47 protein-coding genes and 12 tRNA genes (1 of these 59 cut by a window edge) are annotated in these 56,470 nt (G+C 63.0%); 20 read left to right on the top strand and 39 right to left on the bottom strand.

The genetic code is table 11. The features are described from left to right. The 6 genes from lepA to ACTHNE_RS03255 form a co-directional block, all read right to left on the bottom strand. Positions 1 to 170 carry the 5' portion of a translation elongation factor 4 gene (lepA, locus tag ACTHNE_RS03280; RefSeq protein WP_440268554.1) on the bottom strand. It extends 1,621 nt beyond the left edge of the window, so the window shows 170 of its 1,791 coding nt (coding positions 1-170); it begins with the start codon at positions 168 to 170; the stop codon falls past the left edge of the window. Positions 171 to 345: 175 nt separating this feature from the next. Then, positions 346 to 1,827, bottom strand: a complete 1,482-nt coding sequence (locus ACTHNE_RS03275; protein WP_440268553.1) for a DegQ family serine endoprotease — start codon at positions 1,825 to 1,827, stop codon at positions 346 to 348. A 147-nt stretch (positions 1,828 to 1,974) separates the two neighbouring features. Next, complete coding sequence (locus tag ACTHNE_RS03270; RefSeq protein ID WP_324945201.1) at positions 1,975 to 2,634, bottom strand: sigma-E factor negative regulatory protein; 660 nt, start codon at positions 2,632 to 2,634, stop codon at positions 1,975 to 1,977. Next, complete coding sequence (gene rpoE / locus ACTHNE_RS03265) at positions 2,631 to 3,227, bottom strand: RNA polymerase sigma factor RpoE (protein ID WP_324945203.1); 597 nt, start codon at positions 3,225 to 3,227, stop codon at positions 2,631 to 2,633. The genes ACTHNE_RS03270 and rpoE overlap by 4 nt, the downstream gene beginning before the upstream one ends. A 162-nt stretch (positions 3,228 to 3,389) precedes the next feature. Beyond that, complete coding sequence (locus ACTHNE_RS03260) at positions 3,390 to 5,993, bottom strand: putative bifunctional diguanylate cyclase/phosphodiesterase (RefSeq protein ID WP_440268552.1); 2,604 nt, start codon at positions 5,991 to 5,993, stop codon at positions 3,390 to 3,392. Next, positions 5,990 to 6,469: a hypothetical protein gene (locus ACTHNE_RS03255; protein WP_440268551.1), complete on the bottom strand. Its 480-nt coding sequence runs from the start codon at positions 6,467 to 6,469 to the stop codon at positions 5,990 to 5,992. Before ACTHNE_RS03255 ends, ACTHNE_RS03260 begins: the two co-directional genes overlap by 4 nt. Before the next feature lie 195 nt (positions 6,470 to 6,664). On the opposite strand from ACTHNE_RS03255, the gene ACTHNE_RS03250 reads away from it, so the two are divergent. Next, positions 6,665 to 8,728 carry a 3-hydroxyacyl-CoA dehydrogenase NAD-binding domain-containing protein gene (locus tag ACTHNE_RS03250; protein WP_440268550.1) on the top strand — a complete coding sequence of 688 codons (2,064 nt, stop codon included), beginning with the start codon at positions 6,665 to 6,667 and terminating at the stop codon, positions 8,726 to 8,728. A 76-nt stretch (positions 8,729 to 8,804) separates the two neighbouring features. On the opposite strand, the gene ACTHNE_RS03245 is transcribed toward ACTHNE_RS03250, so the two are convergent. The 5 genes from ACTHNE_RS03245 to ACTHNE_RS03225 form a co-directional block, all read right to left on the bottom strand. Next, on the bottom strand, positions 8,805 to 9,362 hold the full coding sequence (locus tag ACTHNE_RS03245) for a DUF2058 domain-containing protein (protein WP_324936936.1): 558 nt from the start codon (positions 9,360 to 9,362) through the stop codon (positions 8,805 to 8,807). Positions 9,363 to 9,408: 46 nt separating this feature from the next. Then, complete coding sequence (locus tag ACTHNE_RS03240) at positions 9,409 to 9,621, bottom strand: SlyX family protein (RefSeq protein ID WP_324936938.1); 213 nt, start codon at positions 9,619 to 9,621, stop codon at positions 9,409 to 9,411. Positions 9,622 to 9,623: 2 nt separating this feature from the next. Further along, a complete protein-coding gene (locus ACTHNE_RS03235; protein ID WP_324936940.1) occupies positions 9,624 to 10,967 on the bottom strand; it encodes a UDP-glucose dehydrogenase family protein in 1,344 nt (447 codons plus the stop codon). 156 nt (positions 10,968 to 11,123) lie between these two features. Next, a complete protein-coding gene (locus ACTHNE_RS03230) occupies positions 11,124 to 11,912 on the bottom strand; it encodes an FKBP-type peptidyl-prolyl cis-trans isomerase (protein ID WP_324936942.1) in 789 nt (262 codons plus the stop codon). Between the two features lie 169 nt (positions 11,913 to 12,081). Next, complete coding sequence (locus ACTHNE_RS03225) at positions 12,082 to 13,848, bottom strand: cation:proton antiporter (protein ID WP_324936944.1); 1,767 nt, start codon at positions 13,846 to 13,848, stop codon at positions 12,082 to 12,084. A gap of 159 nt (positions 13,849 to 14,007) precedes the next feature. Here ACTHNE_RS03225 and ACTHNE_RS03220 point away from each other — a divergent pair. The 3 genes from ACTHNE_RS03220 to ACTHNE_RS03210 all read left to right on the top strand — a co-directional run bounded on the left by ACTHNE_RS03220 (position 14,008) and on the right by ACTHNE_RS03210 (position 14,317). After that, positions 14,008 to 14,083 (top strand) — tRNA-Ala (locus ACTHNE_RS03220). A gap of 8 nt (positions 14,084 to 14,091) precedes the next feature. Beyond that, positions 14,092 to 14,167 (top strand) — tRNA-Glu (locus tag ACTHNE_RS03215). A 73-nt stretch (positions 14,168 to 14,240) separates the two neighbouring features. Continuing rightward, a tRNA-Asp gene (locus ACTHNE_RS03210) sits at positions 14,241 to 14,317 on the top strand. Positions 14,318 to 14,427: 110 nt separating this feature from the next. On the opposite strand, the gene ACTHNE_RS03205 is transcribed toward ACTHNE_RS03210, so the two are convergent. Together ACTHNE_RS03205 and ppsR are read right to left on the bottom strand one after the other, a co-directional pair. Continuing rightward, positions 14,428 to 14,889, bottom strand: coding sequence for a DUF1249 domain-containing protein (locus tag ACTHNE_RS03205; RefSeq protein WP_324936946.1), 462 nt, complete (start codon positions 14,887 to 14,889; stop codon positions 14,428 to 14,430). 20 nt (positions 14,890 to 14,909) lie between these two features. Continuing rightward, on the bottom strand, positions 14,910 to 15,725 hold the full coding sequence (ppsR, locus tag ACTHNE_RS03200; protein WP_440268549.1) for a posphoenolpyruvate synthetase regulatory kinase/phosphorylase PpsR: 816 nt from the start codon (positions 15,723 to 15,725) through the stop codon (positions 14,910 to 14,912). A gap of 226 nt (positions 15,726 to 15,951) precedes the next feature. Between ppsR and ppsA the strand changes: the two genes are divergently transcribed. From ppsA to ACTHNE_RS03180, 4 genes are all read left to right on the top strand, one after another. After that, a complete protein-coding gene (gene ppsA, locus ACTHNE_RS03195) occupies positions 15,952 to 18,327 on the top strand; it encodes a phosphoenolpyruvate synthase (protein WP_440268548.1) in 2,376 nt (791 codons plus the stop codon). A gap of 108 nt (positions 18,328 to 18,435) precedes the next feature. Beyond that, on the top strand, positions 18,436 to 19,134 hold the full coding sequence (gene lepB, locus ACTHNE_RS03190; RefSeq protein WP_324936952.1) for a signal peptidase I: 699 nt from the start codon (positions 18,436 to 18,438) through the stop codon (positions 19,132 to 19,134). 74 nt (positions 19,135 to 19,208) lie between these two features. Then, positions 19,209 to 19,298: transfer RNA gene (locus ACTHNE_RS03185), tRNA-Ser, on the top strand. A 166-nt stretch (positions 19,299 to 19,464) separates the two neighbouring features. Continuing rightward, positions 19,465 to 20,166 carry a PP2C family protein-serine/threonine phosphatase gene (locus ACTHNE_RS03180; RefSeq protein ID WP_324936954.1) on the top strand — a complete coding sequence of 234 codons (702 nt, stop codon included), beginning with the start codon at positions 19,465 to 19,467 and terminating at the stop codon, positions 20,164 to 20,166. A gap of 72 nt (positions 20,167 to 20,238) precedes the next feature. On the opposite strand, the gene dnaQ is transcribed toward ACTHNE_RS03180, so the two are convergent. The 3 genes from dnaQ to ACTHNE_RS03165 are packed head-to-tail and all read right to left on the bottom strand — an operon-like array spanning position 20,239 to position 22,136. After that, positions 20,239 to 20,976 (bottom strand): DNA polymerase III subunit epsilon, encoded by a 738-nt coding sequence (gene dnaQ, locus ACTHNE_RS03175; protein WP_324936956.1) that lies wholly within the window; start codon positions 20,974 to 20,976, stop codon positions 20,239 to 20,241. After that, the gene (rnhA, locus tag ACTHNE_RS03170) at positions 20,973 to 21,416 is read right to left on the bottom strand and encodes a ribonuclease HI (protein WP_324936958.1); all 444 of its coding nucleotides are present in this window, start codon (positions 21,414 to 21,416) and stop codon (positions 20,973 to 20,975) included. The genes dnaQ and rnhA overlap by 4 nt, the downstream gene beginning before the upstream one ends. 42 nt (positions 21,417 to 21,458) lie before the next feature. Then, positions 21,459 to 22,136 carry a methyltransferase domain-containing protein gene (locus ACTHNE_RS03165; RefSeq protein ID WP_440268547.1) on the bottom strand — a complete coding sequence of 226 codons (678 nt, stop codon included), beginning with the start codon at positions 22,134 to 22,136 and terminating at the stop codon, positions 21,459 to 21,461. A gap of 330 nt (positions 22,137 to 22,466) precedes the next feature. Here ACTHNE_RS03165 and gloB point away from each other — a divergent pair, with 330 nt between their 5' ends. Further along, complete coding sequence (gene gloB, locus ACTHNE_RS03160) at positions 22,467 to 23,231, top strand: hydroxyacylglutathione hydrolase (RefSeq protein WP_324936962.1); 765 nt, start codon at positions 22,467 to 22,469, stop codon at positions 23,229 to 23,231. After that, complete coding sequence (locus ACTHNE_RS03155; RefSeq protein ID WP_324936964.1) at positions 23,228 to 24,475, top strand: LysM peptidoglycan-binding domain-containing protein; 1,248 nt, start codon at positions 23,228 to 23,230, stop codon at positions 24,473 to 24,475. Before gloB ends, ACTHNE_RS03155 begins: the two co-directional genes overlap by 4 nt. Positions 24,476 to 24,567: 92 nt before the next feature. On the opposite strand, the gene ACTHNE_RS03150 is transcribed toward ACTHNE_RS03155, so the two are convergent. The 9 genes from ACTHNE_RS03150 to ACTHNE_RS03110 all read right to left on the bottom strand — a co-directional run bounded on the left by ACTHNE_RS03150 (position 24,568) and on the right by ACTHNE_RS03110 (position 33,804). Beyond that, entirely contained in the window at positions 24,568 to 26,475 is a 1,908-nt protein-coding gene (locus ACTHNE_RS03150; RefSeq protein WP_324936966.1) for a SurA N-terminal domain-containing protein, read from the bottom strand. An 84-nt stretch (positions 26,476 to 26,559) separates the two neighbouring features. Further along, positions 26,560 to 26,636, bottom strand: a tRNA-Asp gene (locus ACTHNE_RS03145). A gap of 7 nt (positions 26,637 to 26,643) precedes the next feature. Next, positions 26,644 to 26,718: transfer RNA gene (locus ACTHNE_RS03140), tRNA-Val, on the bottom strand. 17 nt (positions 26,719 to 26,735) lie between these two features. Beyond that, on the bottom strand, positions 26,736 to 27,008 hold the full coding sequence (locus tag ACTHNE_RS03135; protein ID WP_324936969.1) for an HU family DNA-binding protein: 273 nt from the start codon (positions 27,006 to 27,008) through the stop codon (positions 26,736 to 26,738). Between the two features lie 328 nt (positions 27,009 to 27,336). Beyond that, positions 27,337 to 29,835 (bottom strand): endopeptidase La, encoded by a 2,499-nt coding sequence (lon, locus tag ACTHNE_RS03130; protein ID WP_440268546.1) that lies wholly within the window; start codon positions 29,833 to 29,835, stop codon positions 27,337 to 27,339. A gap of 269 nt (positions 29,836 to 30,104) precedes the next feature. After that, the gene (gene clpX / locus ACTHNE_RS03125) at positions 30,105 to 31,406 is read right to left on the bottom strand and encodes an ATP-dependent Clp protease ATP-binding subunit ClpX (protein ID WP_440268545.1); all 1,302 of its coding nucleotides are present in this window, start codon (positions 31,404 to 31,406) and stop codon (positions 30,105 to 30,107) included. A 106-nt stretch (positions 31,407 to 31,512) separates the two neighbouring features. Next, positions 31,513 to 32,142, bottom strand: coding sequence for an ATP-dependent Clp endopeptidase proteolytic subunit ClpP (gene clpP / locus ACTHNE_RS03120; RefSeq protein ID WP_324937067.1), 630 nt, complete (start codon positions 32,140 to 32,142; stop codon positions 31,513 to 31,515). A 203-nt stretch (positions 32,143 to 32,345) separates the two neighbouring features. Then, entirely contained in the window at positions 32,346 to 33,638 is a 1,293-nt protein-coding gene (tig, locus tag ACTHNE_RS03115; RefSeq protein ID WP_324937065.1) for a trigger factor, read from the bottom strand. Between the two features lie 81 nt (positions 33,639 to 33,719). Beyond that, positions 33,720 to 33,804, bottom strand: a tRNA-Leu gene (locus tag ACTHNE_RS03110). A 442-nt stretch (positions 33,805 to 34,246) separates the two neighbouring features. Here ACTHNE_RS03110 and ACTHNE_RS03105 point away from each other — a divergent pair. Both ACTHNE_RS03105 and ACTHNE_RS03100 read left to right on the top strand, forming a co-directional pair. Then, complete coding sequence (locus ACTHNE_RS03105) at positions 34,247 to 34,450, top strand: DUF6229 family protein (protein ID WP_324937063.1); 204 nt, start codon at positions 34,247 to 34,249, stop codon at positions 34,448 to 34,450. A 106-nt stretch (positions 34,451 to 34,556) separates the two neighbouring features. Beyond that, positions 34,557 to 37,400 carry a type 2 lanthipeptide synthetase LanM family protein gene (locus ACTHNE_RS03100; protein WP_440268544.1) on the top strand — a complete coding sequence of 948 codons (2,844 nt, stop codon included), beginning with the start codon at positions 34,557 to 34,559 and terminating at the stop codon, positions 37,398 to 37,400. A 34-nt stretch (positions 37,401 to 37,434) separates the two neighbouring features. Here the strand turns inward: ACTHNE_RS03100 and ACTHNE_RS03095 are convergent, their stop codons facing one another. The 9 genes from ACTHNE_RS03095 to ACTHNE_RS03055 form a co-directional block, all read right to left on the bottom strand. Continuing rightward, a complete protein-coding gene (locus tag ACTHNE_RS03095; protein ID WP_440268543.1) occupies positions 37,435 to 39,777 on the bottom strand; it encodes a glycoside hydrolase family 31 protein in 2,343 nt (780 codons plus the stop codon). Positions 39,778 to 40,022: 245 nt separating this feature from the next. Beyond that, positions 40,023 to 40,098, bottom strand: a tRNA-Lys gene (locus ACTHNE_RS03090). A 14-nt stretch (positions 40,099 to 40,112) separates the two neighbouring features. Further along, positions 40,113 to 40,189, bottom strand: a tRNA-His gene (locus tag ACTHNE_RS03085). Positions 40,190 to 40,203: 14 nt separating this feature from the next. Next, positions 40,204 to 40,280, bottom strand: a tRNA-Arg gene (locus ACTHNE_RS03080). A 24-nt stretch (positions 40,281 to 40,304) separates the two neighbouring features. Continuing rightward, positions 40,305 to 40,381, bottom strand: a tRNA-Pro gene (locus tag ACTHNE_RS03075). A gap of 167 nt (positions 40,382 to 40,548) precedes the next feature. Next, positions 40,549 to 40,625 (bottom strand) — tRNA-Arg (locus tag ACTHNE_RS03070). Positions 40,626 to 40,774: 149 nt separating this feature from the next. Next, on the bottom strand, positions 40,775 to 41,578 hold the full coding sequence (locus ACTHNE_RS03065; protein ID WP_324942324.1) for an amidohydrolase: 804 nt from the start codon (positions 41,576 to 41,578) through the stop codon (positions 40,775 to 40,777). After that, the gene (locus tag ACTHNE_RS03060) at positions 41,566 to 42,711 is read right to left on the bottom strand and encodes a pyridoxal phosphate-dependent aminotransferase (RefSeq protein ID WP_324942327.1); all 1,146 of its coding nucleotides are present in this window, start codon (positions 42,709 to 42,711) and stop codon (positions 41,566 to 41,568) included. The genes ACTHNE_RS03065 and ACTHNE_RS03060 overlap by 13 nt, the downstream gene beginning before the upstream one ends. 41 nt (positions 42,712 to 42,752) lie before the next feature. Continuing rightward, positions 42,753 to 43,742, bottom strand: coding sequence for a LysR substrate-binding domain-containing protein (locus ACTHNE_RS03055; RefSeq protein WP_324942329.1), 990 nt, complete (start codon positions 43,740 to 43,742; stop codon positions 42,753 to 42,755). Positions 43,743 to 43,857: 115 nt separating this feature from the next. Here ACTHNE_RS03055 and ACTHNE_RS03050 point away from each other — a divergent pair, with 115 nt between their 5' ends. Continuing rightward, the gene (locus ACTHNE_RS03050) at positions 43,858 to 44,439 is read left to right on the top strand and encodes an FMN-dependent NADH-azoreductase (protein ID WP_324942332.1); all 582 of its coding nucleotides are present in this window, start codon (positions 43,858 to 43,860) and stop codon (positions 44,437 to 44,439) included. 282 nt (positions 44,440 to 44,721) lie between these two features. Here ACTHNE_RS03050 and zipA read toward each other — a convergent pair whose 3' ends face one another. The 4 genes from zipA to ACTHNE_RS03030 all read right to left on the bottom strand — a co-directional run bounded on the left by zipA (position 44,722) and on the right by ACTHNE_RS03030 (position 49,923). Beyond that, positions 44,722 to 45,702 (bottom strand): cell division protein ZipA, encoded by a 981-nt coding sequence (gene zipA, locus ACTHNE_RS03045; RefSeq protein ID WP_440268542.1) that lies wholly within the window; start codon positions 45,700 to 45,702, stop codon positions 44,722 to 44,724. Between the two features lie 17 nt (positions 45,703 to 45,719). After that, the gene (gene smc, locus ACTHNE_RS03040) at positions 45,720 to 49,229 is read right to left on the bottom strand and encodes a chromosome segregation protein SMC (RefSeq protein WP_324942338.1); all 3,510 of its coding nucleotides are present in this window, start codon (positions 49,227 to 49,229) and stop codon (positions 45,720 to 45,722) included. A 134-nt stretch (positions 49,230 to 49,363) separates the two neighbouring features. Beyond that, positions 49,364 to 49,624, bottom strand: coding sequence for a BolA family protein (locus ACTHNE_RS03035; RefSeq protein ID WP_324942341.1), 261 nt, complete (start codon positions 49,622 to 49,624; stop codon positions 49,364 to 49,366). Beyond that, positions 49,621 to 49,923 (bottom strand): YciI family protein, encoded by a 303-nt coding sequence (locus ACTHNE_RS03030; RefSeq protein WP_324942343.1) that lies wholly within the window; start codon positions 49,921 to 49,923, stop codon positions 49,621 to 49,623. The genes ACTHNE_RS03035 and ACTHNE_RS03030 overlap by 4 nt, the downstream gene beginning before the upstream one ends. A gap of 268 nt (positions 49,924 to 50,191) precedes the next feature. Here ACTHNE_RS03030 and ACTHNE_RS03025 point away from each other — a divergent pair, with 268 nt between their 5' ends. From ACTHNE_RS03025 to ACTHNE_RS02995, 7 genes are all read left to right on the top strand, one after another. Then, entirely contained in the window at positions 50,192 to 50,512 is a 321-nt protein-coding gene (locus ACTHNE_RS03025) for a hypothetical protein (protein WP_324942346.1), read from the top strand. Positions 50,513 to 50,516: 4 nt separating this feature from the next. After that, complete coding sequence (locus tag ACTHNE_RS03020) at positions 50,517 to 50,891, top strand: GntR family transcriptional regulator (protein WP_324942349.1); 375 nt, start codon at positions 50,517 to 50,519, stop codon at positions 50,889 to 50,891. Continuing rightward, entirely contained in the window at positions 50,888 to 51,745 is an 858-nt protein-coding gene (locus ACTHNE_RS03015) for an ABC transporter ATP-binding protein (protein ID WP_324942352.1), read from the top strand. Before ACTHNE_RS03020 ends, ACTHNE_RS03015 begins: the two co-directional genes overlap by 4 nt. Then, positions 51,742 to 52,713: an ABC-2 transporter permease gene (locus ACTHNE_RS03010; RefSeq protein ID WP_440268541.1), complete on the top strand. Its 972-nt coding sequence runs from the start codon at positions 51,742 to 51,744 to the stop codon at positions 52,711 to 52,713. Before ACTHNE_RS03015 ends, ACTHNE_RS03010 begins: the two co-directional genes overlap by 4 nt. Before the next feature lie 62 nt (positions 52,714 to 52,775). Then, on the top strand, positions 52,776 to 53,234 hold the full coding sequence (locus tag ACTHNE_RS03005; RefSeq protein WP_440268540.1) for a hypothetical protein: 459 nt from the start codon (positions 52,776 to 52,778) through the stop codon (positions 53,232 to 53,234). A gap of 53 nt (positions 53,235 to 53,287) precedes the next feature. Beyond that, on the top strand, positions 53,288 to 53,803 hold the full coding sequence (locus ACTHNE_RS03000; protein ID WP_440268539.1) for a hypothetical protein: 516 nt from the start codon (positions 53,288 to 53,290) through the stop codon (positions 53,801 to 53,803). Between the two features lie 11 nt (positions 53,804 to 53,814). After that, positions 53,815 to 54,378, top strand: coding sequence for a hypothetical protein (locus ACTHNE_RS02995; protein WP_440268538.1), 564 nt, complete (start codon positions 53,815 to 53,817; stop codon positions 54,376 to 54,378). Between the two features lie 82 nt (positions 54,379 to 54,460). Here ACTHNE_RS02995 and ACTHNE_RS02990 read toward each other — a convergent pair whose 3' ends face one another. After that, entirely contained in the window at positions 54,461 to 55,855 is a 1,395-nt protein-coding gene (locus tag ACTHNE_RS02990; RefSeq protein ID WP_324942366.1) for a class II fumarate hydratase, read from the bottom strand. Positions 55,856 to 56,470 lie beyond the last annotated feature (615 nt).

Raw genomic sequence — 56,470 nt, 5'->3', positions numbered from 1 at the left:
TGCGCCTTGATAGTGATGCCGCGCTCGCGCTCGATCGGATTGCTGTCCAGCACCTGGGCTTCCATCTCGCGCTCGGCAAGTCCACCGCAGATCTGGATGATGCGGTCGGCAAGTGTCGATTTGCCGTGATCGATATGGGCGATGATGGAGAAATTGCGGATCAGTTCCATGGGCTCGCTGTCAGCTTCACCGCCCCGCGCGATGCAAAGGCCGGCTATCGCCGGAATGGCGATATTAGCCGGTCATTATCGCATGGTTTGAGAACGCCGGCCCACGGCGCCCAGAGGCGCGTCTTTTCCGCCCGAAAAAGACCCGCCACGTAGGCGGGTCGTTTTGACGATGGGATTATTGGTCCTTGTCGCTGGGAACGGTGAGCGCGATGAAATTGTTGGCATCGCCCCGGCGCACCAGCAGCAGCACGGTGTCGCCCGGCTTCACACCCGCCGTGGCGGCGCGGAAGGCGTCGACGCTGCCCACCTTCTTCTGGTTGACCATCAGGATCACATCGCCCGGTTGCAAACCGGCCTGCGCGGCCACCGGACCGGTCACGTTGGCAATGGCCACCCCCTCACCCGCCTTCAGGCCGAGTTGGCTGCGCGTGGAGGGGTCCACGTTTTCCACGCCCAGGCCCAAGGCATCCGAACCGCTGCTGGGTGCGGCCTTGCCCAGCGCCGAACGGGCGTTCTGGTCGCGCGGCATGGCGCCGATGGTGGCTTCGACGGTTTTTTCCTTGCCGTCGCGCAGGATCTTGACCGGTACCGTCGAACCCGGCTTGGTCATGGCGACCAGCGGGGGCAAATCGGTGCCCTGCAGGACGTCCTGGCCGTTGTAGGAAAGGATGATGTCACCCGACTGCAGACCGGCCTTTTGCGCGGCACTGTCCGGCGAGACATTGACCACGATCGCGCCCCGTGCGCGGTCGAGCTTCAGCGCCTTTACGACGTCGTCGTCGACCGGCTTGATCTCCACGCCCAACATGCCGCGCGTGACGTAGCCCTTGGTCTTCAACTGGTCGACGGCATTCATGGCCAGGTCGATCGGGATGGAGAACGCAACGCCCTGGTAGCCGCCGGTATCGGAATAGATCTGCGAATTGATACCCACCACCTGGCCCTGCAGGTTGAACAGCGGGCCGCCGGAATTGCCGCGATTGATCGGCACGTCGGTCTGGATGAAGGCGGTGGAGGGTTGATCCCTGGCGCCGAGGTTACGGCCGACCGCGCTCACGATGCCCTGGGTCACGGTGTAGTCGAAGCCGAACGGCGAGCCGATCGCCAGCACCCACTGCCCGGGCTTGAGCAGCTTGGAATCGCCGATGGCCACCGTGGGCAAGCTGCCACCCGCATCGACCTTCAATAGCGCGATGTCATAGGTGGGATCGGTGCCAATCACTTTCGCGGTAAGCGTGCGGCGATCCTGCAGGCGCACGGTAACCGCATCGGCGCCATCCACCACGTGGTTGTTGGTGAGGATGTAGCCATCGCTGGAAATGATGAAGCCTGAACCCAGCGAGGTGTGCTTCTGTTCTTCCGGCGAGGGCATCATCGGCATCCCGAAGAAGCGACGGAAGATTTCCGCCTGGCCCGGGTCGATACCCTGCAGCGGCACGCCGTTGGCGCCTTTCGGACGGCGGCCTGAATATTTGGCCTCCACGTGCACCACCGCCGGGGCGTTCCTTTCGACGATGCCGGTGAAATCGGGCAGGCCGCCAACGGTCGGAGCAGCCTGCGCCCAGGCAACCGCGCTGGGCGCCATCACGCCCACTCCTAAGGCACAGCCGAGCAGGCCACTGAAAATACGGCTCCTGACAAGATGGGTATGACTCATGACTCCTCCTCGGGTTCCAGACGCCCCATCTCGCGCGCCGGAACTCGCAGGTCGGAACGGGAGAGGGGAACAATGAAGAAAACGGGACGCCTCGGCGGCCGGTACCGAAAGCGGCGAGCCGGGCTCACCGCTTCCGGAAGACGAGGTTTAACGGACGCCTTGCGCCGCAGGCCGGGCCTGGGGTGTATCGATCAACAACAGGTAGCTGCCATCCTGGTTGTTCAGTGCCTTGTAGCCATGAATGGAATACGTCTGGCTGGGATAGCGCTGGAACAACGGACTGTCGGCCGGATCGCCGAGCGTGACAGATGCACGCTGGCTCAACGCCGAAGCCGAATAGGGACTCAACGAAGGCGGAATGGCCGCCAGCGGATCGTTGCTGGCGTGCACCGCATTGGCGGCGGCGAGCGATGCGCCGGTGCGCGCGCCGGCGGATGCCGCGCCGCTGTTGGTGGCCAGGCGGGCCGGATGTTCGGTGTCCGGAGCGGTCGGCTGCGACACCATCAAGGCCGCCACGGCGACACCGGCGGCGATCGCACCACCCAGCGACAAGCGCAACCAGTCGCGCCTGGGCGCCTTGGCGGTGGCATGCTCGCCTTCGATCGCGGCCATAACGCGGCTTGCGAAATCGACGCTCGCCACGGCGGGCAGCTGGCGGCGAAGGCTTTCGCCGGCCACGTGATAGCGCGCCCAGGTCCGCTGCATCGAAGCATCGTGATCGAGCCTGCGCAGCAAGAAACGCAGTTCTTCCCTGGGCAGCTCACCGTCCATGGCCGCGGAAAGATTTTCCATGTTGGCTTCAGTCATGACATTCGATCCTCGCGGTCTGAAAGCAACGGCCGCAACTTTTCGTCGATCGCCTCGCGTGCCCGGAAGATGCGTGAACGCACCGTTCCGATCGGGCAGCCCATGGCCTCGGCGATCTCTTCGTAGCTGAGGCCTTCCACTTCACGTAGCGTGATGGCCGTCCGCAGCTCCTCGGGCAAGGCTTGGACAGTGGCGAATACCGTTTGTTCAATTTCCTGTCGCATTAATTCGCGTTCGGGAGTGGCGCTTTCCTGCATGCGGTCGGCGCCGGGTACATAGACCGCGTCCTCGATCGCGATGTCGTCGGTCGGCGGCCGGCGGCCCATCGCCACCAGGTGGTTCTTGGCCGTGTTCACCGCAATTTTGTACATCCAAGTATAGAAAGCGCTCTCGCCGCGGAACGAGCCGATCGCCCGCCACGCCCGCACGAACGCCTCCTGCGCCACGTCTTCGCATTCGGCGGCGTTGTGCACGTAGCGGGAAATAAGGCCGATGACCTTGTTCTGATACTTGCGTACGAGGAGATCGAAGGCGCGCCTGTCTCCGTTCTGTACACGCTCAACCAGCGCACTATCGAGTTCGTTGTCGCCCATCCGGGCCGTCTCCTTCGTCACTGGACCATGCCGGGATGCGTTCCCCGTCGGATGGATGAGCTGCTCTGACCCGCCGCCCGCCTGCAAGTTCAGCAGGGAACACCGAGTCCATCAGTATTCTAAGTTAGGGCTGTCCGGATGTGGCTCAAGCGGGCGTAGAGTTTACGCCATGACCGCAGACAGGCCCTGTTCGGACAAGAGCCGCTCACGCTCGCCCAGCAGACGCTCGAAACTGGCCTGCGGCAGCGGCCGGCAGAACAGGTAGCCCTGCAGTTCATCGCAGTGGTTGGCGCGCAGGAACTGCAGGTGCTGCTCGATCTCCACGCCCTCGGCCACCACCCCGCGCTTCAGGCGGTGGGCCATTTCGATGGTGGCGCGCACGATCGCCTCGTCGTCCGGGTCCACGCCGATGTTGCGCACGAAACTCTGGTCGATCTTGATGCGGTCGGCCGGCAGCTTGCGCAGGTAATCCAGCGAGGCCGCGCCGGTGCCGAAATCGTCGATGGCGATATGGCAGCCTAGCTTGTGCAGCCGCTGCATGTTCTCCATCAGGTTCGGCGCGGCCTTGATGCTGATGCTTTCGGTGACTTCCAGTTCCAGCAGGCCAGGATCGAGCCCGGTTTCCTCCAGCACCGTGCCCACGATCTCCGGCAGGTCCGGCTGCATGAGCTGCACCGCGGAAAGATTCACGCCCAGCCGCAGGCGCAGGCCGAAGCGGTCGTCCCATTCCTTGGCCTGCTTGCAGGCGGTGCGCAGCACCCACTCGCCGATGGATACGATCAGCCCGGTTTCCTCCGCCAGCGGAATGAAGAAGCCGGGGCCGATGTTGCCCAGTTCCGGGTGCTCCCAGCGCAGCAGCGCTTCCATGCCGACGATGTCTTCCGTCTGCGCATTGACCTGCGGTTGATAGAAGACACGCAGCTCGCCGTTGCCTTCGGCATGGCGCAGCCGCGCTTTCAACGCGGCGTTCTGCTGCTCTTGCGCGGGGCTGACATCGTAGACGCGGTAATTGTTGCGGCCGGCGCTCTTGGCCGCGTACATCGCTTCGTCGGCGTGCTTGAGCAAAGTTTCGGCATCCAGCGCGTCTTCCGGAAAGAAGCTGACGCCGATGGATGCCGTCACCTGCAGTTCCGGACCATCGTCCAGATGCAGCGGCGCGTCCATCAGCTGCACGATTTTTTCCGCTACGCGCAATACGTCGTCAGTCTTCACGATGTGGCGCAGCACGATCGTGAATTCATCGCCGGCATAGCGCGCCACCGTGTCGGACGCGCGCACGCTGCTGCGCAAGCGTTGCGTCACGGCCACCAAGACTTGATCGCCGACGGCATGGCCGAGCGTATCGTTGATGAACTTGAAGCGATCCAGGTCCACGAACAGCACCGCAAAGGTTTCGCCGGTGCGGTTGGCTTCGCGAATGATGGTATCGAGACGATCATTGAACAGCAGGCGATTAGGCAAACCGGTGAGCGCGTCCAGCAGGCCTTCGGCCCGTCCCTGTTCGCGCGTGCGGCGCAGTTCCAGCATATGCGCAAAATGCGCGGCGGCGCAGTGCAGCACCGGCTCCACGATGCCGGGGTCGCTGAAGGGATGACGACTGCCCGCCAGCAAGGCACCCAGCACGCTGTGCCGTTCATCGAGCAGGGGCAAGCCGACGAAGCCGCGCAAGCCCAGCAGCCCGATCAACGGATCGACATCGGCCAGCCGGCGCGCATCGTTCGGATGCATCAAGCTGCGGCCGCCAAGCACCAGGCGCAGCGAACTCTGCAACTGCGGGCCGGGCCAGACCTGTTCGTCGCCCCGCCAACGCTGCACGATCTGCACCGGCACGCTGCTTTCTTCCGGCCGCGCCGACCACACGGCGAGGTAATCCAGCTCCATTTCGTCTAGCAGCAAGCGGGCGGTTTCCGGCAGGCTCGCGTCGTCGTGCGTGCCGGAGAACAGGCGCGCCAGCACCGCCAATGCAGCGCCTGGACGCACGCTGGCGCTGGCGCTGCGGAACTGCAGGGCGGCCATGTCGCGGCCGTTGTAGCGCACGCGGCGTACATTGGCTTCGCCGATGTCGTAACCGCGGATGGATTTGCGTCGGCACTGCAGCCAGCTTCGATCGGCGTCGAACAACGCCTTCTCCAGGCTCACCGATTCGAAAATCAGCACTTCCGGCAGCGGCGTGCCGGTCAACAGGCTGCTGGCCAGTCCGCTACGCCGTATATAGGCCGGATTGGCTTCCACCACGCGCTCGGCGGCCGGATCGACGATCAGCCAGTCACCCTCGTTTTCTTCGAACGCGAAGCGGTAGTGGTAGTCGTTCGCCGGCGAGGAGGCAACTGGAACCGCAACCTGCGGCACGTTCACGGCGGACTCGGCGATGGGCTTGCTCTTTCCGTTGTGCAGTTGCTCCCAGCGCGCGATCAGTTCCGTGCCGATCTGCGACGCGTAGACCCAGCTGCCGACTGCGGCGGGCAACTGCAACGGCTTGACCGCGGCCTCATCGAGCAGCACTGCGATGATCGGCACGTCCGCGCAGGCAGGCAGCAGGCGCAGTTGCTCGCACAAGACGACACTGGCGCGGCCGTCGCCGTCGAAGACCACCACGATCAGTGCCAGCGGATCGCGCCCTTCCAACAAGATCGCCGCATGCGTGGTGTCGCGGGCGGAATGGATGGTGGGATGGCCTTCCCGGTCGAGCACGTCGAACAGCTCGCGGCGCAGTTCGCGCTGCGAGGCCACGAGCAGGATGCCGGCTTGAAAGGTTGTCGTGGTCACAGCAGCCATCGTCCGTCACGCAGGCGTGGGCGCTGGATCGTGTTGGCCGTGCTGCCCAGCCTTACGGCGACATCGTCGATACTCGACACCAATAAGTCGGGCGCATCCAGCAACACCACCCGGCGCACGTGGCCGGCCGGCGCGCGCGCGAGTTGCCGCAGCAGGGCGCTGTCCGTCGGCACCAGCGGCAACGGAAAGGGCGCAAGGAGGTAGATACCGAAATGGATGCTTTGCTGGATATAACGCAAAGCGTTGCCCAGGCGCTGCGAACCAGGAATCACCGCATGCGCCTCGCGTAGGTTCTCCATGCCGGTTTCTTGTCGCCACAGGTAGACCGATTGCCCATTCAGGCGCGCCAGCGCACGGAACTGTTCGATGACCGCATCGCTGTCCACGTGCTCGAGCACGACCAGGCCGCCTGGGGCGGTCAGGATGCGCTCGTAGATATCGCTGCCGGCAAGCGGCGCAGGGGCCATCAGGGAAGTCATACCGCCCGGGAAGAAGTTATCGCGTCTCGTACGTTACGCAGTCGCACGGGAAGCGCAATAGCCGGAACGCAGAGGCGTGATCCATGCGGCATACCGGCCCATACCGATCCGAATGGTACGTCTCGCAATCATCGCGGCGGGACGGTATGGTGAACGCCTCCTAAGCCATCCCCCTCATACCCCATGTTCGAAGGATTGCGCTTCCATCATTGGAAAACGAGCCTGGATGACAGCGGCATCGTTACCCTCACCCTCGACCGCGCCCGCAGCAGCGTCAACGCCATTTCCCGCGAAGTGCTGGATGAGCTCGGGCAGATCGTGGAACGGCTGGCGATCGAGAAACCCGCCGGGGTGATCATCCATTCGGCCAAGGCGAACGGCTTTGCGGTCGGCGCCGATATCAAGGAATTCGTCGAGTACGCCAAGCACGGCACGGTGCTGGAAAACATCGAGAACGGCCAACGCGCGTTCGACGCCCTGGCACGCCTGCCCTGCCCCACGGTGGCCGCGGTGCATGGCGCTTGCATGGGTGGCGGTACCGAGCTGATCCTTGCCTGCCGGCAGCGCATTGCCGCGGACGACGAAAAAACGCGGATCGGGCTGCCCGAAGTCATGCTGGGCATCCATCCCGGCTGGGGCGGATCGGCCCGTTTGCCACGCCTGATCGGTGCGCCCGAAGCACTGCCGATCATGCTCACCGGTAAGGCCCTCTCCGCCCGCAAGGCCAAGAGCCTGGGCGTGGTCGACCGGCTGGCACGGCCGGATGAGCTGATGGCCGAAGCCCGCGCCCTGCTGCGCCACCCCCACGCGCGCCCGTTTGCGCAACGGCTCACTGCCTGGGCGACCAACACCTGGCTCGCGCGCCAGATCCTCGCGCCGATGGTGATCAAGCAGACCGCGGCCAAGGTGCGCAAGGAACACTACCCCGCCCCGTTCGCCCTGATCGATGTCTGGAAACGCGGCGGCGGCAACATCCAGCAACGCCTGAAACTCGAAGCGCGTTCGGTCGCGAAGCTGGCGGAAACCGCCACCGCGCGCAACCTCATTCGCATCTTCTTTTTGCAGGAACGCCTCAAAGGCCTGGGCAACGACGTCGATGCCGGCATTCGCACCGTGCACGTGGTCGGCGCCGGCGTGATGGGTGGCGATATCGCCGCGTGGGCCGCGTTCAAGGGTTTCGACGTCACGCTGCAAGACCGCGAGATGAAATTCATCCAGCCTGCGCTCGACCGTGCGCAAGCGCTGTACGAGAAAAAACTAAAAGCGCCGGAAAAAGTGGACGAAGCACGCCGCCGCCTGCGCGCGGACGTGGAAGGCGCTGGCGCCGCGCGCGCCGACCTGGCGATCGAGGCGATCTTCGAAAATCCCGAAGCGAAAGAAGCGCTGTACGCCACGATCGAGCCGCAGTTGGCCAGCCGTAATGGCATCCTCGCCAGCAACACGTCGTCCATTCCGCTGGACGAATTGCGCAAACGCCTGGCGTCGCCGCAGCGTTTCCTCGGCCTGCATTTCTTCAATCCCGTCGCGCAAATGCCGCTGGTGGAAGTGGTGCGCCACGATGCGCTCGATCCCCACGTGGAAAAACGTGCAATGGCCTTCTGCAAGGCGATCGGCAAATTACCGGTGGCGGTCAAAGGCACTCCGGGGTTTCTGGTCAACCGCATCCTGATGCCTTATCTGCTCGAAGCATTGCGGCTCTACAACGAAGGCGTACCGGGGCCGGTGCTCGACAAGGAAGCGAAAAACTTCGGCATGCCGATGGGTCCGATCGAGCTGGCCGACACGGTTGGCCTGGACGTCTGCGCAACGGTCGGCAAGGAACTGGCGCCGTTCCTCGGCCTGGAACTGCCGCCGGGCTTGGAAGACAAGCTCGAAGCCGGCAAGCGCGGCAAGAAAGATGGCCAGGGTCTGTATACGTGGCAGGACGGCAAACCGCAGAAGCCACAGGTGGACCCGGACTACACCCCACCGCCGGACCTGCAGGACCGCATGATCCTGGCCATGGTCAACGAAGCCGTCGCCTGCCTTGGCGATGGCGTCGTGGACGATGCGGATCTGCTCGATGCGGGCGTGATTTTCGGCACCGGCTTTGCGCCGTTCCGCGGCGGTCCGATTCAGTACGTGCACAGCGAAGGCGCGGAGAAAATGCGGCAGAAACTGGAAACGCTGGCCAAGCGCTACGGCGAGCGCTTCCTGCCCAAGAACGGATGGGACCATGCCGCATTGTCGCGGATCGAAAACGCGTAACGCGTAGGTTGGGGTGCAAACCCCAACATCGAGTACTCGCCACTACGTCATGTTGGGGTTTGCACCCCAACCTACGTCACCACATCAGGTCATTCGGAATGCCGTCCTCGTCCACACCCGCCGAGGCCGGATCCACCAACAACGCGACCAAGTGCGGATCGACCTCACGCACCTGCTCGGCCACCGTCTGCGCCACCAGCAGATAACGGCCGCTGTTCTGCACGATACCGAGCTTGCCGGCATTGAGATCAGCCAGTTGCATGGTGTCCACATACACCCGTCGGATCTTGCCGCCGTATTCGAAATGGCGCACCTGGTCGGCATCTGCCTTGTTGAGCGTCTGCCCTTCCAGCAGCTTCTGCACTTTCGCCTTGCGCTCGCGTTTCAGGCGCGCCTGTTCGGCCGCCTCCTGCTCGGCGCGCTTGCGCTCCTGCGCTTCCGTTTGCGCGCGCACGGCATAGGCCTTGGCCAGGTCGATCTCGCCATCGTTGCGCGCCGGCTTCGGCTTGTGCGGCGGCTTGCCTTTGGCGAATGACGTATGCGGTTTGGGAACGGGTTGCTGCTGGCGCTTCTCGTCCTTGATTTGCTTGACGATGCCGCTCTTCAAGAGCTGATCTCGCAGTGAATCGGCCATGATCGAATCCGGTGTTGCGTTGCTGCGTTTTATGAGGTGAAGCGTTTCAGTAGTGCGGAGGTGGCGGTTCGCTGTGCGGATCGGGCCCTTGCCCGAGGCGCACCGTTTCCAGCTCGCTGCGCAGATCGCGGATCACGCGTTCCAGCGTGGCGATGCGCAGCGATTGCTCCGCATCGGCCGCCACCAGTGCCTGCACGGCATCATCGATAAAAGCGAGCCGAACTTCCAGCTCCGTAAGACGCTTTTCAGTATCGCTCATGATCACTCCGGCCGTGCGACGCTGCGCCCGCGGCCGATGCCGTAGTAAGCCAGGCCGGCTTCTTCCACCACGGTGGGCTCATAGAGATTGCGCCCGTCGAAAATGGCCGGTTCCTTGAGCACGGCGCGAATGCGGGCGAAATCCGGACTGCGGAACGCCTTCCATTCGGTAATGATCGCCAGCACGTCCGCCCCGTCCAACGCATGGTAGGCGCTGTCGCACAGCACCAGATCGTCGCGCTCGCCATACAGGCGCCGCACTTCCTCGCGCGCTTCCGGGTCGAACGCGCGCACCTTGGCGCCGGCCTCCCACAACGCTTCCATCAAGCGGCGGCTGGAGGCCTCGCGCATGTCGTCGGTATTGGGCTTGAACGCCAGGCCCCACAGGGCGATCGTCCGGCCACGCACGTCGCCGTTGAAGTATCGCTGGATGAAGTCGAACAGCTTTAACTTCTGATCCCGGTTGACTGCTTCCACTGCGCCGAGCAAGCGCGCGTCGTAGCCCACCGCACGCGCCGTGCGCTCCAGCGCCTGCACGTCTTTGGGAAAGCACGAGCCGCCATAGCCGGCGCCCGGATAGATGAAGTGATAGCCGATGCGCGGATCCGAGCCGATGCCCTGGCGCACCAGTTCCACGTCCGCGCCCACGCGCTCGGCGATGTTGGCGATCTCGTTCATGAAACTGATCTTGGTGGCCAGCATGGCGTTGGCCGCGTACTTGGTCAGCTCGGCGGAGCGCACGTCCATCACCACCGTGCGGTCGTGGTTGCGATTGAACGGCGCATACAACTTGCGCAACAAGGCGATCGCACGTGCGCTGGAGGAGCCGATCACGATACGGTCCGGGCGCAGGCAATCTTCGACCGCGTCACCTTCCTTGAGAAATTCGGGATTGGAGGCGACGTCGAGTTCGATCTCGGCGCCGCGCGCTGCCAGCTCCGTCGCCACCGCCGCGCGGACGCGATCGGCCGTACCTACCGGCACTGTGGATTTGTTGACGATCACCGCATAGCGATCCAGATGGCGCCCGATGGTGCGCGCCACGCTCAACACATATTGCAGGTCGGCGCTGCCGTCTTCGTCCGGCGGCGTGCCTACGGCGATGAAAATGATCTGCGCGTGCGCGATGGCGATTGCCGCATCGGTGGTGAATTCAAGCTGCCCATTGGCGTAGTTGCGCCGCACGATGGGTTCGAGGCCGGGTTCGAAAATCGGGATTTCGCCGCGACGCAGGCGCCCTACTTTGTTTTCGTCGATATCTACGCAAACGACATGATTGCCCATCTCGGCCAGGCAGGCTCCGGTAACCAGGCCCACATAACCGGTACCAAAAATGGTGACTTTCATCGCGGGGGATCAACGCCTTATGAAGGGGCGAGGATTCTAACAGCCCCAAAAGAAACGCCTATGTCAACGACACGCGCGCTTGTGCCCGTGCAACGCAAACGGGGCGCGAATCGTTCGCGCCCCGTTCATGCAAAGCTCGCTTGCGTACCGCGGCGATTACTTGCCGTCGGCACCGCCTTCGCTGCCGCCCTGCGACGCACCAGCCGGCGTCGGGCCGGTGCTTACCAGGGTGATGTCGAAGATCAGCGTGGCGTTCGGCGGGAACGGACGATTGGGCTCCGCACCGTAAGCCAGGTTCGGCGGAATGAAGAACTTGTAGTGGCCGCCCACCTGCATCAGCTGCAGGCCTTCGCGGAAGCCCGGGATCACGCGCGCCAGCGGGATCGAGGTCGGTCCCGGCGGGTTGTTCTTCTCGGAGCTGTCGAACACTTCGCCGTTCACGAAGGTGCCCTTGTAGTTCACCTTCACGGTGTCGTTCGGACCCGGACGAGCGCCGGTGCCCTGGGTGATCACTTGGTACTGCAGGCCGGAGGCGGTGGTCTTCACGCCCGCGGCGCTCTTGTTCTTGGCGAGGAAGGCGTCGCCTTCAGCCTTGTTCTTGGCGGAAGCCGCGTCGAACTCGGACTTGGCCTTGGCGCGCAGCTGCGCCTCGAAAGCCTGGGCGGTGGCGTTGAACTCCTGCTCGGCCATCGGCGGCTTCTTGCCGGAAAGCGCGTCCTGGACGGCCTTGGCCACGGTCGCCGGATCCACGGCTTCACGCATGATCGGCGGCACGGAACCCGCCAGCTCATAGCCCACCACGGTGCTGGCCTTGATCTTGTCGACCGGGCCGGCGGCGGCGCTCGTGCTACCGGCGCTGGACGTCTGGGCCTGCGCGCCAGCGGTCATGCCCAGCACAACGGCCAGCGCGGCTGCTGTCAGCGTGGGTCGCAGAAAATGCTTCATTCGGAACTCCCTAAAGTCTTTGGATATGCCGGCGTGCCGCGCCGGACCTCCCCCATTGGAGGCTGGCCCCGCATTGTGCGGTGTCCAGTCCGGTCTTGGCAACGACGATTCGAGATGGACCCCCGCTCTTGCGGAAAGTTCAGGTGCTCAAGTGTGCGCAGCGCCGCATTCAGCTCGATTCGTTAGGAGGAGATGAAGGTTTTTCCAGCGTCTCCCGCAATGCGGCCTGCAATCTTGCGTGAACCTTCACCAGGCCGCGCCACAGGATGACGGCCAGCAATACGCACACGCCAACCAGGGAAATCGCCACGCCGCGTGGCGGCAAAATCGTCGACCCGAGTACGCCTACCAGCAGCGCCAGCACCAGCAAGGTCGCCAGCGGAATCAGTTTCGCCAGAACCTGTCGGATGGCCTGCGTATAGGCACCGGCGAAACGCTCGCGTATGCCCAGCTCCGCCAGCAGCATTCCTAAGGCTTCGGCCTTGCGGTACACCGCGATCAGCAGCGGCAGCGACAGGAACAGCGCGCACGCCCAGATCATCGAATGCCGCATGTCGCGCCCGAAGCCCCAACGCTCGAACCAGGCCGCGTTATGCGCATTGACGTATGCGCCGATCACGAACAAGGTGACGACCAGCGCGATATTGATCGCGATATGCCACAGCAGCCGGCGAAACATCTGCGCCAGCACCGCGTTCTCGTTGACGGGCCGAAGGTTTTCCAGCCATCCGCTGTAACTGCTGATCAGCAATCGCAACGGCCGCGGAATCACGCGCTTGCCCACGTGCGCGAGCAGATCCGCGGAGCGAAGCAGATAGGGCGAGGCGACCATGCAGATCAAGGCGGCCGCCACCGCGGTGGGATAGATGAAATCGTCCACTGCGCGCAGCGTGAGTCCAAGGGTGGCGATCACGAACGAAAACTCGCCGATCTGCGCCATGCACAATCCCGCCCGCAGCGAGGTGCGCAGATCGTGACCGATGAAGAACATGCCCACGCTGCACACCAGGCTCTTGCCGAGCATCACGATCAAGGCGATCGCCACCGCCGGCAATGCGTAATGCGCAAGCTGGGCCGGATCGATCTTCAAGCCGATCGCCACGAAAAACAGCGCTGCGAACATGTCGCGCAACGGCTCAACCAAGTGCACCACGCGCGACGCGCTATGCGCCTCGGCCACCACCGCGCCGGCAAGGAATGCACCCAGTGCCACGCTGAAACCCAGCCACGCCGCCAGCAGGCTGGTACCGAAGCAGATGCCCAGCACGCTTACCAGCAAGGTTTCGTCGCGGTCGAAGCCGGCCACGTAATCCACCAGGCGCGGCAGCAACAACAAGCCGACGATCATGCCCGCCACCACGAACAAACCCAGATGACCCACCACGGCGAACGCCGTTCCGGTTTCCACCGTGCCGCTGATCGCAATGGCGGTGAGCAGGGTGAGCAGCACGATGGTCAGCATGTCTTCGGCCACCAGCATGCCCACCACCAGGCGTGCGAACGGCCATTGGCTGAAGCCGTTTTCCGCCAGCGCACGCGTGGCCACCATCGTGGAGGACAACGCCATGATCGCGCCCAGAAACAGCGCATTGCGGCTGCCCCAGCCGAACAGCAAACCAAGCTGATAGCCCAGCCACAGCATGAAGCCTACTTCGATCACGGTGATCAGCAACAAGCTGCCGCCCACCTGGCGCAGCTTGCGCACGCTGAACTCCAGCCCCAGCGTGAACATCAACAGCACCACGCCAAGGTTGGAGATGTCGCTGATCGCGCGCGCATCAGCCACCAGCACGCCCGGCGTGTGCGGACCGATCACGATGCCGGCCAAGATGTATCCGGGAAGCACAGGCAAGCGCAGCCGTTGAAACAGGATCGTCGTGGCGCCCGCCACGAGCATCACTAAGGCAAGATCGCGAATGAAGCCGATGTCGTGCATGCCGCGCTCATGAGGACGTTTCGATCACAGCTTAACCTGACGCGCAGATGACGCTGCATCTCATCACCTCGTCGAGCGAGTTCATTTGCGATGAAAATTTTTACAAAAATTGCTTGACGGAATTCAGAACCCAGCCTATTCTTTCGGGCTTCCAGCGGCGGGGCCATAGCTCAGCTGGGAGAGCGCCTGCATGGCATGCAGGAGGTCGGCGGTTCGATCCCGCCTGGCTCCACCAACACATACGTCCCCATCGTCTAGAGGCCTAGGACATCACCCTTTCACGGTGGCGACCGGGGTTCGAATCCCCGTGGGGACGCCACTCTTAACCCAGAACACCGGGCGGAGTGGAAAAGGACTTAGTGAGTTGGCCCGCTGGATTGGCTGTACAACGTGGAGCGGTAGTTCAGTCGGTTAGAATGCTGGCCTGTCACGCCGGAGGTCGCGGGTTCGAGTCCCGTCCGCTCCGCCATTGTTCGCCAAGAAGCCCGCTTATGCGGGTTTTTTGTTGCCTGCGAAAAAATATATCGATTCGAATCCCAGAGATGGCGATGCTCGGGTTCGGCTTCGCCTCAGCGCTGCCTACGGGACGCGTTCGAGCGTTCCGGCCGAGTGTCCCTGTTCAGCCAGATATTCCAGCCAGCGCGTGAGAAAGCTGTTCATCTGCAGCCGATGCTGGAACACCGAATGCGCCAGCGGGAACGGACCGAGCACCTGCCACAGGTGGCGACCCGGATGGCAATGCAGCGCTTCGGCCACGTGCGCATCGTGGTACATGCGCAGTTGCGCCGAAGGCGATCGATGCCCGGTCTGGGTGTCGACGAAACCGTAGGTGAGTTCCAGTTCCAGCGTATAGGGATGGCGTTCCTGCAGCACCAGGTGCACCGGAAGGCCGTCGTCGACATCCGACACGTAGCTGCCCAGCGCCAGCTGCTGCGGCGCGAACAGGTGCGTCAGCCGATGATAGTTTTCGGCATAGAGTCCCATTAGGAACTCGAAACGTCCTGGCAACAAGGCGGTGCGGCGGTCGAGTACGACGCTCATGAGCTTGGGTGGGGTCCTCGTCAGTACATGGTTTTTTCGATGCCGAATTGATCGAGGATTTTGCTCGCAATCTCTTCGATCGACACGTGCGTGGTGTTGAGGGACTGGATGCCGGCCTGGCGCATCAAGCGATCGGCCTGCTCCAGTTCCCACCGGCATTGCTTAAGGTTGGCATAGCGGCTGCCCGGGCGCCGCTCTTCACGAATCTGCGCCAGGCGCTGGGGTTCGATGGTGAGGCCGAACAGGCGGTTCTTGTAAGCACGCAGACGCGCCGGGAGTTCGAGCTTTTCCAGATCCTCCTCGGTGAGGGGATAGTTGGCGGCGCAGACCCCATAATGCAAGGCCATGTACAAACAGGTGGGCGTTTTGCCCGAACGCGATACGCCAATCAGGATCAGATCGGCCTGCGCGTAATCCACCGCCAGGCCGTCGTCGTGGCTCAGGGCGTAGTTGGTCGCGTTGATACGCGCCTCGTACTTGGCGAAATCCACCAGGCCGTGGGAACGGTTCACCGCGCCGGAGTGGCGTGTGCCCAGTTCGTCTTCAAGCGGGCCGATGAAGGGGGCGAACACATCCAGCATCAAGGCGCCGCTGGTGGCGACGATTTCGCACAGCGCCGGATCGGCCATGGTGTTGACCACGATCGGCCGCTGCCCGCTCTGCGCATACCGGGTCTTGATGCGCAGCGCGGCATTCTCGGCCTTCTGCGCATTGTCGATGAACGGCAGCCGGTGCTTTTCGAAGCGCACGCCTTCGAACTGCGCAAGAATGCTGTTTCCGATCGTCTCGGCCGTAATACCAGTGGAATCGGATATGAAAAAAACCGAGCGTTGCATACGTGGTCCGTGGGCGGTCGGGATGCCTGTCTCGCACCATAACCCAAGCAGGAAACCTTGTCGTTGCTTGACTTTTTACTGACTGGTATGCAGGTGGCGCGGCTCGATGCAGCAATGGTCTTCTTGTGCCGCGCACCATTGGCGGCGGACAATACCAGTCTTGTGCAGCCGGCTTTGTTCCGCGCCGCTCCCCGCTTTTCCATTGCGAGCTCTTGAGGAGATCCCCTTGAACGACCTGGTGCTTTGGCTCGACCAACTGCGCATGACCGACCTTGGCAAGGTCGGCGGCAAGAACGCGTCGCTCGGCGAGATGATCGGCAACCTGGCCCAGCTCGGGGTGTCTGTGCCCGGCGGCTTCGCCACCACCGCGCAAGCCTTTCAGGAGTATCTGGAAAAAAGCGGCCTTTCCAAGCGTATTGCCGATCGCCTCGCCACGCTCGATGTGGACGACGTGGACGAACTGGTCAAGGGTGGCAAGGAAATCCGCGGCTGGATCGTCGACACCGCCCTGCCCGCCGAGCTGGAAAAAGCCGTCCGCGACGCGTACGTCAAACTGTGCAAGGACGCCGGCACCGACAACATTGCCGTGGCGGTGCGTTCCTCGGCCACTGCCGAAGACCTGCCGGATGCGTCGTTCGCCGGCCAGCAGGAAACCTTTCTCAACGTGGTCGGCATCGACGACGTGCTGCACAAGGTGAAGGAAGTCTTCGCCTCGCTCTACAACGATCGCGCCATCGCTTATCGCGTGCACCAGGGCTTCAAGCACGAAGACGTATTCCTCTCCGCCGGCGTGCAGTTGATGGTGCGTTCCGATGTTGGTGCTTCCGGCGTGCTGTTTACGCTGGATACCGAATCGGGTTTCCGCGAAGTGGTGTTCGTCACCGGCAGCTACGGCCTGGGCGAAATGGTGGTGCAAGGCGCGGTGAACCCGGATGAGTTCTACGTGTTCAAGCCCACGCTGAAAGCCGGCAAGCCGGCCGTTCTGCGCCGCAGCCTGGGCGCCAAGCAGCAGCGCATGGTGTATTCGGACCAGCCCGGCGAGCGCGTGCGCATCGAGGAAACACCCGCCGCCGATCGCCACCGTTTCTGCATCACCGACGAAGACGTGCAGGAACTGGCCAAGCAGGCGCTGGTGATCGAGCACCACTACCAGCGTCCAATGGACATTGAATGGGCGAAGGACGGCCATACCGGCAAGCTCTACATCGTGCAGGCGCGTCCGGAAACGGTGAAGTCGCGCGCGCATGCGATGCAGTTGGAACGCTTCCACCTCAACGAAAAAGGCAAAGTGCTGGCCGAAGGCCGCGCGATCGGCCAGAAGATCGGCACCGGCAAGGCGCGCGTGATCCGTTCGTTGGCCGATATGAACAAAGTGCAGCCCGGCGACGTGCTCGTCGCCGACATGACCGATCCCGATTGGGAGCCGGTGATGAAACGCGCCTCGGCCATCGTCACCAATCGCGGCGGCCGCACCTGCCATGCGGCGATCATCGCGCGCGAACTGGGTGTGCCTGCGGTGGTCGGCACCGGCCATGCGCTGGATACCATTCCTGATGGTCACGACGTCACGGTGTCCTGCGCCGAAGGCGACACCGGCGTGATCTACGAAGGCCAGCTCAAGTTCGACCGCGTCACCGCCGATCTCGGCGCGATGCCGGAAGCGCCGCTGAAAATCATGATGAACGTGGCCAACCCGGAACGCGCGTTCGACTTCGGCATGCTGCCCAACGCCGGCATCGGCCTGGCGCGACTGGAAATGATCATCGCCAGCCATATCGGCGTGCATCCCAAGGCCTTGCTCGAATACGGCAAGCAGGATGCGGAAACCAAGGCGCGCATCGATGCACGCATCGCCGGCTACAAGGATCCGGTGAGCTTCTACGTCGACCGTCTTGCCGAAGGTATCGCCACCATCGCGGCCTCGGTGTATCCCAAGCCGGTGATCGTGCGCCTGTCGGATTTCAAATCCAACGAATACGCCAACCTGCTCGGCGGCCAGCGCTACGAGCCGCACGAAGAAAACCCGATGATCGGCTATCGCGGCGCCAGCCGTTACGTCGATGCGGGTTTTGCCGAATCGTTCGGGCTGGAATGCAAGGCAGTGAAGCACGTGCGCGAAGTGATGGGTCTCACCAATGTATGGGTGATGATTCCGTTCGTGCGCACGCTCGATGAAGGCCGCAAGGTGGTCGAGGTGCTGAACAAGAACGGTCTCAAGCAGGGCGAGCACGATCTCAAAGTGATCATGATGTGCGAGCTGCCGTCGAACGCCCTGCTAGCCGACGAATTCCTCGACATCTTCGATGGTTTCTCGATCGGTTCGAACGATCTCACCCAGCTCACGCTCGGCCTGGATCGCGATTCCAGCGTGGTCGCGCACCTGTTCGACGAACGCGATCCGGCGGTGAAGAAGCTGCTGGCGATGGCGATCAAGACCGCGCGAGCCCGCGGCAAGTACGTGGGCATCTGCGGACAGGGCCCGTCCGACCATCCGGATCTGGCCGAATGGCTGATGGACCAGGGCATCGAATCGGTATCGCTCAATCCGGATACCGTGGTCGATACCTGGCTGCGGTTGGCGAAGAAGAAAGCTGCGGCTTGAACAAGCAACGGGGCGATGGCGACATCGCCCCGTTTTCTTTTCGCCGCGAGGAAACTCGCCGCCAAGCACACGGTCCATTCCGGGAGACCTCAACCGAAGGGGATGACCATGCGCCGCCTGCTGTCCATGCTTTCGCAGAACAAGGGCTTCATCGTCTTCATGCTCGGCATGCTGATGTTCCGCAGCGCGCTCGCCGACTGGAACGTGGTGCCGACAGGCTCGATGCAGCCGACCATCCAGATCGGCGACCGCATCGTGGTCGACAAGGCCGCCTACGACATCCGCCTCCCCTTCACCCATCTATCGCTGATGCACCTGGCCGATCCGCAACGCGGCGACATCGTGGTGCTCGACTCGCACGCCGCCGACGAGAAACTGGTCAAGCGCGTCATCGGCGTCCCCGGCGACGAAGTGGCCATGCGCGACAACGTGCTCTACGTCAACGGCGTTCCCGCCCGCTACAGCCCCGCCACCGTCACCGGCATCCATGATGACCTGCAGGACCCGGCCCGCTACGAAGTGGAACAACTGGGCCACGTACAGCACCTGATCCGCCTGTCGCGCTACTACCCCAGCGATGCCCGCAACTTCGGGCCGGTGACCGTCCCTGCCGGCCAATATTTGTTGCTGGGCGACAACCGCGACAACAGCATGGATTCACGCTACTTCGGCTTCTTTCCACGCAAGGAAATCGTCGGGCGGTCGCGCTACGTGGCGGTGTCGCTGGATCCGGATCACCACTACCTGCCCCGTACCCAGCGGTTGGCGACCCGCCTCGACAGTAACTTGGCTCCAAGAGCCGAATAACCCCGCCACCTGTTGTCACAACCCCGCCCAACACGTATCATGCTCGGCTCGCGCAGGCCCACGCGCACCTTTTCGGAGAGGTGGCAGAGTGGTCGAATGTACCTGACTCGAAATCAGGCGTACGTGTAAGCGTACCGTGGGTTCGAATCCCACCCTCTCCGCCAGTTACAAAAAAACGCCCTTGCAGGGCGTTTTTTTGTAACTGGCGGACAAAAACCCTCCGCTTTGGCGCAGATTTCTCCGGACAATTGGGGTGCGAACAACATCGCAAATTCTTTGCGCCACGCCAGTACATCCGGCATGCTGCGCCCATCCATCCAGCGAATGCCCATGATCGAATTCGGACACGGAACCCATGTCGGTTTGCGCCGCACGCGCAATGAAGACACCTACTATGCCGATGCGGCGCTCGGCCTGTTTCTGGTCGCCGATGGCATGGGCGGGCATCAGCATGGCGAAGTGGCCTCGGCGCTGGCACGGGATGCGATCGTGGCGTCGGTGCGCAAGGGCGCGCCGCTGGCGGAAGCAGTGCACGGTGCGGCGGCGCGGCTGCTGGAGTATGCGCAGCGTTATGACGATGCCCTGCCGATGGGCACCACCGTCGCCGCGATCCGTTTTTCCGAGCAGGAATACGAAGTGGCCTGGGTGGGTGACAGCCGCATCTATCAGTGGAAGGATGGCCTGCGGCAGATCAGCCATGATCATTCGCTGGTGCAGCGGCTGGTCGAGTCCGGCGCGATCGACGAGACGCAGGCGAAGCGCCATCCGCAGCGCAATATTCTCACCCAGGCGCTAGGCATCACGGCACTGGAGCAATTGCACATCAGCATGGCGAAGGGGCGGCTCGAACCCAGGACGAGCTTTCTGGTGTGCAGCGACGGCTTGACCGAGGAAGTGAACGATCGCGCCATCGAAGCGATCATGGCGCGGCGCGATCTGGCGGCGCAGGAATGCCTGGATCACCTGCTGCTGGCGGCGCTGGAGAACGGCGGCACCGATAACATCACGGCGATTCTGGTGCGGGTTCACTGAGTGGTGCACCGTATTTTGGGATAAAGCAAAAGTCGTTGGGCCCCGGCGTTCGCCGGGGCGGCGAGCTCAAGCTTAGGCTCCCAATTCCTGCTTGACCTCAAGCTCCTGCTTGCGCCAGATCGACTGCCCGCCCGCGCTTTTATCCAGCGCATCCAGCCGGCGCATATGCGCGCCGATTTCTTCCTCGCTCGCACGCAGCACACGCGGCCGCCGCGCCAACACCACCGGCGCGATCACCGCGCGAACGCCGCTGGTTTCCGCGCTGCCGTCGAACCCGAGGTCGAGCACAACCTGGCCGGAGGTCATCGCCAGATAGACGTCCGCCAGCAGTTGCGCGTCGATCAGGCCGCCGTGCAGATCGCGCGCGGAATTGTCGACGCCCAGGCGTTTGCATAGCGCGTCCAGGCTGTTGCGCTGGCCGGGATAGCGTTCGCGCGCCATCGCCAAGGTATCGAGCACGTTGCAGCGATCGGCCAGGCAGCCGTAGTGCGCACCGATGCGCGCGAGTTCCGCGTTGATGAAGCCCACGTCGAACGCCGCGTTGTGGATGATCAGCTCGGCGCCATCGATGAAGGCCAGGAATTCATCCACGATTTCAGGGAAGCGCGGCTTGTCGAGCAGGAATTCGTCGGCGATGCCGGTGACTTCGCGCGCGCCTTCGTCGATCGCACGCTCGGGATTGAGATAGGTCTGGTAATGCCGGCCGGTCAGCCGGCGCTCGACCATTTCCACGCAGGCGATTTCGATCAGGCGATGCCCTTGTCGTACTTCAAGGCCCGTGGTCTCCGTATCGAGAAAGATCTGTCTCATGCCAATTTCCTGAATTGTTCCGCCTGCTGCCGCGCGGCCTGATCCACCCGCTCGTTTTCATCATGCCCGCTATGACCGCGCACCCACTGCCAGCGAATTTTATGCGGCGCGGCGGCGCTCGCCAGCCGCTCCCATAGATCCTGGTTCTTGACCGGCTTTTTGTCGGCGGTGCGCCAACCGTTGCTGATCCAGCGCGGCACCCATTCCTCGATGCCTTGCATGACGTAGCGCGAATCGGTAGTAAGCACCACCTGGCAGGGCCGCTTGAGCGCTTCGAGCGCCTCAATGGCGGCGAGCAGTTCCATGCGGTTGTTGGTGGTCTGCGCCTCGCCACCGCTCAGCAACCGTTCGGTGCCCTTGGCTCGCAACAGGGCCGCCCATCCTCCCGGGCCAGGATTGCCGAGGCATGCGCCATCGGTAAACGCTTCCACTTCCGCCACTCGTTCGGCTCCGTTTTGTGTTCTTTTGATCGGGGAAATGACTCAGCTTACCGAACTGCGGCGCGCACCAGGCGCAAGTCCCGCGCGTACCGGCGCCGTCGCGGGCTTGGGACGCAGCCGAATCGGCACGCTCGCTGGCCCCTTCTTGCGCGCGACCAGCACGTAGCCGCCGCCGAGCCAGCCCGGCGTCTTGCCGGTTGGGGCGTTGGACAGCGGCAGCAGTTGCCCTACCCGCTGCACCCGCTCCACCAGCACTTCCGCACGGCGCAGGCGCGCGGCGAGCTCTAGGGGCGACCTGGCGTGCGCGGCGCTACCACGCGTGCGCCAGAGCCACCAGGGCGTCCATCCGCTGAGCGGGCTGATGCCAGTCAGTACCAGCAGCCCGCCAGGCGTCAGCACGCGCACGATCTCATCCAGCGACAACGGGACCAGCTCCAGCGCATGGCGCAGCAGGATCAGGTCGAACGCTCCGTCCAGGAACGGCAGCGGCTCGTTCGCACTGGCCGAGACGTCCCCTCCCAGGCGCCCTTCCGCCAGGCGCAACGTAACCCATTGCCCCAGGTACGGCGGGTTCGGCGGGCCGTCGGCCGCCGCGGCCGAGAGCAGCAATGCCCGGGAACCGGCGCAGCGGCGGACGTCGGGCATGTACGCGACCGTCTCATCGGCCAGCAGACTACGCATGGGCGCACTTGCATAGATGTCCTGGGCGCGCTGTCGCATCTACTGAAGGCCTGTCTGAAGCTATGGGAGGGAGTTTAGCGGTTGGTCCTTACGCCTGGTTACCTGGCGGCCGCCAGGGCCAGGCGAAGCACCCCCCGAGATATTAACCAGCCTCCGACAAAGACGAACCACGGCACAACGCAAATCAGGCGGGTCTCTGGTTAACGCATATCTAACGAACCGGGGACACCCGGGGCCTTATAGTCGTCGATCTCGCGCAAGCCGGACGCCTGCGTCAGTCGATACGAAGGATGTGCCGGCCGTGCTGCATGAGCCTGTGTGCTCACCATGCAACAGCGGCGGGCGCATCCGCAACAGCGGAGATCGCCCTTGCACGTCGTACCGTTACCGGCGCTTGCCGACAACTACATCTGGTTGCTGCACGATGACAACGGTGATGCCATCGTGGTCGATCCCGGCGAAGCGGCGCCGGTGGAAACGGCCCTGCGCGCACGCCAGCTCAAGCTGTGCGCGATTCTGCTGACGCACCATCACAACGATCACATCGGCGGCGCCGAAGCGCTGCGCAAAACCTACGACGTGCCCATCTACGCGCCCGACGACGCCCGCATCGCGATCGCCACCCATCGACTGCAGGATGGCGACACCGTGGTGCTGACGCAGCCGTTCGCGCGCTTCCAGGTGATGGCGGTGCCTGGACACACGCTCAGCCATATCGTGTACGCGGGCGCCGGTGTGCTGTTGTGTGGCGATACGCTGTTCAGTCTCGGCTGCGGTCGGCTGTTCGAAGGCACACCGGCGCAAATGCTGTCCTCGCTGCAGCGCATCGCTTCGTTGCCGGGTGATCTGCTGGTCTGCTGCGGCCACGAATACACCGCCGCCAACGGCCGCTTCGCGCAATCGGTGGAGCCCGACAACCTCGCCCTGCAGCAGCGCGTGGATGAAGTGGCGCGCCTGCGTGCGCAGCATCAACCAAGCGTGCCGGCACCGCTGTCGAGCGAGCTGGCCTGCAATCCATTCCTGCGCGTCGACAGCGAAAGCGTCATCGACTGGTGCAATCGGCATGGCGCCGCCAACGATCCGGTCGCCCGCTTCGCGGCATTGCGCTCGGCCAAGGATGCGTTCCGCGCATGAAGCACACACGACGACTTCTGCCCGCTGCGTTGGCCTCGCTTTTGACCGCATGCGCCACGCCCTCCGTGAACCAGTCGGGCCACATTCCAGCGAAGGTTGCGCCAGCGTCGATTCCGGCACCCGCACCATCCTTGCCTTCGCCGCAGATACAAGCGCCGCAGAGCACGCCCGAGGTGACCACCGCCAATGTGTGGGACAAGCTGCGCGGCAGTTTCGTCATGTCCGATTGCGATGCGGATCCGCAGATCATGGTGTGGGCGCATCGCTACACGCAGAATCCGCAACGCTTCGAAGCACAAATGAGCGATGCGTTGCCGCAGATCGTCTACGTCCAGCAAGCGGCCGAGAAATATGACGTGGCAGGTGAATTCGTGCTGCTGCCGTGGGTGGAAAGCCAGTATCGCCCCGTGCCGGGCCATCGCAATCTACCTGCCGGCATGTGGCAGCTGGTGCAAAGCACGGCGCGTGTGATGGGCCTGCATGTAGAGCGCGGCTACGACGGCCGGCTGGATACCTCCGCCTCGACCGATGGCGTGATGCACATGCTGCATGACTATTACAACCAGTTGCACGACTGGCGCTTGGTCGACTACGCCTTCAATCGCGGCGAATTCGGCGTGCAACGCCTGGTGCAGCAGCATGGTACGCCGCCGGACGAACCGGCCATTCCGAAATTGCCGGTGCCGCGTATTACCCGCGAGCATCTCACCAAATTGCTGGCCATCTCCTGCGTGGTGCGCGATCCCTCGCGCTTCCGCGTCGATCTGCCCACCCTGCCTGCCGACCAGCATCTGGAAACGGTGGAGGTGAACCGCAGCATGTCCTTGTCCGTCGCGGCGGATCATGCGGGCATGGATACAGATGCTCTGAAGCGGCTGAACCCCGCGCTGCAAAGCAATTTTCTGGACACGGACGGCCCCGGGCACCTGCTGATGCCGCATCGCAACGCCGAACAACTGCGCAACGCCATGCAGATCGCCAACGCGCAGGACATGACCGCCAGCGTTTCGTCCACGGTTCCCCTGCATGCACCCTATGCGGCGGACAAGGCACAGGATGATGAAGACCAGGCGCAAGCGCCGCGTCACGCAAGCACACACGTCGTGCGTCCCGGCGAAAGCCTATGGCAGATCGCGCGCAATTATTCCACCAGCGTCAGCACGCTCGAGCGCTTGAATCATCTGCATGGCAAGGCGCTGAAGCCGGGTCAGATGCTCAAGGTCGGTTCGTCCGGCAAGCACTGACGTCGAGCAGCCGAATCACTGTTCCACATCGTTCAACGAAAAAAGGCGGCCCTTCCGAGCCGCCTTTTCTTTGCGCGATCGTTTGCGCTTGATTACATGCGGTCCTTGGCGACCTCGATCTTCGCCTTGGACTTGAGCATGTCGACCAGACCCTGCGCTTCCATCGCCGCGTAGACCTGCACCATCTGGCGATAGAGCTGCTGGCGGTCGTCGGCGGTCAGCTTGGACAGATCGCCCCCTTGCACCTTGTCCACGGCCAGGATGGCGTAGCTGCCGTGATCGAGCGCGACACTGGCGTACTGCGGTTTGCCGTCGGCCGCCGGATGCGGCGTCTTGAACGCCTGCGTCAGCACGGGTTGCGGTACGCCCTGCTGCACGCGCTGCGCCTGGTTCACGCTCTGCAGGTCGGCATGCTCGGCCTTGGCCACGGCGGCGATGTCTTCGCCCTTGCCAAGACGCTGCACCAGTACATCGGCCTTCTTGCTGGCCGCTTCGGCAATGCGCTGGTCCAGGATCTTCTGCACGATGGCGTCATGCACTTCGGCGACCGGCTTGACCGAGGCCGGCACGTGCCTGTCCACGCGCACGACGACAGAATCGTTCTTGCCGAGATTGATCAGCGGCGAATTGTTGCCGGCCACGAGCACGTCGTTGGAGAACGCCGCGGCCACCAGCTTCGGATTGGCGGCGATGCCCTGCCCGCCCTGGCGACCGAACAGCGGCGTTTCCTTGATCTCAAGCTTCAGCGCCTGCGCGGCGGGCTCCAGCGAGCCGGGATTCTGCGAGGTCAGGTCGGTCATCTTGCCGGCCGTTTCGTTGTAGACGCGATCGCGCTCACCGGTGGTGGCTTCTTTCAGCAATTGATCGCGCACCTGCTCGAACGGCTTGGTCTGGCCGCTGCGAATGTCGCGCAGGTAGATGATGTGATAGCCCTCGTCGGACAGCACCGGTTTGGAGATCTGTCCTTTCTGCAGCGCGAACATCGCCGCATCGAACGCGGGATTGGTCACGCCTTTCTGCAACCAGCCCAGGTCGCCGCCTTGCAGTTTGGAACCCAAGTCGTCCGAATCCTGCTGGGCCAGCTTGGCGAAGTTGGCCGGCGTGGCTTCGGCAGCGATTTTCTCGGCTTTTTCCAGCGCGGCTTTCTGCTGCGCGGGCGTGGCGTTTTTCGGCACGTTGATCAGGATGTGCGACACCTCGCGCTCTTCCGGCATGCCGAAACGAGAGAGTTCGCTCTGATAGCGCTTTTTCAGTTCTTCATCGGTGGGTTGCGTATCGGCTTTCAGATCCGCGCCATTCACTTCGATGTATTTCAGCGACACCTGTTCCGGATTCATGAAATCCGCCTGGTGCGCCTTGTAGTAATCCTGCACTTGCGCGTCGGTGACCTGGCTGTCTTCCGGGGCCGGACGCGGCAGCACGAAATAGCGGATGTCCCGGCGCTGCAGTTTCAGATCCAGATAGCGGTCGATGTCGGCCGGCGTCACGATCGTGCTGCTGCTGATCGCATCCTGCAACAAGCTGCTTTCCATCTGGGTGCGCAAGCCATCCTGATAGGCCTGCGGCGTCATGCCGGCGCCAGCGAGCTGCGCGCGGTACATGTTTTGATCGAACTTGCCGTCGACCTGGAACGCCGGCTGCGAGGCGATGGCGTCGCGCAGCGCCTGATCCGACACGCGCATGCCCAGATCTTCGTTGGCCTGCAGCAGCACTTGCTGGTTGATCAGCTCGTCCAGCACCTGCTGCTTGAATTGGGGTTTGTCGAACACGCTGGCGTCGAACTGGTCGCCCAGTTGTGCGCGCTGCTGCTGACGGATGCGGTTGATGGTGTCCTGGAACTGCTGCTGGCTGATTTCGCGCTTGCCGACCTTGGCCACGAAGGTTTCAACATGGGAGTTGAAGTAGCCTTCGATGCCGAAGAACGACATGGCGAATACGGCAATGCCCAGCACGATAATGGCCGGCCATCCATGTATTTTGTCACGTAGTGACTGCAGCATGAGCTCTTCCCGCGATGATGTTTGCGCGTCGCCGCGCGTTGACCTTAAACGACAAAGGCGCCACGGGGGCGCCCTTGCAAACCGTGGCGGAGCGGACGGGACTCGAACCCGCGACCTCCGGCGTGACAGGCCAGCATTCTAACCGACTGAACTACCGCTCCACGTTACTGGTGGGTGCTGTAGGGATCGAACCTACGACCCTCGCCTTGTAAGGGCGACGCTCTACCGCTGAGCTAAGCACCCGGACCCTAGCGGGCCGCTTAGTTTAGGGCGTCCTTGAGCGACTTGCCAGCCTTGAAGGCCGGAACCTTGGACGCGGCGATCTTGATCTCTTCGTTCGTGCGGGGGTTGCGGCCGGTACGAGCGGCGCGGCTGCGCACGGTGAAGGTACCGAAGCCGACGACCGAGACGTCGTCGCCGCCTTGCAGCGCCTTCTGCACGGTCTCGAAGAACGCTTCGAGCGCACGGCCTGCGTCGGCCTTGGTCAGTTCGGCTTTTTCGGCGACGGCATTGATCAGATCGGTTTTATTCATTGAGTTACTCCCTTAAACAGGTATTCGGCCCGCGGAACGGTTGGGATTGGGACAACGCGGGAAAGGATCGTTGGCATCGTGCAGGGCGCTGCCTCGCAGACCCGCATCGCTGTGTATGGCTGGCGCCCAGGATGGCGGTGAGCCTTTATACCAGCGCCCCCAAGGGTCCGCAATACAAGCTGCACCAACGCATTGCGCGATGTTCAGCAGTGCGCGTTCGCGCATCGCCAGAAGCTATGCAAAGCGCATCCGGCCGTGCTAAGCACGCCTGAAAAAAAGGCGACACGGAATACGTGCCGCCTGTCACAAACCTCAATGCAACGATCAATCAATGCGGGCGTGCTGGCGTTTCCGCTCCATCGTCGTGCTGGGCTACCGCTTCAGTCGTGGCGGCGGCGGTCTCGCTCGGTTCCTTCGCCAACGGTTGCAGCGGACGTTCCAGTGCAATGTCGAGCACTTCATCGATCCAGCGCACGGGATGGATGTCCAGCGAACTGGTGATGTTCTCCGGAATATCGGCCAGATCCTTGCGGTTTTCGTCCGGAATGATCACGGTGGTGATGCCGCCGCGGTGCGCCGCGAGCAGTTTCTCCTTCAAGCCGCCGATCGGCAGCACACGACCGCGCAGCGTGATTTCGCCGGTCATCGCCACTTCGGAGCGCACCGGCACCTTGGTGAGCGCGGACACCAGCGCCGTGCACATCGCGATGCCCGCGCTCGGGCCATCTTTCGGTGTGGCGCCTTCCGGCACGTGGATGTGCAGGTCGAATTTCTCGTGGAAATCCTTGTCGATGCCAAGCTGGTCGGCACGCGCACGCACCACCGACAACGCGGCCTGGATGGATTCCTTCATCACGTCGCCAAGCTGCCCGGTATGCACCTGACGTCCCTTGCCGGGCACGATCGACGCTTCGATGCTGAGCAGATCGCCGCCCACCTGCGTCCATGCCAGACCGGTCACCAGGCCCACTTCGTTCTGCTGTTCCTTACGGCCGAAATCGAAGCGGCGCACACCGAGATATTTCTCGAGGTTGTCGGAATTGACCGCGACCTTGCCGGGCACCGCCTTCGCCTTCTTCTTGCCGGCCTTGGCCGGTTCGGCGCCTTCTTTCAGTTCACCCAGCGTCAGTTGCTTGACCACCTTGCGGCAGATCTTGGAAATCTCGCGTTCCAGATTGCGCACACCCGACTCGCGCGTGTAGTAGCGCACGATGTCGCGCACCGCTTCGCCGTCCACGGTGACTTCGTCCGGCTTCAGGCCGTTGGCCTTGATCTGCTTCGGCAGCAGGTATTTCAGCGCGATCGCGAGCTTTTCGTCTTCGGTGTAACCCGGAATGCGGATGACTTCCATGCGGTCCAGAAGCGGGCCAGGAATGTTCAGCGAGTTGGCGGTGGCCACCCACATCACTTCGGAGAGGTCCAGGTCCACTTCCAGGTAGTGGTCGTTGAACGCGTGGTTCTGCTCCGGATCGAGCACTTCCAGCAACGCCGAAGACGGATCGCCGCGGAAATCCATCGACATCTTGTCGATCTCATCCAGCACGAACAGCGGATTCTTGCTGCCAACCTTGTTCATGTTCTGCACGATGCGGCCCGGCATCGAACCGATGTAGGTGCGGCGATGGCCACGGATCTCCGCTTCGTCGCGCACACCGCCGAGGCTCATGCGGACGAACTTGCGGTTGGTCGCCTTGGCGATCGACTGGCCGAGCGAGGTCTTGCCCACGCCGGGCGGGCCGACCAGGCACAGGATCGGGCCCTTCATGGTGCTGACGCGCTGCTGCACAGCGAGATATTCGAGGATGCGTTCCTTCACCTTCTCCAGGCCGAAGTGATCGGCATCCAGCACTTGCTGCGCGAGCGCGAGATCCTTGCGCACCTTGCTGCGCTTCTTCCACGGCACGCCGATCAGCCAATCGAGGTAGTTGCGCACCACCGTGGCTTCGGCCGACATCGGCGACATCTGCTTGAGCTTGCCGAATTCCTGGCGCGCCTTAGCCAGCACCGGCTTGGGCATGCCGGCGTCTTCGATTTTCTTTTGCAGTTCCTCGATTTCGTTCGGGCCTTCCTCACCCTCGCCCAGTTCCTTCTGGATCGCCTTCATCTGCTCGTTGAGGTAGTACTCGCGCTGACTCTTTTCCATCTGCGACTTCACGCGGCCGCGGATGCGCTTTTCTACCTGCTGCAGATCGATTTCGCTGTCGACCAGGCCGATCAGCAATTCCAGGCGCTGGCCGACGTCGGCCGTTTCCAGCACTTTCTGCTTGTCTGCCATGCGCACGGACAGATGCGCAGCGATGGAGTCGGCCAGGCGCGAAGGATCATCGATGCCCGACAACGTCGCCAACACTTCCGGCGGCAGCTTGCGGCTCTGCTTGACCAGTTGTTCGAACAGCGACACGAGCGTGCGTGACACGACGTCCAGTTCGCGCTCTTTCAAGCCGTACACCGGCTCGATGACGCGCGAGCGTGCGGTGAGCATGCCGCTCTCGTCCTGGTATTGCTCGATCGCCACGCGTGCCTGGCCTTCGACCAGCACTTTCACCGTGCCGTCGGGAAGCTTCAGCAATTGCAGCACGCCGGCGAGCGTGCCGATCTCGTGCAGATCCTTGATGGCCGGATCGTCGATATCCGGGCTCTTCTGTGCGACCAGCAGAATTTGCCGTTCGCCCTCCATGGCACGTTCTAGCGCGCGCATGGATTTGTCGCGCCCCACAAACAATGGAATCACCATCTGCGGATACACGACCACGTCGCGCAGCGGAAGCACCGGCAGTACGTCCAGGGCGGCGCCAGTAGCAGTGGAGATTGCGGCACTTTTTGCCATCGGAGGGTTTCTCTCGCGAATGTAAGTTGGGAAGTCTTCGAGCAGTCGTCCTGGCTACTCTTCAGCATCGACCGTTCCGGTGTTGCACGTCTGGATTTGCGCGGCGCATCCTGCGCCACTCGGTCGACGACCCCGACACTGCGCCGAGGCCATTGACTCGTCAAGTGGAGGCATCACTCAGCGCATACAAGTGCTGACGCTGTAACAGAAAACATACGGCCCCGGCGGAGTCCGCCGAGGCCGTAGGAGGCTTGCTTTTTGAGCGGAGATCAGGCGGCTGCGTCGCCGCTTTCGCTACCGATGCGCGCCTGTTGCTGCAGGTTTCCGCGATAGATGAGATACGGCTCGGCCTGTCCTTCGATCACCGCATCGTCCACCACCACCTTGCTGACGTGCTCCAGCGAAGGCAGCTCGTACATGGTGTCGAGTAGCACCTGCTCGAGGATGGTGCGCAAGCCACGCGCGCCTGTCTTGCGCTTGAGCGCCTTGCGGGCGATGGCTTGCAGCGCTTCCGGACGGAACTCCAGCTCCACTCCTTCCATCTCGAACAGTTTGCGGAACTGCTTGGTGACGGCGTTGCGCGGCTCGGTGAGGATTTTCACCAGCGCCGGTTCGTCCAGCTCATCCAAGGTGGCGACCACCGGCAGGCGGCCGACGAATTCCGGAATCAGGCCGAAGCGCACCAGGTCCGACGGCTCCACTTCCGCCAGCACCTTGCCGAGGTTTTCCGTACGTTCTTTCGAACGCACTTCGGCGGCAAAGCCGATGCCGATGGTTTCGGAGCGCTGCTGGATGACCTTTTCCAGGCCGGCAAACGCACCACCGCAAATGAACAGGATGTTCTTGGTGTCGACCTGCAGGAATTCCTGCTGCGGGTGCTTGCGACCGCCCTGCGGCGGCACTGACGCCAGCGTGCCTTCGATCAGCTTGAGCAGCGCCTGCTGCACGCCTTCGCCGGACACGTCGCGGGTGATCGACGGGTTTTCGCTCTTGCGCGAGATCTTGTCGATCTCGTCGATGTAGACGATGCCCGACTGCGCCTTTTCGACGTCGTAGTCGCACTTCTGCAACAGCTTTTGGATAATGTTTTCCACGTCCTCGCCCACGTAACCGGCTTCGGTCAGCGTGGTGGCGTCGGCGATGGTGAACGGCACGTTGAGCAGGCGCGCCAGCGTTTCGGCCAGGAGCGTCTTGCCCGAGCCGGTCGGGCCGATAAGCAGGATGTTGGATTTGCCCAGCTCGATATCGTCGCTGCGCTGGCGCGATTCCATCCGCTTGTAATGGTTGTAGACCGCGACGGCCAGCGCCTTCTTGGCGCGCGTCTGCCCGACCACATACTGGTCGAGGGTCTCCATGATCTCCTTGGGCTTGGGCAGCTGGCTACGCCCGGAGGCGGCCTTCTCTTCCAGCTCCTCGCGGATGAGGTCGTTGCACAGCTCCACGCACTCGTCGCAGATGAACACGGATGGACCCGCGATCAGCTTGCGCACCTCATGCTGGCTCTTGCCGCAGAAGGAGCAGTAAAGAATCTTGCCGCTGTCGTTGGAACGGCCCTGCCGCTCGTCAGTCATTCGTTTGATCCTGCTAGAAAATCCCGGTACGGGTCGAGAATAGCACAGGGTTCCGAGTCCGCACCCGGACGCGGAACCCCGTTTCCCAGGGGTGAATCGGCTGAAATCAGGCCGACTTGACGGTTTCGACGGCGCGGCGGTCCAGAACGGCGTCGATCAGGCCGTAATCCCTGGCTTGTTCGGCGCTCATGAAACGATCGCGTTCCATATCACGTTCGATCCTATCGAGCGACTGACCGGTGTGATGGACGTAGATGTCGTTCAGGCGGCGACGCAGGTACAGGATTTCCTGAGCCTGGATCTCGATGTCGGTGGCCTGGCCGCGCGCGCCGCCCGAAGGCTGATGGATCATCACGCGCGAATTGGGCAGCGAATAGCGCTTGCCCTTGGCGCCGGCCATCAGCAGCAGCGATGCGGCGCTGCAGGCCTGGCCGACGCACATGGTGCTGACGTCGGGCTTGATGAACTGCATGGTGTCGTAGATCGCCAAACCCGCGGTGACGGCGCCGCCGGGGCTGTTGATGTAGAGATGGATGTCCTTGTCGGGATTTTCCGATTCAAGGAACAGCATCTGCGCCACCAGCAGGTTGGCCACCTGGTCGTTCACTTCGCCGACCAGGAAGATCACGCGTTCCTTCAGCAGGCGCGAGTAGATGTCATACGAACGCTCGCCGCGAGCGGTCTGCTCGACGACGATCGGCACCAGGTTGAGGTTCTGGATCGGGTCCATGGCCATGCGTGCGGCTCTCCGGATGTGGGACTAATGACGATTCGTATGTTCGAGCCAGACTAGCAGGTCGGGAAATCCCTCCGCTAGCAAAGTCGACGAAAACCCGCCGCGAATCGGGCATGTTTTGCATGCTCGATTCGCGGAGCCTACGTTCGAAGATGAATCGAACCTCGCGCGTTGACGGGTGCGCCGGGCCTGATCGAATCGTCTCAGGCGCCGACCGGACGCATGACTTCGTCGAAGCTCAGGTTCTGCACGGTGCTATTGGCGTGCTCGGCCACCCACTCGGCTACCTGATCTTCCATGACGCGGTTCTGCAGTCCGGACATCAATTGGGGATCGCCGTTGTAGAGTTCAATGACCTTCTCCGGCTCCTCATAGGTCGAGGCGATCGCCGCGAGCTGCTCGGCCAGGCGGGTACGGTCCAGCTTGAGCTCGTTCTTGCGGGCGAGCTCGCCCATCAGGAGGCCGGCGATGACGCGCAGGCGCGCGGCCGGCATGGCGGCGTCGACCAGCTGCGGCGGGGGCTGCTGGCCGCGCGGCACACTGCCAGCCGCCAGGTTGCGTGCTTCGCCCTGCACCATCATGTTCGGCACTTCCAGGTCACTGTGCTTCTGGGCCAGCTTCTCGGCTACCTGGGACTTCAGGCGGCCCATCAGGGCGGCCTTGAGCTCGCGCTCCAGGTTGGCGCGCACTTCCTTGCGGAAGTGGTCCATATCGCCATCGTCGATGCCGAACAGGGTGATGAACTCGGCGTCCACTTCCGGCAGGCGCGGCTCCTGCACCTTCACGATATGGAAGTTCACCTTGGCGGTCTTGCCGGCGAGTTGCTCGTTGCGGAAGTCGGCCGGGAATTCGATCTCGCTCTCGAACGATTCGCTCGCCTTGCGGCCGGTGAGCGCGCCGTCCAGCGCCTTGAACAGGGTGCCCGAACCGAGCACGCTGCCGGCGCGTTCCTGGCCTTCGGCCGGGAAACGGTAGTCGCCGGCGACAGCGTCGTATTCGAACATCACGAAATCGCCCTCGACAGAGGGTCGCTCGACGTCATGAAAGCTGCGGCGCTGCTGGCGCAGCGTTTCGATCATCTTCTCGACGTCCGCGTCGGTGACTTCGGCGACCGGGCGGGCGATTTCCAGCGCGGCGACATCGATCTCGGGAAACTCCGGCATCACTTCGAACGTGGCCGTGTAGGCGATTTCGCCATTTTCCGGCTGGCCGGTGGTGTCGATGGCCGGGTTGGCGACGGGACGCAGGTTTTCCTTCTCGAAGGCTTCGCGCAGCGTGCTGCTGATCAGGTCCGAGAGCACTTCGCCACGCACCTGCGCGCCGAAGCGCTGCTGGATCACGTTGGCCGGCACCTTGCCCGGGCGGAAACCCTTCAGGCGAACCGTGCGGCTCATCTCGGCGATGCGCGCGCTGACCTGCGATTCGAAGCGCTCGGCCGGGAATTTGACCGTGAGCTTGCGCTCGAGCTTGCCGACGTTTTCAACCGAGAACTGCATGACGTCTCCTGGAATGTCCTGTAATGGCCCGTGACGGCGCCGCGGCGGCACGGCCGCCTGCAAATAAAACGCAAGGTCCGATGGTGCGAAAGAAGGGACTCGAACCCTTACGGGGTTACCCGCTGGAACCTAAATCCAGTGCGTCTACCAATTCCGCCACTTTCGCATCGTTCGCCGGATTAAGCTGCGGATTCCCAACGACTTTCTTGGGTCACCAAGACCGTCGAATGCCTGCCCTGCCGCGACCTGGGGCGATGGCTACCCTGCGCCAAAGAGACGCATTTTACGGTTTGGCGACGGCCCAGCACAAGCGCATGGGACCTGCATTTGTGGCTATTGCTGCAATGCAAAACAATCTCGCCACGACCAGCCGCGCATACCTCTACGCTCATCACATACCGGCGATTGACACCGCGATCGGCCCCGGCGCAACGTAGTCCCGGTTTGCCGGCAACCGCTTGACTGACAGTGGCTTTCATCCGCCGGCAGACCGTGTGTCCATGTGTGTCAACGTACTGAACGGCTCGGATTCGGGGCCGCGTCAACATGTGGCTACCGACATCCACGCCTTCACTGTTTCTAACTCTTGCTTCGCAAAGGAGATGGTTATGCAACAGATTGATGAAGTCGTTTCGGGTTGGCTGAGTGGCGAAGAAGGCCTGGACAATCCCGCAGGCCCGCTCTACATCGAAGGTACCGCCGCGACCGAAGCGGCGCTGACCGATCCGGGTATCGGCAAGGTGCTCATCTCGGGCGCCACCACGTGCTCGTACAGCGGCAAGATTTGCGCGCAAGCCTGCTTCTGCTGTTGATCTGAACGGCCAACGCGCAGCGTTCGTGCCATGCGCTGCGCGTTGGCATCTCGATCCATTCTTTAGCGCACGCGGCTCTTCCACAGCCACGGCAAGGAACCTGCCTGTGTCGACGGTTACCGAAACGAACGCTCCTGATTCCTTTGCGCCCGTCATCCTGGGCTTTACCGCACCGGCCCGCGCCATGTTCGCCGCACGCCTGGCCGAACTCGCGCCGGCGTTGGCGGCCGATGAGGCACAGTTGATCCGCGACGCCTGCGATGAGGCACTCAACACCAACGCCAGCCTCAAGCTCAATCGTGTGCTGCTGTTGGAAATGCATGCCGCCAAGCGCGCCGGTGAATTGACCGCAGCCGACGAAGCGGCGTGCTTTGCGCAATTCGTTGAGCACGCCTTGCAGCCCGTATTTCTGGACCATCTCAATCAACGCTATTGCGGCCTGCATGCGCGCCTCTCGCGCGCGCTCCATGCGCAACGCAGCGCGATCGAAGCACTGGTGGCGCGTTTCATTGCCGATCGCCCACGGCTTTCTGAGTTGCCCGGGCAGCCTGCTGGACAGCTCGTTGCACTCCACCTTGGCCAGGGCGATCTGCATGGTGGCGGACAATCCGTGGCCCGGCTGACACTCGAACATGGCGAGGTCATCTACAAACCTCGCTCGCTGCGCATCGACTGTGTGCTGGAAACATTCCTGGCGCGAATTTTTGGCGATGATGCTGACCGCATCCGCGTGCCCGCCGTGTTGGACTGCGGCGACTACGGTTGGGCCGCATTCGTCGCGCAGCGTTATTGCAGTGATGAAGCGCAGCTGCGCACGTTCTATCGCAACCTGGGGCGTTGGCTGGCGGTGCTGCGGCTGCTTGGCGGCACCGACATCCACCAGGAGAACCTGATCGCCTGCGGACCGGTGCCGGTGGTGATCGACGTCGAAAGCCTGTTCTGCATGATGCCCAAGACCGAACCCTCGCCTTATGGCGACGCGTTCGACGTGGCGTCCGAACTGATCCGCAACTCCGTACTGCGTACCGGCATCGTGCCTTATCGCGCCCCGGCGCTGGGCTTTTTCGGCGTCGACATGTCCGCCGCCGGCGCACTGCCCGGGCAACAGCCGCAAGTGCACGTGCCGGTCATCGCGCAGGAAGGCACCACCGAAGCGCGACTGGAAGTCATCAACGTGGATGTGCAGCGCGCACAGAACCATCCCAGTCCTGATCCGGACGTATCCAAATATTGGAACCACATCAGCGAGGGCTTTCTTGACGTCACCGCGCGTTTCCGGGCACGGGATGCGCGGGGTGAACTGCTGCAGTTGCTTGCTGGTTTCGAAGGCTGCCAGGCGCGTGACATTCGCCGTGCCACGCAGGCCTATGTGGAAATCGGCCGCATGCTGTGGCATCCGGCATCGTTGCACGACGAAGCCAAGGCGATCGAACGCGCGCGCGATTTGCTGGCGCGCAATGCCGCGGTGATGCCGCAGGCGCCATCGACGCAGGCGGAAATCGCTTCGGAGATCGATGATCTGCGCTACGGCGACGTGCCGATCTTCGCCGCGCCGTTGACGCGCGCGCGCATTGACGATGCCGTAGCCGATTGGCGCGCCATGCGCTTGGAACTGGAAGAACTGACGGTACGCAGTGCGCTCGTCGCCACGCACCTCAATCTTTCCGACGACGAACCGCAAGATGATCGCGCCGCGCGTCACTATGCCGCCCGCCATCCCCACGCGGATCAGCTCGATCAACGTCGACGCAAACTGGCGACCGAAGCGGTCGAGCGCCTGTTGCGCCTTTCGGTGCATGGCAAGGATGGCTCGATCACCTGGATCACGCCGGAGGTGAATCGCGCGGGCTGGCAGGTGCAGCCGTTGGCGACGGATCTGTATTTCGGCCTGGGCGGGGTAGTGGTGGCGTTGGCTGGCTATATGCACGAAACCGCGCAAGGCCGCGCCGACGCCGTGATGGGTATCGAAGAAACCTTGAACGGCGCCCTGCAGGTACTGCGCGCCATGGAGGTGGACGAACAGCAGGAACTGTCTGGCGGATTCACCGGCTATGGCGCGCAGATATGGACATGGCTGAGCTTGCACGATCTGCAGCAAAACGCCGAATACCTGGAGCGTGCCATCCATTTTGCCGAGGCCTTGGCGCGCTTGGGCTTCGAGAGCGACAAGGCGTACGACATACTCGGCGGCGCATCCGGCGCGATTCCGCCACTGCTCGGCCTGGCGCACGCCACCGGCGATCAGCGCTGGCTTGACTTGGCCGCGCGCGCAGCGAACCGGCTTGCAGCGACGGCCGTGATCGAAGGCTCCACCGCGTACTGGCCCACCATGCGCACGCCAGATCCGATCGGTGGATTCGCGCACGGCTCCATGGGGATCGCCTGGTCGCTGTCGCGGCTGCTATTGACCGGCGCGGGCAACGCCACCGAGCGGGCGCGATGGCACGACATCGCCGGCAAGGGTTTCCATCTGCAGTGCGAGCAGTACGACGAAACCGTCGGCAACTGGTTCGTCACGCAGCAAGGCGTGCGCCGCGAAAGCTTCCACAACTGGTGCTACGGCAGCGTGGGTATCGGCATGGCCGCCGGCGATCTCTACGCGCGCAGCGGCGATCCGAAATACCTGCACACGCTGCGTCGCGCGGTCGCTGCCGGGCGGGACAAATGGGGTTCCAGCCACACGCTGTGCCACGGCGATTTTTCGCTGTGGGAATGGCTGGTGCGCGCCGCGCAGTGGGATCCCGAAGGTTGCGCGCTGGAGGCGATCCATCCCGCCGCGCGCGTCGTTTCGGCGATCGAAGAGCACGGCGGCATCGTCGGCGGCATGGCGCGCGACGCGTTCACGCCCGGACTGATGACAGGATTGGCCGGCGCGATCTACAGCCTCAACCGCATGCACCCGGCATGCACCCTGCCCTCGCCCTTGCTGCTTGAAACCAGGTTGTCGTAAAGGCCAGGCATACGCTGCCTGGCCTTACGCGCCGTTACTTGCCGATCACTTTGATAAGGCCCTTCGCCTTGCCGGCAAGCGCTTTGTCGCCACCACTGACACGCAGGGCGCCGGCCGCATCGTCCCAATGCAGCTTGGTGAGCGTGCTCTTGCCGGTTTCATAGTCGTACGACGTGCCGTCGTCGTCGTAGAGCGCAAAATCGCTGTCCTTGCCGGGATAAACGCGGATCTCGGCCACCGACTGCTTCGACGCGGTCGACTCGATGGCCGAACCCAGCGGCACGATCGAGCCGGCGCGCACGAACACCGGAATCTGGTCGATCGGCGCCGACACTTTCACCCAGCGCCCGCCCGCCAGCTTTTCGTTGGTCCAGAAGTTGTACCAGTCGCTGCCAGCCGGCAAATAGACGTCTTTTTCCGTCTGGCCCTGTGCGGTGACCGGCGCGACCAGGAATGCGGGGCCGAACATGTATTGCGTGCCCAGGTTGGCGACGTTCGGATCGTTCGGGAAATCCATCCATAGCGGCCGCATGAAGGGTGCGCCGGTGTCATGCGTGATCTTGGCCTGGCTGTAGATATAGGGAATCAGCTGATAGCGCAGCTTGTCGTACTTGGCCATGATCGCCTCGGCCTGGTGGCCGAAGGCCCAGATTTCCGTGTGCTTGCGATCGCCATGCAGGCGCAGGGTCGGCAAGAAGGTGCCGTATTCGAACCAGCGCGTAAGCAGTTCCGGATAATCGTTGTTCTGGCCGACAACGTCACGCGCATCCGACGGATCGAGCAACGGCGGCTTGGTCGCGCTGGTCGTCTGCGGCAGATATTGCCAACCGCCGATGTCGTTGCCCCAGTAGGCGATGCCCGAAGCGACCATGTTGAGGCCGGTGGGAATCTGCCTTTGCAGCGCTTCCCAGCTCGGATCGATATCCGACGACCAGAACAGCGCACCGGTACGCTGCGATCCCAGATAGGCCGCACGAGACAGAATCAGCACGCGCGTGTTGGGCTTCCATGCACGCATGCCCTGCGCAAAGCCTTCGACGTGCAGCAGCGGATAGACGTTGTGATAGCGATCGCCCGAACCGATCGAATAGAAGAATCCGTCCGGCACCAGATCCGGCTCGGTTTCATCCAGCCATGGATAGTCGAAGCCGTGCGAAAGGATGTTGTCGCGCGCGTGCTCCCAATACCACTTGCGTGCCGCAGGATTGGTCGAATCGATCAGTGCGCCGGCGCGATCCGAACGGAACGGCAATCCGTCGACCGTCTTGCCGTTCTTGTCCTTCAGGAAATAACCCTTGGCGTCGAGTTCGCCGAAATAGCGGCTGGATCTTTCGAAGCGCGGCCAGATCGAGATGATCGATTTCAAGCCCATCGCATGAAGCTGCTTGTTCATGCCATCGGGATCGGGAAACTCTGCCGGATTGATGTCCAGCTGACCCATGCGTGTCCAGTAGAACCAGTCCACCACCATGACATCGAGCGGATAGCCCTTTTGGCGATACGTGTGGGCGACGTTCAACACCTCCGCCTGGCTGGCATAGCGTGCCTTGGACTGGATCAATCCAAAGGCGGCCTTGGGCGGAATCGGCGTGTTGCCGGTAACGCGTGCGTAAGCGGAATAGATCTGCTCGGGATTGTCGCCGGTGATGACGAAGAAGCTGACGCGTTCGCCGACGTTCGACTGAAACGTGGTGCGGCCACGAATGCCGGCCACGAAATGCGTGTCGGACGGGTTGTCCCAGATGATGCCGTAGCCCTTGGACGAAACCATGAAAGGCACGCAGACGGTTTCACCGGACGGGGCGTCGTACCAATGCTTGCAGTCGATGACGCGACCGCGCAGATCGAGCGCGCCAAGACTGTCCTGGTTCTGGCCCATGCCGTAATAGTGTTCGTCGGCGGGTGCCGTGAACGTCGCGCCGACCTGATAGGTGGACTCGCCGGCCACCTCATGCGGCGCCATGTCCCAACCGGTCATGTTGACGATGGTTTCGCCCTTGGCGTTTTTGACCTGCAGGCTGACCGGCGCCAGATCCGGCGCGAAGTACCGCTCCGTCGTTCCCGGCGTATGTGGCGGCGGTACCGGATCCACGTGCAGGGTCAACGCCGGCGAGACAAAAATATCGCCGTTGCGATCCGCGCTTTCATGGAAGGCCGAATTGTCTACGTGGTCGGCGAGGATGCCGTAACCCGGTCCCTTCAACGCCTCGGCTTTGTCCGCGGCAATCGTGACGTGAATGACGTTCGGGCCATAGGCCTCCACGCTCACCCATGCGCCGTGCCGATCAAGCGTGGCGATCGGCGTCGCATGCACGATGCCGGCAAACGTGGCAAAAGAACAGACAAGACCCAGCAATGCGATGTTGGACGCGCGCATGGCATCCCCTTTGGCGTTGGCACTGACAGTTCCCGCATCGCCAGGCGCGAGCGGGCCGAAGCAGGCTATTTAGCATCCGTCGACCAGCTTGTCCCTCGCCATCGCAGTGCAACGCTCAAATTCGCTATGCGGGTTGAGCGATTAAACAAAAGCGCAAGCGTTCTGCAGCAGCATCACGGTACGGACGACGCTTTCGATGCGCGCAAAGAAAAAGGCACCCAGGAAACCTGAGTGCCTCGTTGAGCTGGTGGGCCGTGTAGGATTCGAACCTACGACCAATTGATTAAGAGTCAACTGCTCTACCAGCTGAGCTAACGGCCCAGAACTGCTTGAATTGGGGTGGACGATGGGACTCGAACCCACGACAACCGGAATCACAATCCGGTACTCTAACCAACTGAGCTACGCCCACCGTAATCACGAAGCTGGCGCGCCCGACAGGAATCGAACCTGCAACCGTCGGCTTAGAAGGCCGATGCTCTATCCGGTTGAGCTACAGGCGCTTTGACTAAAAGCAGAACACCTGCTGGTCGGGGCAGAGGGATTCGAACCCACGACATCCAGCTCCCAAAGCTGGCGCTCTACCAGGCTGAGCTATACCCCGTTTTTCGAAACCAGATCGGTTTTCGCGACCTGAGCTTTGAAATGCTACGGGTGACACTCTGGCCCGTCAATCCGTATCGAACACGCCGGACTTCTTTGTCCGGTTTTTGCAGACGGTGTTCTGCCTGCAAAAGACACGACTTGAACCAACATCATGCCTTGCAAATATGGCGCGCCCGGAGAGATTCGAACTCCCGACCACCAAGTTCGTAGCCTGGTACTCTATCCAACTGAGCTACGGGCGCGTGGTAAAACCTTTCTTGGCCGTGGCCGCCTTCAAACTGCAAAGGCGCCGAAGCAAGAAGCGGAATTATTCAGGTTGAGGGCGCAGCCGTCAATACTCTGTGTGAAGTTTTTTTGAAACGGCGTTTACCCTGCCGATGCCCTTTGGCGCTCATTCGATGTCGAGCGTGAACGTGTCGGCATCCATCCAGGCGGGAAAACGCTCGCGATGCTGCAGCAGCGGCGCCGGATCGATCGCGACCGTCACCACCTGCTCCTGCGTGCCAAGTTCAACCAAGGGCTCGCCCACCGGATCGATCACCGCGCTGTCGCCAGCATAGGGAAGCTCGTTGCCGTCCACGCCGACGCGGTTCACGCCCACCACATAGGCGAGGTTTTCGATGGCGCGCGCCCGCAACAGCGTGCGCCACGGCTGCCTGCGCGGCGCCGGCCAGTTGGCGACGAACAACGCCAGGTCGTACTCCATGCCGCCGGCGGCCGACTCGAGGCGGCGATTGCGCAGCCACACTGGAAAACGCAGGTCGTAGCAAACCTGCGGCAGGATGCGCCAGCCTTTCAGCTCCACGATGAGCCGCTGCGAACCGCCGCCATAGCGCGTGTGCTCGCCGGCCATGCGAAACAGATGGCGTTTGTCGTACTGCGCGTAGCTGCCGTCCGGCCGCGCCCAGATCAGCCGGTTGTAGACCTTGTCGCCCTCGCGAATGGCCAGGCTGCCGGTGACGACGGCATTCACCTCGCCCGCCAGCGCGCGCATCCAGGCCACGCCTTCGCCATCCATGTCTTCGGCGCTGACGCGCGTGTCGTTGCTGAAACCGGAAAGCAAGGTTTCCGGCAGCACGATCAGGTCGCTGCGCCCGGCCACGCTTCGTGCCAGCGCGCCGTAATACTCGCGATTGGCCGGCGCATCGTGCCAGCGCGTGGCGCCCTGCACGAGGGTGACGTTCAGAGTTTGCATAGGCGCTCCGCAGCGGCGTCCATGGTGGCATCGCTCTTGGCGAAGCACAGGCGCACCAGATGCGTGCCCGGCGCCTTTTCGTAGAATGGCGTGAGCGGAATGGCGGCTACGCCGCCCTCTTTCACCAGCCATTCGCAAAAGGCGACGTCGCCCTGGCTGCGGATGGCCGAGTAATCGACCAGCTGAAAATAACCGCCGGGCACATCCAGCAGTTTCAGCCGAGAAGGCGCCAGCAGCTGGCGGAAACGATCGCGCTTGGCCTGATAGAACGCCGGCAGTTCCAGGTAATGCTGCGGCGTGCTCGCCAGGAATTCGGCAAACGCCACTTGCGCCGGGTGGAAGGTGCAGAACGTGAGGTACTGATGCACCTTGCGAAATTCCGCAGAAAGCTTCGCCGGCGCCACCGCGTAGCCGACCTTCCAGCCGGTGCAGTGATACGTTTTGCCGAAGCTGGAAACCACGATGCTGCGCGCGGCCAGTTCCGGATGGCGCAGCACGCTTTCGTGTGCAGCGCCGTCATAAACGATGTGCTCATACACTTCGTCGGACAGCACCACGATCGGCGTATCGCGCACGATTGCGGCCAGTTCGTCCAGGTCCTGCGCCGAAAGCACCGCGCCGGAAGGATTGTGCGGGCTGTTGATCAGGATCATGCGCGTATGCGGCGTGATCGCATCGCGCACGCGCTGCCAGTCGATCGAAAAAGTCGGCACGGTAAGCGGAATATGCACCGCGCGCGCGCCTTGCAATTCGATCGCCGGCTCGTAGGAATCGTAAGCGGGATCGAACACGATCACTTCATCGCCCGCGCGCACCACGGCCGCGATGGCTGCGAACAGCGCTTCGGTGGCGCCGGAGGTGACGGTGACATCGCTATCGGGACTTACCTTGTGCCCATAGAGCCGCCCGGTCTTCAGCGCGATCTGCTCGCGCAACGCTTGCGTGCCGATGCCAGGTGCATATTGGTTGAGCCCCTGGGCCATGGCGCGGCTCAGTGCATCCTGCAGCGGCTGCGGTGGCTCGAAATCGGGGAAGCCCTGGCCAAGATTCACCGCCTTGTGCTGCACGGCGAGGTGACTCATCACGCTGAAGATGGTGGTGCCTACTTTCGGAAGCTTGGTTTCGACAGTCATGGGCAGCAGTATGGATGGCTAAACGCGAAGACTACCACGGCTCAGGCGGAAGGCTGTTTTTGCGGATCGATATCTCTCAGCTGACGGCCCTTGCAGTTTTCGTGACTGATGCGCGCCGCTTCCGGCAGGCGCTCTGCAAGAAAATCCACCAATGCGCGCACGCCCGGCATCATGCCGCGCCGGCTCGGATAGATGAAATGCAAGATGCCCTGCGGCGCGCTCCACTCCGGCAACAGAATTTCCAGGTCGCCACGTATGATGGCCGGCGCACATACCGATTCGGGCAACAAGGCGACGCCGATCCCGGCGCGCGCAGCTTCCAGCAACACGGCGAAATCACCGGTGATAAGACGCGCCTGCACCTCCACGCTGACGCGCTCGCCGTGCGCGTCGCTCAGCTCCCACACTTGCGTGCCTTCGTGCTCCTGCATCGACAGCGCCGGCATGCGCGCAAGGTCTTCGGGACGTTTCGGATGACCATGCACTTTCAGCAAGTTCGGGCTGGCCACCGGCAGCACGCGTTCCTGCCCGATGCTGCGGATGATCATGTTCGAATCGGTGTCGAGCTTGGTGCGCACGCGGATGGCCAGGTCGTAGCCCTCGCCGATCAGGTCCACGCGCCGATTGTTCGACAGCACCCGCACCTGCAGCTTCGGGTACTTCACCATGAACTCCGGCAGGATGTAGGCCAGCACCGTTTGCGCGATCGAAATGGGGCAGCTCAGCCGCACGATGCCGCGCGGTTCGGCACGCAGTTCGTCCACCGCTTCCTGCGCCGCACGCGCTTCTTCCAGCACGGCGCGGCAATGGCCATAAAAGCGCTCGCCGACTTCGGTGACCACGAAGCGCCGCGTGGTCCGTTGCAGCAGCCGCACGCCAAGCCGGTCCTCCAGTTGGGCGATGCGCTTGCTCAGCCGCGACTTGGGCACTCCCAGGGAGCGTCCGGCAGCTGAAAAGCCTCCGTGTTCCACTACGGCGGCGAAGAAATACAGATCGTTCAGGTCCTGCATGGCCCCTGGCAAGGCGTTCATCGTTGTTTCCTTGTGGGAACGATAAGTTCCGAAAGCCCTATCTTATCGTCCGTTTGTTCGGAATCTATCTTTAATTCCAACGTCGGCCTGCCCGACCTGGAACCGAGATAGAACCATGAAACTCTTGCATCTTGACGCAAGCTCCCTGGGCCAGCATTCCGTTTCGCGCGAACTGAGCGCCGCGATCGTCGACCAGCTCGCCCGCGACGTCTCCTCGCTGGAAATCACCTACCGCGACCTCACCGCACAACCCCTGCCCCATTGGACCCCGGTGCAGGACGCCGAGAGCCCCGCCGCCCAGCTGGGCCAGGACGTGCTGGATGAGTTCAAGGCGGCCGATGTCATCGTGATCGGCGCGCCGATGTACAACTTCTCCATTCCCAGCCAGCTCAAGGCGTGGATCGACCGCGTGGTGATCGCGGGCCAGACCTTCCGCTATACCGAGAACGGTCCGCAAGGCCTGGCTACCGGCAAGCGTGTGATCGTGGCCTCCAGCCGCGGCGGCGTGTACAGCAGCGGCCCGGCCGCGGGTCTGGATTTCCAGGAAAACTACCTGCGCGCGGTGCTGGGCTTCATCGGCATCACCGACGTCCAGTTCATCCGTGCCGAGGGCGTGAGCATTGGCGCCGAGCACAAGGTGAAAGCGATTGCCTCGGCGCGCGACAGCATCGGCTCGGTGGTAACCAAGGCTGCCTGATCTATGTTTGTAGGTTGGGGTGCAGACCCTGATATATCCCCACGTTTTTTCGTTTGGTGCATATGTGCCCGAAATGCCGTCATTCCCGCGAAAGCGGGAATCCATCTGCTCTGATGCAAAAGCAAGGATGGATTCCCGCTTTCGCGGGAATGACGGCCCAGTAATCTGGAAGATCATCTGCAAGGTGTATAGCACGCTGATTTTATTGAAATCATCGAGCAAAAACGTGGGAATACGTCAGGGTGCAAACCCCAACACCGGCATGTACGTGCGTGACGACGGTCAACGGCCGAAACGGATCTCGCCGCCGTCGTGATCGCGATCCCAGCCGCGCAATTCGTCACGGATATGGGCGATGCGCTGGCGACCCAGCGCGTTGCGTTCTTCATCCAGCACCTGGCCGTCGAGCAGCTCGGCCAGGCGCTGCGCGGTGGGCAGCATGGCATCCCATGCATCCAGCGCGGTGACCGGGCCGGGCAGCGTCATGAAGAAACTCAAGCCCGGCGTGCGCAGCGCATCCAGCCGGGTGAGGTCGAAGCTGCCGGGCTTGACCATATTGGCCACGCTGAAGATCGGGCCGGCTTCGCGCTTGCCGTCCACCAGGCGGTGATAGATGCCCATGTCGCCGTATTCCAGGCCAGCTTTTTCGGCCGCGACGATCAGGTCCGCGCCGTTGAACACCTGGCCTTCGCGCGCCATCACGAACAAGCTCACGATGCGCTCCACCGGAACCTGCGTGGGACGCTTGCCCAGATCCGAGCGCGGCGGGATACGCGGCGCCGGTGCGGCGGCAGGTGCCGGAGCAGTTGCCACGACCGGCGACGGCGGCGCGAGCGGTGCAGGTTCCACCGGTGCGGTACGAGTGACATCTGGCTGCGAGGGCGAGCGCAGCATTTCCACGATCGAGGCGGATTGCCCGGTGGGCTTGGGCATCGTCACTGTTTCGTGCCGCTGGTTGGCCAGCGCGGCGCCGAGCTTTTCCAGTTCCGTGCGCAGGTTGACGTCGAGCTCGCCCTGCTGCGGCTCCGGCTCGCGGAACAACGGGTCGATGCGCTCGTCGCCGCCGAACGCGTCGTTCTCTTCGATCGAATCGCCCAGCGTGGGCTCGCGCCGTTCCAGGTTCGGTTCCGGCGCCACGCGCCGTTTGCCCTGCTCTTTTCTGGGCTCGCCGAACAACCAGACCAGAAGCAGCACGATCACGCCGACGATGGCCAACGGAATGCCGACCCAGGGGTTCCATGCAACAGCCAATTCGTATGACATGACGTAAATCCTCTACCTCAGGCGGCGCCAGCCAGTTTGGTGGCCTCGGCAAGATCGACCTGCACCAGGCGCGACACGCCCGGCTCGCGCATGGTAACGCCGCAAAGCTGGCTGGCTGCTTCCATGGTGGCCTTGTTGTGCGAGACGAAGATGAACTGCACCTTCTCGCTCATCTCGCGCACCATGTTGGAGAAGCGGCCGACGTTCGCTTCATCCAGCGGCGCGTCCACCTCGTCCAGCAGGCAGAACGGCGCTGGATTGAGCGCGAAGATCGCGAACACCAGCGATACCGCCGTGAGCGCCTTCTCGCCGCCCGACAACAGCGTGATGTTGGACACGCGCTTGCCCGGTGGGCGCGCCATGATCGACACGCCGGTGCTGAGCAGGTCGTCGCCGGTGAGTTCCAGGTACGCATGGCCGCCACCGAACAGGCGCGGGAACAGCTCCTGCACGCCGGCGTTGACGCGGTCGAAAGTTTCCTTGAAGCGCTGGCGCGTTTCGCGGTCGATTTTCTTGATCGCGTTTTCCAGCGTTTCCATCGCGCTGGTGAGGTCGGTGAGCTGGTTGTCCAGATACGTCTTGCGTTCGCTCTGCTCGGCGTGCTCCTGGATCGCAGCAAGGTTGACCGGCTCCAGGCGCGCGATTTTCTGGCCAAGGTCGGCCAGTTGCTGGCGCCATTGCGCGGCGTCGACATTTTCGGCCAGTTCGCCAAGCAAGGTTTCCAGATCGAGGCCTGATGCGGCGATCGCTTCGGCCAACTGCTCGGCACGCATCTGCAGCGCCTGCGCGGCTAGTTTCTGTTCCGACAGCTTTTCGCGCAGGCCGGACAGTTCCTGCTCCAGGTTATGCCGCTGCTGTTCGAGCTTGCGCATCTCGATGTCGCAATCTTCCAGCGCGCGGCGTGCTTCCACCAATTGGCGATCCACCAGCAGGCGCTGGTCGAGATAGGTCTGGCGCTCGGCTTCCAGTTCGGCAATCGGGTCGGAACCGGCGGCGAGCTGTTCGGCGATTTCGCTGCGACGCGCTTCGATCTGGCGGATCTGGTTTTCCATGCGCGCCAGCGCCTGTTCCAGCGAGGCGAGCGAAGAGCGTTTCGATTCCAGGCTCAGCGCCAGCGCGTGCGCCTGGTCGGCGGCTTCGCGCGCGTTCATGCGTGCTTCTTCGCGCGCTTCGAGTAAGGCGCGGCGTTCATTTTCCAGTTCGCGGCGCTGGTCTTCCAGATCGCCCATGTTGTTGACGGATTCGTCCAGGCGCGCGCGTGCTTCGCGCGTCTGCGTCTGCAGTTCTTCCATCTGCTCGAGCAGTACCGACAGCTCGCCGGCCACCTTTTCGGCGCGCGCACGCGCAGTTTCCACCTTGCCGCGGTGGCTTTGCAGCTGGCCGGCCAGTTCCGATTGGCGGCGATGCGCGTTGTACAGCTCGCGCTGTGCGTCGTCGCGCGCGCGTTCGGCTTCGAACTTGCTGGTGCGCAAGTCGTCCAGGCGCGCGGTGGCTTCCTCGATGCGCGCTTCCAACGCCTCGACCTGCTCGGTGAGCGTGCGGATTTCGCGTTCGCGCGCCAGCACGCCAAGCTGGTTGCCCTGCGCGCGACGCACGCTGGCCCAACCCGGACCAAGCCATTCGCCGCTGCGCGTGATCACCGATTGATACGGCGCCAGCGCGGACAAGCCGGAAACGCGGCGATGTGCATCGTCGATGTCTTCGGCGACCAGCACGTGCCCCAGCATGGTGATGGCGGCCGCCGGCCCGCGCACGTGCGCCGCCAGCGTGCCGGCGGTGGCCGCGCCGCCTTCGGCTGCATCCAGCAGCGCCACGTTGGCGTTGCTCAGGCCCGGAAATTCCTTGGCCAGATCGTGTGCACCGTCAACCAGCACGCTATCGATGAAACCGGCCAGCACGGTTTCCACCGCGGTTTCCCAGCCGGCTTCCACCTGCAGCATTTCGCCGAGGCGGCGATTCTTGTCCAGGCCGAACTGCGCCAGCCACGTGCTGGCCGCGCTTTCTTCCTGGCCGAGCGCGGCGTGCTGCAGCGCTTCGAGCGAAGCCAAGCGGCCGCGCGCGGTCTGCAATTGCTGACGCGCATCGTTGAGCGTGCTTTGTACCTGGCGCTCGTCGTCGAGCACTTTTTCGTACGCCAACTTGTGCTGGTCGAGCATGCCGCCGAGCGATTCGACGCGCTCGCGCTGCGTGTCGTGTTCGTTATGCAGCTGCTCGGCCGCAGCGTCGAGTGCATCGACGTCAGTGGCTTTCTGCTCGGCTTCCAGTGCGTCTTTGCGCTTGGACAGGTCCACCGCCTGGCGGTCGAGATAGGCCAGCTTGGTGCGCTCCACTTCGGCGGCGCGGCTGGCTTCGCCGGCGGTGCGCGTGTAAGTGTCCCAGCGTTGCTGCCAGTCGGCCAGCTTGGTTTCGGTTTCGCGCTGCGTATCGGCGGTTTCGTCCTGCATCTGCTGCAGGGCTTCCAGCTTCGGCTCGCCTTCGGCCAGCGCCATGCGCAGGGTTTCGATCTGCTCGCGGTCGGTGGCGATGTGCTCGGCCAGTTCCGCATGCTCGCGCTCAGCGTCCTGTTGCGCGCGCTGCAGGCGATCGGCGGTTTCCCGGTTGTGGCGCACCTGTTGTTCGACGCGCGCGATCTCGGCGCCGACCTTGTAGACGTCGGCCTGCACTTCGTTCAAATGCTCGCTGGCTTCGACGTGGCGTTCGCGCGCGGTTTCGATCTGCGATTCGATCTGGCGCTGCTCGGCCAGACGCTTTTCGATCTCGATCTCAGCGGCGGACAGGCCCTGTCCCTGACCGTCGTGCTGACTTTTCAGGCCACGGTATTCGAGTGCGCGCAGTTCGGCTTCCTTGCGCGTCTGTTCTTCCTTGTAAGCTTTCCAGCGTTCGGCAGCACGAGCCTGGCGGTTCAAGTGTTCGAGCTGCTTGTCCACTTCGTCGCGCACGTCGCGCACGCGGTCGAGGTTTTCGCGCGTGGCCTTGATGCGGCTTTCGGTTTCCTTGCGGCGTTCCTTGTATTTGGAAATACCGGCCGCTTCCTCCAGATGCATGCGCAGTTCTTCCGGATGCGCTTCGATGATCTGGCTGATCATGCCCTGCTCGATGATCGAGTAGCTGCGCGGCCCCAAGCCGGTGCCGAGGAACAGATCGGTGATATCACGCCGACGGCAGCGCGCGCCGTTGAGGAAGTACGAGGACTGCCCGTCGCGCGTCACCTGGCGCTTCACCGAGATTTCTGCGTACTGCCCGTATTCGCCCTGGATGGTGCCATCGGAGTTGTCGAAAATCAGTTCCACGCTCGCCTGCCCCACCGGCTTGCGCGCGCTGGATCCGGAGAAGATCACGTCAGTGAGCGAATCGCCGCGCAGGCGGCTGGCCGCGCTTTCGCCCATCACCCAGCGGATGGCGTCGATGATGTTGGACTTGCCGCAACCGTTGGGCCCCACCACGCCGGTCATGTTGGTGGGCAGGTGCAGCGTGGTCGGGTCGACGAAGGACTTGAATCCGGCGAGTTTGATCGTGGTTAGGCGCATGCAGATTCAGATGCTCGAAGGTGATGGCCCGCTGGCGCGGGCGACGGGTCACTGTGCCAAACGCGGGACAGCGCCGCAATGCATAAGGAACGATCAGGCAAGGCGAAAAGTGCGATGCAAGCGCTTGATCCGATTCATTCCGGCGCCTTGGCGTCGATCGACAGCGCGTGGATGCCCTGGTCCATCAGCTCGCCCAGCGCCGCGTACACCAGCCGGTGCCGCTTGATCGGCAACTGGCCGGCGAAGGCCGCGCTCACCACGCGCACGTGAAAGTGTCCCTTGCCCTCGTTGGCGTGGCCGACGTGCTTGTAGCCTTCGTCCACCACCTCCAGCTCGACCGGCTGCAGCGCCTCGGCCAGGCGGCGGCGGATTTCCTCGACCATCGCTGCGCTCATGCCGGCAGCGCCTTGAGGAACGGTTTGACGCTTACGTTGGCGTACACGCCAGCATCGACATAGGGGTCGGCCCCGGCCCATCGCTCGGCCTCGGCCAGCGAAGAGAATTCCGCCACGATCAGGCTGCCGGTAAAACCAGCCAGGCCGGGCTGTTGGGCATCGATCGCGGGAAACGGCCCCGCCAGCAGTAGCCGTCCTTCCGCTTGCAGTTGCTGCAGGCGCGCCAAGTGGGCTGGGCGGGCGGCCATGCGGCGTTCCAGCGATTCAGGGTGATCCGTGCCGGTGATGCAGTACCACATGTGTCGGGTCTCCTCGAAGGAATCGGCGAGTTTAGCGCGACTGACACTCCCAGGCCCCAGGGTGACGGCTGTCAACCGCATGGCCTGACGTCGTCCGCTGTCCTGCCGGCGGTCCGCCGCGCATGCTTTTCCCGGCCAAAGGACTGCTGAAAACCAACCCTCCCCGCCCCTAGGCCATCAGTCATAGCAAGCCGTCCTTGACGGTTCGAAAGATGGTGTTATAGTTCACTACAACACCGGTCCACGACATCACTAAAGGAGAGCCGACATGAAAGCGCCGAACCCGATCGCCATCACCGCCGCGGTTCTGTTCACCACGGTCAGCCTGATCGCCCTGAGCCCCACCACCCACAAGGCCCCCGCCACCGAAATCAACGGCATGAAGGTCATCAGCCTGCCGGGCGTGGTGGTACGTCCCAGCGCCGAAGACCAGCGCGCCGCCGCCATGCTGACCACGGCCAGCCTGACGATCGCCAATTCGCCGTTGGCCACGCGCGCCGAAAGCGGCGCGAGCTTGCTCGGGGCGCAGCTGACCATGCCCTACTATTCGTTTGGCTCGACCAAGCTCGCACGCATCAGCAAGGAATAACTCCATGGCCATTACCTGGAACGACAGCGTCCCGATCTATCGCCAGCTACGCGAACGCGTAGTGGCGATGATCCTGGACGGCGCCTTGAACGAGGGCGACCCGCTGCCGTCAGTACGCCAGGTTGCAGCGGATTTCCAGATCAATCCGCTCACCGTTTCCAAGGCGTACCAGGAACTGGTCGACGACCAACTGGTAGAAAAAAGGAGGGGGTTGGGCATGTTCGTCACCGACGGAGCGCGCGAGGCGCTGCTCAAATCCGAACGCGAGCGCTTCTTGCGCGAAGAATGGCCGGCGCTGTACGCACGCTTGCAGCGCCTGGGGCTGGACCTGAAAACCCTGCTGCGCGAAGCGCCGGGCGATACGGAGAATCAACCATGAATGCGGTCGTCACCGCCAATGGCCTGAGCAAGCGCTACAAGAACACGCTTGCGCTGGACAACGTGAACTTCCAGATTCCGGCCGGCCGCATCGTAGGCCTCATAGGCCCCAATGGCGCCGGCAAGACCACCGCGCTGAAGGCGATCCTGGGCCTGACCGATTTCCAGGGACAGCTCAACGTGCTGGGGCTGGATCCGCGCACGCAGCGCGACAAGCTGATGGAAGAAGTGTGCTTCATCGCCGACGTGGCAGTATTGCCGCGCTGGATCCGCGTGCACGAGGCGATCGACTTCGTCGCCAACATCCACCCGCGCTTCAACCGCGCCAAGTGCGAAGCATTCCTGGCGCGCACCAAGCTCACTTCAAATCAGCGCGTGCGGCAGATGTCCAAGGGCATGATCGTGCAGTTGCACCTGGCGCTGGTGATGGCGATCGACGCCAAGCTCTTGGTGCTGGACGAACCCACGCTGGGCCTGGACATTCTCTATCGCAAACAGTTCTACCAGAACCTCCTGGAAGATTATTTCGACGAGAACAAGACGATCATCGTCACCACCCATCAGGTGGAAGAGATCGAGCACATCCTTACCGATCTGATGTTCATCCGCGACGGGCGGATCGTGCTCAATACCGATATGGAAGCGATGGGCGAGCGCTTCGCCGAAGTGATGGTCAGCGCTGACATGGCCGCCACCGCACGCCAGTTGAAACCGCTGGACGAGCGCCAGGTATTCGGCAAGAGCATCTTCCTGTTCGACGGCGTCGACCAGGCGCAGCTGAAGACCTTGGGGGAAATCCGCCGGCCTTCGGTCAGCGATTTGTTCGTCGCCACCATGAAGGGGACCTACGCATGAACGCGAAAACGCTTTATTGGCTGATCAGACGCGAGTTCTGGGAGCATCGCGGCGGCTTTATCTGGGCGCCGGTGATCACGGGAATCGTGTTTCTGGTGTTGAACCTGATGGGCATCATCGGCGGAGAAGTGTTCGGCTCCCGCAACGGCTTCCATTTCGGTCCGCTGGAAGGCCAGGATCTGGCCGCCAAGATCCATTCGCTGGATGCGCATCAACTGCAGGAGGTGGGGTCCGCCCTCGATCTGGCGATGCTGTCGTCCAGCGGATTGATCAGCGTGGTGTTCGCCTTCGTGGTGTTTTTCTACTGCCTTGGTGCGCTGTACGACGATCGGCGCGACCGCAGCATCCTGTTCTGGAAATCGCTGCCGATCTCCGACTCGGCCACCGTGCTGTCGAAGGTCATCGCGGCCGTGCTGATCGCGCCGATCGCGGTGGTGATCTGCGGCGTGCTCACCGGCATCGCCATGCTGCTGATGTTCGCCATCGCGCTGTCGTTCCACGGCGTAGGCGTGTGGTCGCTGCTGGTGCTGGCCCATCCGTTCCAGGTGGTCGGCTTCCTGATCGCCAGCATTCCGCTGTATCTCCTGTGGGCGTTGCCGACCGTGGGCTGGCTGATGCTGTGCTCTTCCTGGGCGCGTGCCAAACCGTTCCTGTGGGCGGTGGTGATTCCGGTGGCCTTGGGCGTGATGATCAGCTGGTTCAACCTGCTCGGCTCGGCCGGATTCAAGAGCAGCTGGTACTGGCGCGAAATCGTGGCGCGCGTGCTGTTCAGCGTGTTCCCGGGCGGCTGGTTGCGGGACAGTACCTTCAACCACTTGAGCGACAACCCGGAGAGCTTCAACCACTTCCTCAGCCTGCCCGCCTCCTACGCCGTGCTGGCCAAGCCGGATGTGTGGATCGGTGCCGCCGCAGGTATCGCGATGCTCGCCGGCGCCGTATGGTTCCGCCGCTGGCGCGACGACAGCTGAAAAAGCCGGGTTGCACGTCCATCGCACGATTTGCAAGGGGATACCTCATGAAACACCGAAGCATGATCATGCTGTTGGCCTTGAGCGCAACGCTCGCCGCCTGTGGCATGCCGGACTTCTACTTCATGAACGGCAAGATCATCATGATCGGCAATCAGCTGACCTTGCATGTCAGCGGTACGCCGGACGCCTCGATCTCATCCGCGGGCGACTTCAACATCAAAGGCAAGGCAGTGCCGGTCACGGCGCCGCAGCGGGGTCTGCTGATGCTGTACTACCAACACGTGGAGGACATCCGCGAACGCAGCACGGCCATGAGCAAGGCTGAAGAAGCAACCAATAAAGAAACGGCCGAGCATGATGGAAAGCTCGATCCCGGCCAGCAGCCATCCGGAAATAAGCACTCCACATGCCAGGACGAAGCCAGCCTGAAGGCTGTGCAGGATCAACTTGTAACGCAGATGCCCGCCTTCTTGCCGTACGCAAACATCTTCGGCAGCGACGATTGCGGGAAACACTGATTCATCACGCAATACTTTCCAACCACATGATCCGCAAGAGGGGACGATGCATCATGAATTATCCACGGGTGATCACGCTGCTCGCATTGTGCGCCGCCATCAGCGCCTGCGATGTGTCCGACACCGCCATGGCGAACGGTCGCATCACGCTCAAGGACAACGTCGTGACCTTGCACGCTGACGGCGCACCCGACGCACTGGTCGGCTCCAGCGGGAACCTGCAGATCGGCGACGCCACCGTGCCCGTGACGCCCGCGCAGCATGGCCTGTTGATGCTCTACTTCCAGAACGTCAACGACGTGCACCAGACCGGCGCCGAAATGGGAAAGGTCGGCGCCGGCATCGGCGTCAAGGCGCTGAAGGATAGCTTCGACGGCAAATCCAAAGCCGAACAGGACCAGCACGCCGAGGCCGGCGCCGGCCAGATCAAGGCACTCGCGCGGAAAATGTGCCAGGACCTGGCCAACGTCAGGAATGTGCAGGACCAGCTCGCCGCGCAGCTGTCTGCGTTCAAGCCCTACGCCGACATCATGACTGGCAAATACGTCGCCGACTGCGAGAAAGATTGAGGGGGCATGCCATGCGTCATTCCTGGATAGGTGTCGCCGCATTGTGTTGCCTGCTTGCCGCCTGCGGCGATCATTCGGACGGCCACATCACAGTCATCAACAGCAACATCGGCGGCCTGTCCAACGGCAGCATCCATCTGGGCAACGGCGATGTGACCGTGCGCATGAGTCATGCGCCGGATGCGGTCATCACCGCCAACGGCGACCTGCGCATTGCGCAGCATCCGATCACCGTCGATCCTGCACAGCGCGAAGCGCTCAAGGGGTATTACGGCAACGCGATGGCTATCCTGACCGACGGCATCGCCACCGGCAAAGCAGGCGCCGCGGTCGGCGAAGAAGCCGCCAAGAGCGTGGTGACGCGACTGGCCAGCGGCAATCCCGACAAGATCCAGCAGGACATCGACGCCAAGGTGAAGCCACTGAAAGAAGCGGCGCTGAAGATCTGCGACGACGTTGGCAAGGTCAAGCAAAGCCAGGATCAACTCGCCGCGACGTTGCCGGCGTTCAAGCCTTACGGGAATGTGGTCGGGAGCGACGACGTCGAGGATTGCAGGAAGGATAACGACGACTGACGTAGGTTGGGGTGCAAACCCCAACATCGCCATGCCCATGCATTGCGGTGTTGGGGTTTGCGCCCCAACCTACCTAGCTACGTCAGCCTCCGCCACCGCCGCCGTGGATGCCGCCCTTGGTCAGCGCACGCGGGTCCAACAGTTTCTTCAGCTCTTCCTTCGAAAGCCCTGACTGCTCCAGCGCCACCTCCATGATCGGGCGCTTTTCCTTGTACGCCTGCTTGGCGATCGCCGCGCCCTTCTCGTAGCCGATCACCGGATTCAACGCGGTGACCAGGATCGGGTTCATCGCCAACGCCTGGTTCACGCGCTCGGCATTCACGCGGAAGCCGGCGATCGCTTTGTCCGCCAGCAGCCGCGATACGTTGGCGAGAATATGGATCGACTGCAGCAGGTTGTAGGCGATCAACGGCAGCATCACGTTGAGCTGGAAATTGCCGGACTGGCCAGCGACGGTGATCGCCGCATCGTTGCCGATCACCTGTGCGGCAACCATCGCGGTGGCTTCCGGAATCACCGGGTTGACCTTGCCCGGCATGATCGACGAGCCCGGTTGCAGCGCCGGCAATTCGATTTCGCCCAATCCCGCCAACGGGCCGGAATTCATCCAGCGCAGGTCGTTGGCAATTTTCATCAGGGCCACGGCCAGGGCCTTGAGCTGGCCGGAGAGTTCCACCGCGGCGTCCTGCGCGGCCATGCCTTCGAAATAATTGACCGCCGATTCGAAACGCACGTCCGCAAGCGCCTTCAGTTCACGCGCCACCGCGGGGCCGAATTTCGGATCGGCGTTGATGCCGGTGCCGACGGCAGTGCCGCCCAGTGGCAGTTGCCGCATGCGCTTCAAGCTGTCGCCGATGCGCTCGATGGCCGATTCGACCTGCGCCGACCAGCCCGACAGTTCCTGGCCGAACGTGACCGGCATCGCGTCCATCAGATGCGTGCGCCCGGTCTTGGGTACGTTGCGCAATTCATGCGCGCGACGGTCGATGATGCGCTTGAGATGCTTCAGCGCCGGCAGCAACTCCTCGTGCGCGGTCAGCGTGGCGCTGACGTGGATGGCAGTGGGGATCACGTCGTTGGAACTCTGCCCGTAGTTCACATGATCGTTCGGATGCACCTTGCTGCCGGCTTTGCTGGCAACGTGCGCGATCACCTCGTTGGCATTCATGTTGGTGCTGGTGCCCGAGCCGGTCTGGAACACGTCGATTGGGAACTGGTCGTCGTGCTGGCCCTCGGCCACCGCCAGCGCCGCCTTGCGAATGGCGGCCGCCTGCCCTTTCTTCAGATACCCAAGCTTGAGATTGGCCTCGGCGGCAGCGGCCTTGATCAGCCCCAGCGCGCGGATGAAGGCGCGCGGCAGATGCAGGCCGGAGATCGGGAAATTGTCGATGGCGCGCTGGGTCTGTGCGCCATAGAGCGCATCCGCGGGTACTTTCAAATCGCCCATGCTGTCGTGCTCGGTGCGGAAATCGGCCATGGTTCGCCTCATGCGGTTGGGGACCGGCCGACTATAAGCCCGCCAACGTTAGGATGCTCTGATCTATTCTGCGCACCCGTCACCGCACTGTATGCGCGCCTCGCTGTGTTCCAGTGGCGAAGGCAGACTGGCGCATCGTCGAGACGCTGGGACGCGGCGAGGCGCGCATACAGTGCGGCCCCAACATTTTGAATTTAAATGACGGGGTGACGTCCAGAAGGCCCGCAGGCTGCGCCGCGCGGCATGAACAGACGGCCAGTCTGCCCTGCGCCACGCAACGCACCCTGCGAGCCTTCCAGACATCATGACGACGGCGATACTTGATCAGTGTTGCCTTAAGGATGCTCTGATCTATTCCACGTACCCGTCACCGCACGGTATGCGCGGCGCGCTGTGCTCCAGTGGCGGAGGCAGACTGGCTGTCTGTCGGGACGCGGGGGTGCCGCGAGGCGCGCATACCGTGCGGCCCCAACATGTTGAATTTAAATGACGGGGTGACGTGCAGAAGGCCCCCCGGCGGCGCCCCGCGGCGTTTAAAGAACGCCCAGAAGGCCAGCGCCCCCCCACCAAACCCGCGGGGCCGTGTTGGGGGAAAGACCCGTGGGGGGGTTAAGT

Origin of the sequence: Dyella sp., from assembly GCF_051954575.1 — a bacterium.
Classification (GTDB): domain Bacteria; phylum Pseudomonadota; class Gammaproteobacteria; order Xanthomonadales; family Rhodanobacteraceae; genus Dyella_B.
Note: the sequence above shows the minus strand (reverse complement) of the source record. Positions and strands in the feature narration are given on the sequence as shown.

What these genes read in the sequence shown, in the direction of transcription:
- ACTHNE_RS03275 (WP_440268553.1), bottom strand. Translation starts at nt 1,827, where the DNA reads ATGAGTCATACCCATCTTGTCAGGAGCCGTATTTTCAGTGGCCTGCTC.
- ACTHNE_RS03270 (WP_324945201.1), bottom strand. Translation starts at nt 2,634, where the DNA reads ATGACTGAAGCCAACATGGAAAATCTTTCCGCGGCCATGGACGGTGAG.
- rpoE (WP_324945203.1), bottom strand. Translation starts at nt 3,227, where the DNA reads ATGGGCGACAACGAACTCGATAGTGCGCTGGTTGAGCGTGTACAGAAC.
- ACTHNE_RS03255 (WP_440268551.1), bottom strand. Translation starts at nt 6,469, where the DNA reads ATGGCCCCTGCGCCGCTTGCCGGCAGCGATATCTACGAGCGCATCCTG.
- ACTHNE_RS03250 (WP_440268550.1), top strand. Translation starts at nt 6,665, where the DNA reads ATGTTCGAAGGATTGCGCTTCCATCATTGGAAAACGAGCCTGGATGAC.
- ACTHNE_RS03245 (WP_324936936.1), bottom strand. Translation starts at nt 9,362, where the DNA reads ATGGCCGATTCACTGCGAGATCAGCTCTTGAAGAGCGGCATCGTCAAG.
- ACTHNE_RS03240 (WP_324936938.1), bottom strand. Translation starts at nt 9,621, where the DNA reads ATGAGCGATACTGAAAAGCGTCTTACGGAGCTGGAAGTTCGGCTCGCT.
- ACTHNE_RS03235 (WP_324936940.1), bottom strand. Translation starts at nt 10,967, where the DNA reads ATGAAAGTCACCATTTTTGGTACCGGTTATGTGGGCCTGGTTACCGGA.
- ACTHNE_RS03230 (WP_324936942.1), bottom strand. Translation starts at nt 11,912, where the DNA reads ATGAAGCATTTTCTGCGACCCACGCTGACAGCAGCCGCGCTGGCCGTT.
- ACTHNE_RS03225 (WP_324936944.1), bottom strand. Translation starts at nt 13,848, where the DNA reads ATGCACGACATCGGCTTCATTCGCGATCTTGCCTTAGTGATGCTCGTG.
- ACTHNE_RS03205 (WP_324936946.1), bottom strand. Translation starts at nt 14,889, where the DNA reads ATGAGCGTCGTACTCGACCGCCGCACCGCCTTGTTGCCAGGACGTTTC.
- ppsR (WP_440268549.1), bottom strand. Translation starts at nt 15,725, where the DNA reads ATGCAACGCTCGGTTTTTTTCATATCCGATTCCACTGGTATTACGGCC.
- lepB (WP_324936952.1), top strand. Translation starts at nt 18,436, where the DNA reads ATGCGCCGCCTGCTGTCCATGCTTTCGCAGAACAAGGGCTTCATCGTC.
- ACTHNE_RS03180 (WP_324936954.1), top strand. Translation starts at nt 19,465, where the DNA reads ATGATCGAATTCGGACACGGAACCCATGTCGGTTTGCGCCGCACGCGC.
- dnaQ (WP_324936956.1), bottom strand. Translation starts at nt 20,976, where the DNA reads ATGAGACAGATCTTTCTCGATACGGAGACCACGGGCCTTGAAGTACGA.
- ACTHNE_RS03165 (WP_440268547.1), bottom strand. Translation starts at nt 22,136, where the DNA reads ATGCGACAGCGCGCCCAGGACATCTATGCAAGTGCGCCCATGCGTAGT.
- ACTHNE_RS03155 (WP_324936964.1), top strand. Translation starts at nt 23,228, where the DNA reads ATGAAGCACACACGACGACTTCTGCCCGCTGCGTTGGCCTCGCTTTTG.
- ACTHNE_RS03150 (WP_324936966.1), bottom strand. Translation starts at nt 26,475, where the DNA reads ATGCTGCAGTCACTACGTGACAAAATACATGGATGGCCGGCCATTATC.
- ACTHNE_RS03135 (WP_324936969.1), bottom strand. Translation starts at nt 27,008, where the DNA reads ATGAATAAAACCGATCTGATCAATGCCGTCGCCGAAAAAGCCGAACTG.
- lon (WP_440268546.1), bottom strand. Translation starts at nt 29,835, where the DNA reads ATGGCAAAAAGTGCCGCAATCTCCACTGCTACTGGCGCCGCCCTGGAC.
- clpX (WP_440268545.1), bottom strand. Translation starts at nt 31,406, where the DNA reads ATGACTGACGAGCGGCAGGGCCGTTCCAACGACAGCGGCAAGATTCTT.
- clpP (WP_324937067.1), bottom strand. Translation starts at nt 32,142, where the DNA reads ATGGCCATGGACCCGATCCAGAACCTCAACCTGGTGCCGATCGTCGTC.
- tig (WP_324937065.1), bottom strand. Translation starts at nt 33,638, where the DNA reads ATGCAGTTCTCGGTTGAAAACGTCGGCAAGCTCGAGCGCAAGCTCACG.
- ACTHNE_RS03105 (WP_324937063.1), top strand. Translation starts at nt 34,247, where the DNA reads ATGCAACAGATTGATGAAGTCGTTTCGGGTTGGCTGAGTGGCGAAGAA.
- ACTHNE_RS03095 (WP_440268543.1), bottom strand. Translation starts at nt 39,777, where the DNA reads ATGCGCGCGTCCAACATCGCATTGCTGGGTCTTGTCTGTTCTTTTGCC.
- ACTHNE_RS03065 (WP_324942324.1), bottom strand. Translation starts at nt 41,578, where the DNA reads ATGCAAACTCTGAACGTCACCCTCGTGCAGGGCGCCACGCGCTGGCAC.
- ACTHNE_RS03060 (WP_324942327.1), bottom strand. Translation starts at nt 42,711, where the DNA reads ATGACTGTCGAAACCAAGCTTCCGAAAGTAGGCACCACCATCTTCAGC.
- ACTHNE_RS03055 (WP_324942329.1), bottom strand. Translation starts at nt 43,742, where the DNA reads ATGAACGCCTTGCCAGGGGCCATGCAGGACCTGAACGATCTGTATTTC.
- ACTHNE_RS03050 (WP_324942332.1), top strand. Translation starts at nt 43,858, where the DNA reads ATGAAACTCTTGCATCTTGACGCAAGCTCCCTGGGCCAGCATTCCGTT.
- zipA (WP_440268542.1), bottom strand. Translation starts at nt 45,702, where the DNA reads ATGTCATACGAATTGGCTGTTGCATGGAACCCCTGGGTCGGCATTCCG.
- smc (WP_324942338.1), bottom strand. Translation starts at nt 49,229, where the DNA reads ATGCGCCTAACCACGATCAAACTCGCCGGATTCAAGTCCTTCGTCGAC.
- ACTHNE_RS03035 (WP_324942341.1), bottom strand. Translation starts at nt 49,624, where the DNA reads ATGAGCGCAGCGATGGTCGAGGAAATCCGCCGCCGCCTGGCCGAGGCG.
- ACTHNE_RS03030 (WP_324942343.1), bottom strand. Translation starts at nt 49,923, where the DNA reads ATGTGGTACTGCATCACCGGCACGGATCACCCTGAATCGCTGGAACGC.
- ACTHNE_RS03025 (WP_324942346.1), top strand. Translation starts at nt 50,192, where the DNA reads ATGAAAGCGCCGAACCCGATCGCCATCACCGCCGCGGTTCTGTTCACC.
- ACTHNE_RS03020 (WP_324942349.1), top strand. Translation starts at nt 50,517, where the DNA reads ATGGCCATTACCTGGAACGACAGCGTCCCGATCTATCGCCAGCTACGC.
- ACTHNE_RS03015 (WP_324942352.1), top strand. Translation starts at nt 50,888, where the DNA reads ATGAATGCGGTCGTCACCGCCAATGGCCTGAGCAAGCGCTACAAGAAC.
- ACTHNE_RS03010 (WP_440268541.1), top strand. Translation starts at nt 51,742, where the DNA reads ATGAACGCGAAAACGCTTTATTGGCTGATCAGACGCGAGTTCTGGGAG.
- ACTHNE_RS03005 (WP_440268540.1), top strand. Translation starts at nt 52,776, where the DNA reads ATGATCATGCTGTTGGCCTTGAGCGCAACGCTCGCCGCCTGTGGCATG.
- ACTHNE_RS03000 (WP_440268539.1), top strand. Translation starts at nt 53,288, where the DNA reads ATGAATTATCCACGGGTGATCACGCTGCTCGCATTGTGCGCCGCCATC.
- ACTHNE_RS02995 (WP_440268538.1), top strand. Translation starts at nt 53,815, where the DNA reads ATGCGTCATTCCTGGATAGGTGTCGCCGCATTGTGTTGCCTGCTTGCC.
- ACTHNE_RS02990 (WP_324942366.1), bottom strand. Translation starts at nt 55,855, where the DNA reads ATGGCCGATTTCCGCACCGAGCACGACAGCATGGGCGATTTGAAAGTA.